The organism is Pseudoalteromonas sp. AS84, from assembly GCF_038900255.1.
Lineage (GTDB): Bacteria > Pseudomonadota > Gammaproteobacteria > Enterobacterales > Alteromonadaceae > Pseudoalteromonas.
The window spans coordinates 57,672-115,342 of record NZ_JBBMQY010000013.1 but is presented as its reverse complement, the minus strand read 5'-3'; the positions used below and the strand labels follow the sequence as shown (position 1 = coordinate 115,342).

At 38.9% G+C, this 57,671-nt stretch carries 48 protein-coding genes and 1 pseudogene (2 of these 49 cut by a window edge); 18 read left to right on the top strand and 31 right to left on the bottom strand.

Annotation, left to right across the window (positions count from 1 at the left end; genetic code table 11):
- The 3 genes in view from WNY79_RS13965 to bioB are tightly spaced (at most 12 nt apart) and all read right to left on the bottom strand, a layout consistent with a single transcriptional unit that may run on beyond the window.
- Positions 1-678: the 5' portion of a methyltransferase domain-containing protein gene (locus tag WNY79_RS13965; protein ID WP_342876139.1), read on the bottom strand. Its footprint begins 210 nt before the window's first position; 678 of the gene's 888 nt are visible here — the first part of the coding sequence; its start codon is at positions 676-678; the stop codon falls past the left edge of the window.
- Positions 675-1,832, bottom strand: coding sequence for an 8-amino-7-oxononanoate synthase (locus WNY79_RS13960; protein WP_342876138.1), 1,158 nt, complete (start codon positions 1,830-1,832; stop codon positions 675-677). The genes WNY79_RS13965 and WNY79_RS13960 overlap by 4 nt, the downstream gene beginning before the upstream one ends.
- Positions 1,833-1,844: 12 nt before the next feature.
- The gene (gene bioB, locus WNY79_RS13955; protein ID WP_002961242.1) at positions 1,845-2,885 is read right to left on the bottom strand and encodes a biotin synthase BioB; all 1,041 of its coding nucleotides are present in this window, start codon (positions 2,883-2,885) and stop codon (positions 1,845-1,847) included.
- A gap of 94 nt (positions 2,886-2,979) precedes the next feature.
- Here bioB and bioA point away from each other — a divergent pair, with 94 nt between their 5' ends.
- Positions 2,980-4,278, top strand: coding sequence for an adenosylmethionine--8-amino-7-oxononanoate transaminase (gene bioA / locus WNY79_RS13950; RefSeq protein WP_342876137.1), 1,299 nt, complete (start codon positions 2,980-2,982; stop codon positions 4,276-4,278).
- Between the two features lie 398 nt (positions 4,279-4,676).
- On the opposite strand, the gene WNY79_RS13945 is transcribed toward bioA, so the two are convergent.
- The 3 genes and pseudogenes from WNY79_RS13945 to WNY79_RS13935 form a co-directional block, all read right to left on the bottom strand.
- Complete coding sequence (locus WNY79_RS13945) at positions 4,677-5,075, bottom strand: hypothetical protein (RefSeq protein ID WP_076924620.1); 399 nt, start codon at positions 5,073-5,075, stop codon at positions 4,677-4,679.
- Between the two features lie 6 nt (positions 5,076-5,081).
- Positions 5,082-6,026, bottom strand: coding sequence for an ornithine cyclodeaminase family protein (locus tag WNY79_RS13940; RefSeq protein ID WP_342876136.1), 945 nt, complete (start codon positions 6,024-6,026; stop codon positions 5,082-5,084).
- Between the two features lie 242 nt (positions 6,027-6,268).
- Positions 6,269-9,261 (bottom strand): annotated as a pseudogene (locus tag WNY79_RS13935) (TonB-dependent receptor).
- Between the two features lie 406 nt (positions 9,262-9,667).
- Between WNY79_RS13935 and WNY79_RS13930 the strand changes: the two are divergent.
- Positions 9,668-10,636, top strand: a complete 969-nt coding sequence (locus WNY79_RS13930; RefSeq protein WP_342876135.1) for a dihydrodipicolinate synthase family protein — start codon at positions 9,668-9,670, stop codon at positions 10,634-10,636.
- 330 nt (positions 10,637-10,966) lie between these two features.
- Here WNY79_RS13930 and WNY79_RS13925 read toward each other — a convergent pair whose 3' ends face one another.
- The 4 genes from WNY79_RS13925 to WNY79_RS13910 form a co-directional block, all read right to left on the bottom strand.
- Complete coding sequence (locus tag WNY79_RS13925) at positions 10,967-11,635, bottom strand: GntR family transcriptional regulator (protein ID WP_024597912.1); 669 nt, start codon at positions 11,633-11,635, stop codon at positions 10,967-10,969.
- 236 nt (positions 11,636-11,871) lie between these two features.
- The gene (locus tag WNY79_RS13920; protein ID WP_342876134.1) at positions 11,872-13,368 is read right to left on the bottom strand and encodes an aldehyde dehydrogenase (NADP(+)); all 1,497 of its coding nucleotides are present in this window, start codon (positions 13,366-13,368) and stop codon (positions 11,872-11,874) included.
- 13 nt (positions 13,369-13,381) lie between these two features.
- Positions 13,382-14,383, bottom strand: coding sequence for a 4-hydroxyproline epimerase (locus WNY79_RS13915; RefSeq protein ID WP_342876133.1), 1,002 nt, complete (start codon positions 14,381-14,383; stop codon positions 13,382-13,384).
- A 3-nt stretch (positions 14,384-14,386) separates the two neighbouring features.
- A complete protein-coding gene (locus tag WNY79_RS13910; protein WP_294117064.1) occupies positions 14,387-14,611 on the bottom strand; it encodes a hypothetical protein in 225 nt (74 codons plus the stop codon).
- A 255-nt stretch (positions 14,612-14,866) separates the two neighbouring features.
- Here WNY79_RS13910 and WNY79_RS13905 point away from each other — a divergent pair, with 255 nt between their 5' ends.
- The 7 genes from WNY79_RS13905 to WNY79_RS13875 all read left to right on the top strand — a co-directional run bounded on the left by WNY79_RS13905 (position 14,867) and on the right by WNY79_RS13875 (position 24,803).
- A complete protein-coding gene (locus WNY79_RS13905) occupies positions 14,867-16,156 on the top strand; it encodes an FAD-dependent oxidoreductase (RefSeq protein WP_342876132.1) in 1,290 nt (429 codons plus the stop codon).
- A 22-nt stretch (positions 16,157-16,178) separates the two neighbouring features.
- Entirely contained in the window at positions 16,179-17,399 is a 1,221-nt protein-coding gene (locus WNY79_RS13900) for a Xaa-Pro peptidase family protein (protein WP_342876131.1), read from the top strand.
- A gap of 314 nt (positions 17,400-17,713) precedes the next feature.
- Complete coding sequence (locus WNY79_RS13895) at positions 17,714-20,176, top strand: hypothetical protein (RefSeq protein WP_294117059.1); 2,463 nt, start codon at positions 17,714-17,716, stop codon at positions 20,174-20,176.
- Between the two features lie 243 nt (positions 20,177-20,419).
- Positions 20,420-21,232, top strand: a complete 813-nt coding sequence (locus WNY79_RS13890; RefSeq protein ID WP_024589225.1) for a hypothetical protein — start codon at positions 20,420-20,422, stop codon at positions 21,230-21,232.
- Positions 21,233-22,273 carry an extracellular solute-binding protein gene (locus WNY79_RS13885; RefSeq protein ID WP_165735182.1) on the top strand — a complete coding sequence of 347 codons (1,041 nt, stop codon included), beginning with the start codon at positions 21,233-21,235 and terminating at the stop codon, positions 22,271-22,273. It abuts the gene before it with no gap.
- On the top strand, positions 22,273-23,772 hold the full coding sequence (locus WNY79_RS13880) for an iron ABC transporter permease (RefSeq protein WP_342876130.1): 1,500 nt from the start codon (positions 22,273-22,275) through the stop codon (positions 23,770-23,772). The genes WNY79_RS13885 and WNY79_RS13880 overlap by 1 nt, the downstream gene beginning before the upstream one ends.
- Before the next feature lie 14 nt (positions 23,773-23,786).
- The gene (locus tag WNY79_RS13875; RefSeq protein ID WP_182753611.1) at positions 23,787-24,803 is read left to right on the top strand and encodes an ABC transporter ATP-binding protein; all 1,017 of its coding nucleotides are present in this window, start codon (positions 23,787-23,789) and stop codon (positions 24,801-24,803) included.
- A 62-nt stretch (positions 24,804-24,865) separates the two neighbouring features.
- On the opposite strand, the gene WNY79_RS13870 is transcribed toward WNY79_RS13875, so the two are convergent.
- On the bottom strand, positions 24,866-25,300 hold the full coding sequence (locus WNY79_RS13870) for an ATP-binding protein (RefSeq protein WP_342876129.1): 435 nt from the start codon (positions 25,298-25,300) through the stop codon (positions 24,866-24,868).
- A 297-nt stretch (positions 25,301-25,597) separates the two neighbouring features.
- Here WNY79_RS13870 and asnS point away from each other — a divergent pair, with 297 nt between their 5' ends.
- Positions 25,598-26,995: an asparagine--tRNA ligase gene (asnS, locus tag WNY79_RS13865; protein WP_007586801.1), complete on the top strand. Its 1,398-nt coding sequence runs from the start codon at positions 25,598-25,600 to the stop codon at positions 26,993-26,995.
- Positions 26,996-27,135: 140 nt separating this feature from the next.
- On the opposite strand, the gene WNY79_RS13860 is transcribed toward asnS, so the two are convergent.
- Both WNY79_RS13860 and WNY79_RS13855 read right to left on the bottom strand, forming a co-directional pair.
- The gene (locus tag WNY79_RS13860; protein ID WP_342876128.1) at positions 27,136-28,062 is read right to left on the bottom strand and encodes an FAD-binding protein; all 927 of its coding nucleotides are present in this window, start codon (positions 28,060-28,062) and stop codon (positions 27,136-27,138) included.
- On the bottom strand, positions 28,063-28,812 hold the full coding sequence (locus WNY79_RS13855; protein WP_342876127.1) for an electron transfer flavoprotein subunit beta/FixA family protein: 750 nt from the start codon (positions 28,810-28,812) through the stop codon (positions 28,063-28,065).
- 221 nt (positions 28,813-29,033) lie between these two features.
- On the opposite strand from WNY79_RS13855, the gene WNY79_RS13850 reads away from it, so the two are divergent.
- The 6 genes from WNY79_RS13850 (at position 29,034) to WNY79_RS13825 (ending at position 36,270) form a co-directional block, all read left to right on the top strand.
- Positions 29,034-30,680: an electron transfer flavoprotein-ubiquinone oxidoreductase gene (locus tag WNY79_RS13850; protein ID WP_342876126.1), complete on the top strand. Its 1,647-nt coding sequence runs from the start codon at positions 29,034-29,036 to the stop codon at positions 30,678-30,680.
- A 133-nt stretch (positions 30,681-30,813) separates the two neighbouring features.
- Positions 30,814-31,278 (top strand): acyl-CoA thioesterase, encoded by a 465-nt coding sequence (locus WNY79_RS13845; protein WP_007586808.1) that lies wholly within the window; start codon positions 30,814-30,816, stop codon positions 31,276-31,278.
- A 273-nt stretch (positions 31,279-31,551) separates the two neighbouring features.
- Positions 31,552-32,121 carry an outer membrane beta-barrel protein gene (locus WNY79_RS13840; RefSeq protein ID WP_024599554.1) on the top strand — a complete coding sequence of 190 codons (570 nt, stop codon included), beginning with the start codon at positions 31,552-31,554 and terminating at the stop codon, positions 32,119-32,121.
- Positions 32,122-32,326: 205 nt separating this feature from the next.
- Complete coding sequence (gene tsaA, locus WNY79_RS13835; protein WP_342876125.1) at positions 32,327-33,031, top strand: tRNA (N6-threonylcarbamoyladenosine(37)-N6)-methyltransferase TrmO; 705 nt, start codon at positions 32,327-32,329, stop codon at positions 33,029-33,031.
- An 89-nt stretch (positions 33,032-33,120) separates the two neighbouring features.
- Positions 33,121-34,845, top strand: a complete 1,725-nt coding sequence (locus tag WNY79_RS13830) for a proline--tRNA ligase (RefSeq protein ID WP_024599556.1) — start codon at positions 33,121-33,123, stop codon at positions 34,843-34,845.
- 591 nt (positions 34,846-35,436) lie between these two features.
- Complete coding sequence (locus WNY79_RS13825; RefSeq protein WP_170070847.1) at positions 35,437-36,270, top strand: UDP-2,3-diacylglucosamine diphosphatase; 834 nt, start codon at positions 35,437-35,439, stop codon at positions 36,268-36,270.
- 25 nt (positions 36,271-36,295) lie between these two features.
- Here WNY79_RS13825 and WNY79_RS13820 read toward each other — a convergent pair whose 3' ends face one another.
- The 12 genes from WNY79_RS13820 to WNY79_RS13765 form a co-directional block, all read right to left on the bottom strand.
- Positions 36,296-39,355: an ATP-binding protein gene (locus WNY79_RS13820; RefSeq protein ID WP_342876124.1), complete on the bottom strand. Its 3,060-nt coding sequence runs from the start codon at positions 39,353-39,355 to the stop codon at positions 36,296-36,298.
- A gap of 184 nt (positions 39,356-39,539) precedes the next feature.
- Complete coding sequence (locus WNY79_RS13815) at positions 39,540-39,752, bottom strand: hypothetical protein (RefSeq protein ID WP_342876123.1); 213 nt, start codon at positions 39,750-39,752, stop codon at positions 39,540-39,542.
- On the bottom strand, positions 39,749-40,543 hold the full coding sequence (locus tag WNY79_RS13810; RefSeq protein ID WP_101226467.1) for a hypothetical protein: 795 nt from the start codon (positions 40,541-40,543) through the stop codon (positions 39,749-39,751). Before WNY79_RS13810 ends, WNY79_RS13815 begins: the two co-directional genes overlap by 4 nt.
- Before the next feature lie 90 nt (positions 40,544-40,633).
- Entirely contained in the window at positions 40,634-41,797 is a 1,164-nt protein-coding gene (locus WNY79_RS13805) for a hypothetical protein (protein ID WP_342876122.1), read from the bottom strand.
- 80 nt (positions 41,798-41,877) lie between these two features.
- Positions 41,878-42,315 (bottom strand): hypothetical protein, encoded by a 438-nt coding sequence (locus WNY79_RS13800; protein WP_342876121.1) that lies wholly within the window; start codon positions 42,313-42,315, stop codon positions 41,878-41,880.
- On the bottom strand, positions 42,312-42,734 hold the full coding sequence (locus WNY79_RS13795; protein ID WP_101216505.1) for a hypothetical protein: 423 nt from the start codon (positions 42,732-42,734) through the stop codon (positions 42,312-42,314). Before WNY79_RS13795 ends, WNY79_RS13800 begins: the two co-directional genes overlap by 4 nt.
- A gap of 251 nt (positions 42,735-42,985) precedes the next feature.
- A complete protein-coding gene (locus WNY79_RS13790; protein ID WP_342876120.1) occupies positions 42,986-43,684 on the bottom strand; it encodes a hypothetical protein in 699 nt (232 codons plus the stop codon).
- Between the two features lie 90 nt (positions 43,685-43,774).
- Positions 43,775-44,188 carry a hypothetical protein gene (locus tag WNY79_RS13785; protein ID WP_342876119.1) on the bottom strand — a complete coding sequence of 138 codons (414 nt, stop codon included), beginning with the start codon at positions 44,186-44,188 and terminating at the stop codon, positions 43,775-43,777.
- Positions 44,189-44,358: 170 nt separating this feature from the next.
- Positions 44,359-44,913, bottom strand: a complete 555-nt coding sequence (locus tag WNY79_RS13780) for a hypothetical protein (protein WP_342876118.1) — start codon at positions 44,911-44,913, stop codon at positions 44,359-44,361.
- A 138-nt stretch (positions 44,914-45,051) separates the two neighbouring features.
- Positions 45,052-46,260 carry an ABC transporter permease gene (locus tag WNY79_RS13775; protein WP_197120981.1) on the bottom strand — a complete coding sequence of 403 codons (1,209 nt, stop codon included), beginning with the start codon at positions 46,258-46,260 and terminating at the stop codon, positions 45,052-45,054.
- Entirely contained in the window at positions 46,253-47,041 is a 789-nt protein-coding gene (locus tag WNY79_RS13770; RefSeq protein ID WP_007586825.1) for an ATP-binding cassette domain-containing protein, read from the bottom strand. Before WNY79_RS13770 ends, WNY79_RS13775 begins: the two co-directional genes overlap by 8 nt.
- Positions 47,038-47,850 carry a DUF3025 domain-containing protein gene (locus WNY79_RS13765; protein WP_170070844.1) on the bottom strand — a complete coding sequence of 271 codons (813 nt, stop codon included), beginning with the start codon at positions 47,848-47,850 and terminating at the stop codon, positions 47,038-47,040. The genes WNY79_RS13770 and WNY79_RS13765 overlap by 4 nt, the downstream gene beginning before the upstream one ends.
- A gap of 113 nt (positions 47,851-47,963) precedes the next feature.
- Between WNY79_RS13765 and WNY79_RS13760 the strand changes: the two genes are divergently transcribed.
- Together WNY79_RS13760 and WNY79_RS13755 are read left to right on the top strand one after the other, a co-directional pair.
- Positions 47,964-49,589 (top strand): M28 family metallopeptidase, encoded by a 1,626-nt coding sequence (locus WNY79_RS13760; RefSeq protein WP_294117001.1) that lies wholly within the window; start codon positions 47,964-47,966, stop codon positions 49,587-49,589.
- A gap of 160 nt (positions 49,590-49,749) precedes the next feature.
- A complete protein-coding gene (locus WNY79_RS13755; protein ID WP_342876117.1) occupies positions 49,750-50,925 on the top strand; it encodes a putative manganese transporter in 1,176 nt (391 codons plus the stop codon).
- 69 nt (positions 50,926-50,994) lie between these two features.
- On the opposite strand, the gene WNY79_RS13750 is transcribed toward WNY79_RS13755, so the two are convergent.
- From WNY79_RS13750 to pgm, 6 genes are all read right to left on the bottom strand, one after another.
- The gene (locus WNY79_RS13750; protein WP_010552684.1) at positions 50,995-51,360 is read right to left on the bottom strand and encodes a DUF805 domain-containing protein; all 366 of its coding nucleotides are present in this window, start codon (positions 51,358-51,360) and stop codon (positions 50,995-50,997) included.
- 149 nt (positions 51,361-51,509) lie between these two features.
- Positions 51,510-53,093, bottom strand: coding sequence for a dihydrolipoyllysine-residue acetyltransferase (locus tag WNY79_RS13745; RefSeq protein WP_342876116.1), 1,584 nt, complete (start codon positions 53,091-53,093; stop codon positions 51,510-51,512).
- Positions 53,094-53,101: 8 nt separating this feature from the next.
- Positions 53,102-54,079 carry an alpha-ketoacid dehydrogenase subunit beta gene (locus tag WNY79_RS13740; RefSeq protein WP_342876115.1) on the bottom strand — a complete coding sequence of 326 codons (978 nt, stop codon included), beginning with the start codon at positions 54,077-54,079 and terminating at the stop codon, positions 53,102-53,104.
- Entirely contained in the window at positions 54,079-55,293 is a 1,215-nt protein-coding gene (locus tag WNY79_RS13735; RefSeq protein ID WP_024599565.1) for a thiamine pyrophosphate-dependent dehydrogenase E1 component subunit alpha, read from the bottom strand. The genes WNY79_RS13740 and WNY79_RS13735 overlap by 1 nt, the downstream gene beginning before the upstream one ends.
- 265 nt (positions 55,294-55,558) lie before the next feature.
- A complete protein-coding gene (gene astE / locus WNY79_RS13730) occupies positions 55,559-56,611 on the bottom strand; it encodes a succinylglutamate desuccinylase (RefSeq protein WP_342876114.1) in 1,053 nt (350 codons plus the stop codon).
- 118 nt (positions 56,612-56,729) lie between these two features.
- Positions 56,730-57,671, bottom strand: the 3' portion of a protein-coding gene (gene pgm, locus WNY79_RS13725) for a phosphoglucomutase (alpha-D-glucose-1,6-bisphosphate-dependent) (RefSeq protein WP_342876113.1). Its footprint extends 696 nt past the window's final position; the window shows 942 of its 1,638 coding nt (coding positions 697-1,638); its start codon lies off the right edge, out of view; its stop codon occupies positions 56,730-56,732.

Genomic DNA, 57,671 nt, shown 5'->3' with positions numbered 1-57,671 from the left:
TTTTGCACTGTTAATAATAAACCCTGCATTTTGGACTGATTGGTTTATATGCAATTCACTATTAAAAGTATTTATGTGGCTGTTTGAATCAAGCGCTGCAAACGCTGTTTTTATTTCGTTAAGTGAGCCCTCTACCACAGTGCTTATGTACGCCTGCCCGCCTGGTTTTAATATGCTGTAAAGTGATTGCATTAAAGTCGAAAAATTAGCAGACCATTGCACTGCAAAGTTACTGTAAATAACATCAACACTGTTTGCTTGCAGCGGTAAGTTATCCATATCGGCACATATTTTAGTTGTGGTTAAATCACTACTTTGCAGCATGTTTAAACTCAAATCGATTGCCACAACGCTTGAAAACATGCTTTGTAATGTATGTGTATTAACAAGCGGACCTGCGCCTAAATCAACACATACCTTATTTTTATTAAAGCCTGGTTTTATAAGTTTAAATAGATCGCTCGCTGCATGTTTTTGTACATTTGCATGGGCGTTATAATTCTCAGCTGCTTTTGAAAACTTACTTTGGGTGGACTTTTTAAGCTCCTTGTTTAGCTCTTTATCCAATTCGCTAGTTAACTCTTCATTTAACTCTCTATTTAACTCGCTACTTACTAGGCACGGTTTTACTTTACGTGTTTGCATTAAATCTGTTTTTAATACTGGCTGAGCAGTCATGCTATTGCACCTACTAAATGCTTAACTAAGTGCGTTATGTCTTGCTCGGTATGTGCGGCTGTTAAAGTAATGCGTAAACGCGAGGTGTTATGCGCAACCGTTGGCGGTCTAATTGCAGTGAGCCAAATACCCTGTTGCTTAAGTTTATCTGCCGCTTGCAATGTTTGCTCAGCGCAGGCTAATACAATGGGCTGTATGGCAGTGTTTGATTCCATTACTGCAATATTATGGGTTTTAGCGAGTTGCTTAAATAACGCAATATTGGCATTTAGCTTATCGCGCTTATCATCAGCTGTTTTTATGCTTTTAATACGCGCAAGTGTGTGGCTTGCCAAAAGCGGCGACATAGCAGTTGAATATGTGTAATCGCGATTAAATTGCAGCATGTAATCAATAAACTGCTGGTTGCCCAATACACACGCGCCACTACTCGCAACGGCTTTGCCAAAGGTAATAACTAAAATATCAGGAAGTGTAATACCCTCTTCTAAAAGTGCTTCGCAACTGCCTAAACCTGTTTTACCTAATGCACCAAAGCCATGTGCGTCGTCAATCATTAGCCATGCGTTGTGCTGTTTTGCTAAGACGAGTAATTCTTTAAGAGGTGCGGTATCGCCATCCATCGAAAACACGCCTTCGCTTATAATTAGCTTGTTTTGCGCTTTTGATTTTTCGAGCCGTGAGCGTAAATAATTCATGTCGTTGTGATTAAAACGCACTAAAGCCGCGTTACAATGCAGAGCACCGTCAATCAAGCTTGCATGATTTAACTTATCTTGAAAAATAGCACTGTTTTGTGCAGCAGCTTTATCTTGAAACAATGCTTTAATTACGCTGCTATTAGCGCTAAACCCTGAATTAAATAACATTCCTGCGCCATAACCAAATTGCTCGCATAAGTATTGCTCAAGCGCTTTTTGCTGCGCCTGATAACCGGTAACCAATGCAGAGCTGTGACTGCCTAATGCGTAGGAGTCATTAAGGTTTACAGCCTCATCCCCAAAGCCTAAGTAGTCGTTACTGGCAAAGTTAAGATAGGTTTTATTATTAACCGTTATGGTGCGCGCTGTAGCGTGCTCTACTACATTGCGTTTACGAAGCAGCGCATCTTGCTGGCGAGCCTCAAGATGCGTATTTATAAAATCAAAAGGCATAGATATAAAAGCCTACGCTTCGTAAAACAATTCAGACGTTGCTTTGTCGGCTACTTGCGATGAAAGCGAGGCTTCTACTGCTTCGTCTGAATAGTCGTGACGTTTTTCTGGGTTCATGCCTAATTTTTTAATTAGGTTCATATCGGCATCAGCGTCTGGGTTTTCGGTGGTAAGTAGTTTATCACCATAAAATATTGAGTTAGCGCCTGCAAAAAAGCACATTGATTGCATTTGCTCGTTCATGGCATTACGCCCTGCCGATAAACGTACATAACTGTGTGGCATCATAATACGCGCTGTTGCTATGGTACGTATAAATTCAAAGTGATCTAAATCGTCTACGTTTTCAAGCGGTGTGCCTTTAACTTTAACCAGCATATTAATAGGCACGCTTTCTGGCTGTTGTGGCAAATTAGCTAGTTGCATAAGTAGTCCAAAGCGGTCGCTTGCTTGCTCGCCCATGCCGACTATTCCGCCCGAGCATACTTTCATACCGGCATCGCGTACGTGGTCAATGGTATTTAATCTATCTTGAAAAGTACGGGTTGATATAATTTGCTCGTAATACTCAGGTGACGTGTCGAGGTTATGGTTGTAGTAATCAAGCCCTGCATCTCGAAGCTCATGGGCTTTTTCGTTAGTGAGTTTACCTAGCGTCATACAGGTTTCTAACCCTAGCTCTTTTACTTCTTTAACCATTTGCGAAATGTATGGCATGTCTCTATCTTTTGGATCTGACCATGCAGCCCCCATACAAAAACGGGTCGCGCCTTTTTGTTTTGCAAGGCGTGCTTGCTCTACTACTTTTTCTACTTCTATTAAGCGTTCGCGTTCTAAATCGGTTCGGTAATGCCCCGACTGCGGGCAATACTTACAATCTTCTGGGCAAGCGCCTGTTTTAATTGATAACAACGTAGAAATTTGCACTTCATTTGGGTTGAAGTTAGCACGGTGAACCGATGCGGCTTTAAAAAGTAAATCGTTAAATGGCATTTCAAATAATGCTTTAACTTCAGCGTGGGTCCAATCGTGACGAACAGGTGCAAGTTCCATAATACTCTCTTATTTTTTTCTCAGCGGTGATATTGGCTTAGTCTACGAGTTGAAGTACCATTGTCAACGAAGCCCATCAAGTTAAAGTTTACATATGATTAAAAAGAATGCGATTGACCTTGATTTTGATCGTGAGCACATTTGGCATCCATATACATCTATGACTAAGCCAATTCCGGTATACCCCGTTACACATGCAAATCACAACATTATTTACCTCGAAACTGGCGAGCAATTAATCGATGGCATGGCCTCGTGGTGGAGCGCAATACATGGCTATAGTCACCCTGCTATAAATAACGCCATGATTGAGCAAATTAATAATATGAGCCATATTATGTTTGGCGGTATTACACATAACAGCGCGGTAGAGCTTTGCAAAAAAATAGTAAATATAACGCCGCCTAGTTTAACTAAAGTATTTTTAGCCGACAGCGGCTCGGTAAGTGTTGAAGTGGCAATAAAAATGGCCCTGCAATATTGGTTAAGCCAAGGCATTACAACAAAACAAAAATTAATGACGCCCTACAAGGGCTACCATGGCGACACCTTTGCAGCCATGAGCGTATGCGATCCTGTTAACTCAATGCATAGCTTATATAGCGGCTTTTTACCTGAGCATATTTTTGTACCTGCACCGGTGAGTAAGTTTGGTAGCGAGTTTAACCAAGCAGAAGCCATCGAGCTTGAAGAATACTTTAAAACCCACCATAGCCAAGTAGCTGCATTTATAATTGAACCTATTGTGCAAAACGCGGGGGGGATGAACTTCTATCACCCCGATTACCTAGCCTGCGTACGCAAGCTTTGTACGCAATATAATGTGCTACTCATTTGCGACGAAATAGCCACAGGCTTTGGCCGTACAGGCAAATTATTTGCTGTAGAGCACGCCAATATTGAACCCGATATAATGTGTATTGGCAAAGCCCTTACTGGCGGTTCAATGACGCTATCGGCCACTATTACTAGCGATAAAATAGCCATTGGCATAAGCGAAGGTGAAGCAGGTGTTTTAATGCACGGCCCTACTTTTATGGCTAATCCGCTTGCCTGTGCTGCGGCGTGTGCAAGTATTGATTTATTACTTGAGCAAAACTGGCAACAACGAATAAACCAGCTAAACAACCAGCTTCAACAACTCAATAAATGCAGTGAACTAGATGACGTTGCCAATGTACGTACTTTAGGCGCAATTGGTGTTGTAGAACTAACCGATAAAGCAGGCAATGTGAATGTTGCTAAAATTCAGGCCTATTTTGTAGAGCAAGGTGTATGGATACGCCCATTCGGTAAACTAATTTACCTTATGCCACCGTATATAAGTGATGACACCAGTATAAAAACACTGTGTGATGCGATTTATAATGCAATTAACAATAAGCATTACTAATACTTGTTGTTAATTTACTTACTCATATTCTTCATTAGGATTTAGGCTAGGGTGTGGAGACTTTTATGGATTGAAATTTGTCTAATCTGAGGCGATTGAATTGCGGCGCGGGGTATTAACCTAGTGGGCTCGGAAACTGCTCCTGCATTATTCTAATGGCTTACGTCCATATAAGAGTAAGTAAAAACCGAGCAAAACTTTCGCACCCTGCTCACGCCCCTTACCAACATCCTTGGAGTAACAAAGAGCATATCGTCACTATAATATACCCAACGGGCGCGCATTTTTGCGCATTTATTCTACGTTATCGCCTACTTATGCGGAATAAACATATTCCATAGGCCCTGCTTTAAATACCAAACATACTACTGCAAATTCAACCACGAAAGATAATATGCCTAATTAGTAAAAATACTCAGTACAAGTAAGGATAAGCCAGCGCAAAGCCAGATATGGCCAAATTTTTGCCATATTAGCGCGTTTTTATACACTCTGTGAGGGTTGTCTTTATCAACTAATAAGGAGCAAGGCTCTCCTTGTTTATATAATTTAAATAACGATTCATCTAAGTCAACTACAACACTGTGAATATCGCCATTGTAATTAAAGCTTACCAACATTGATTGTTGTTGCGCGCATTCTAATGGTAATACACGTGTGTTTATTACGGAGGTGATGTTACTAATTGCACATACTCGCCAATGATGTTTGTTTATCTTACATTTCATCCATCTGAAAAATGGTAATAAACCGGCAGCTATAAAACACATCCCTAAGATTACAAGTATATTACTCATTACATATTAACCTTCTAATAATTGATAAGCACTATGCGCTGCAATTAAGTCGCTAAGTCCAGTACCGACCGATTTAAATAGCGTCATATCTTTATTATTTAAACGGGCATTCTTGTTCTGGATTGCCAATTCGGATAATTCTGCGCAAATTTCGTGTGCGCAAAACACACCCTCTTTAATTGGCAAGAGTAATTCGCCAGCCTCAGCAAGTACGTTTACTTTACTATCAACATATACATTGCTGCGAATAATTGTGGTTGAGTCACATTCACGTTGTTCACTATGGTGATTACCAATTAAATCAATATGAGTGCCTTGGTTTAACCAAGACCCTTTAAATAAAGGTGTTGGCGATCCCGTTGCACAGCTAATCACATCAGCACTGTAAACAACTTCCTTCGTGCTTTTACCAATGACGAACTCCATATTAGGAAATACCTGCTCTAGGGTATGTTTTAACGCCGCCACTTTTTGAGCATTTCGTGCAATAAGTGTTACTTTCTCAAAATTACGCACCGATATATGTGCTTTAATCATATATAAAGCTAAATTTCCGCTACCAAAAAATACTAAGTGTTTACTGTTTTTTCTGGATAAATACTGGCTTGCTAATGCAGACACAGCTGCAGTTCGCCAAAGCGTAATACGCGTGCCATCGACTAATGCTAATGGTTCACCATGATTGCGAGAAAATAGCATTATTTTAGAATAGAGCGATTGATATTCTGTTTCTGTGTTTGTAGGAAAGTAAGTAAACGCCTTAACGCCAATAACATGTTCATTCCATGCGGGTAATATCGCAAAAGCATCATGATTTGACTTGTCTGTATTAAGTTCGTACACATTACGTTTAGGCATACAAAAAGCAGATGCAAAACCCTTTTGGAGTGCTTTTATTAAAGATTCAAAATTAAGAGCGTAATCAATTTTTTCTGCATTTATTATTTTCATTTTTTACTCCAACCTTAATAGTGCTTATGTTAACTGAGCTTTATATTTAATGGCTCATTAGCACAGCACTATGGCCTGTAGTATTATTAGTAATTAACTCAATAAAAATAGGTTACCCATAAAAAATGCCGAACAGTCTCCTGTTCAGCATTAAGGTTGTATTGCTTCATTGATAGCGATTCTTTGCCTTATGTAGTCTTAAGCAAAGTTATTAAATCAAGTAACAACCTTCTAGGGGAAAACTAAAATTCAATACGTGCAACCAACGACATATAGCGAGCACCTTGGCGGCTAGTCACTAAACCATAGTCAGGGTTTAACTCTAAGCCATTATCGCCATACTGAGCACGCTCTTCGTTAATGTTTATCGCACTATCGCTGTTAAATAAATTATAAACAGTGCCTTTTAAAATCATATCTGAACCAAAAAAGTCAGTGTAGTAAGTTAATGACATATCCACATTAGTCACCCAAGGTAAGTTACCTTTACTACCACGTGGTGCAGGGTTGCCATTTTCATCATAGTGCGATGCTTGGTCATAGTACTTACTAATACATGCATCCCAAGGACTACCTTGCTCACAGCTATCAACACCTTCTGGGTGAACTGAGAAGTAGCTCTGAGGGCGACCTGAAATAGCGCTTGCAACTAAACCAACGGTGAGTGCTTCAGTAATATTGTAGGCACCACTGAGTTTGAATGAATGGCGATGATCGTTTGGTAAATTACCATAACCATGATCCATCAAATCGCCGTAGTCATACGAGGTTGTCCAACCTGGATCTGCTTGGTTGTTATCCGTTTTAACTAATCCTTCAGTGTTACCATAACTATGTGACCACGTGTAAGACGTATTAATTCGTAAATCATCCGTAACATTACCATCTAAAGTAAATTCAAGAGCGAGGTATTTACGTTTAGCTTCTGGTAACGCAAGTTCTTCAGCGGTCAAATTAACATTATCTACTTCACCATCACCGTCGAAGTCATACGACATTTGAATCGCTTCACCAGGGTTATTGAGCACATAATATGAACCTTGCCCTACGTTATCCATGATACCCATTTCAGCAAGCTTTTTAGCAAGCACAGGGCCTACATCGGTATCTTCTACGCTGCGACCTAGATCACGGTAAATAGCACGTACACCTGCTGACATCGTATCAAACACTTCTTGCTGATAACCAATTGTAAACTCATCGCTGTACATTGGTTTTAAAGAAGCCGAAGCAATTAACCCAGGTTCAGTAATACCACGTTGACGCCAGCTTCTATCACCTATCATATCACCACGACTAGGTGAACCATCAGCAGTTAACGAAGGTGAGCCATTGCCTTCTAATTGATCTAATTCGAAATACTCAAACCATTCAATAGACGCAGAACCTTGAGTGACATTCATGTTCGCAGATACTGGTTGGAAATAACGACCAAAAGTTGCAAATACTTTTGCACTACCATCACCACTAACGTCATAAATAGCTTGTAAACGTGGCGCGATTTGATTATCAATATCAACGAAAGCACGGCCATCTGAAACAGTGTTTTCGAACTGGCTATAACGCAAACCCATGTTAAGCACTAAATTATCAGTTGCTTGCCATGAATCATTAATATAAAACGCTAATGAAGTGGTATCAGAATCCACTTCACGACTACGAACTCGTCTTTCGATATAATCATTACCTAATGCTGCACCAGAGACATCGTTTCCACCAGCTGTTTTTATAGTCCACCAGCCTTCAGCGTCCCCAATACCATTTTGACCTTCAAAGTAATCAACTTTTACATTGGTGTAATCAATACCAAACTGGATTGAATGCATATCCAAATCCCAGTTAAAATCAACTCTAGCTTGGTCACGAATATATTCTTCTTCTGTTACTCCTGAATTAGTGTGCTGACTCAATGTTAAAAAACCATTTCTTTCGTCCCAAACACCTGGGTTTGGAGACGCTACCACGTTTTCAACATTTTCAGTTACGCGTCCAACAACTGCTGACACAGAGAACGTATCACTAAGGTAGCCATTGTAGTTAATGCTATAAACCTTGCCGCCATCTTCACCTGGTGCATCTACCCCTTGCTGATCACCAATAACATCATCCTGCCAACTATAAGCAAACGTTTTATTAGTCCAAGTACGTTTGTTATTCATTGCAGAGAAACCTACTGAGTGGTTTTCATTAATAAACCAATCAACTTTGGTAAACCAACGGTCTTCATCACGCTCAAAATCAGAAAATGTAGTTTGCCCAGCGCTGTTCGACTCTTCTCTACGTGGAGCAAATAGACCATAGAAGAAAAGCGTATCTTCAATAAGTGCACCGCTCGCCCATAACTGCACTTCTTTAAAATCGTAACTGCTCTGTTGCGTATTGGTGCTGATGGTGCCGCTATCTTGGAATATTGAATCATGCTGACTACTAAGACTATCAGGATCCCAGCGTACTTCTGCACCAAATTTAAAATCATTATCACCCGATTTAGATACAGCGTTTACAATACCGCCTAACGAACCACCAAACTCAGGGCTAACACCACCGGTTTTAACTTGAGTTTGAGAAATAGCTTCCCATGGCAGACGAATTGAACCCAACCCTGTCCGAATACTTGTTACATTCAAGCCATTAAAATAGTAGCCATTTTCAGCTGCTGATGCGCCACCAAAACTAGAAGCGCCTTTAAAATTAGAGCCACCTGGAGCCGCGGTACCTGGTGCAAGTAACGCAATACTCTCAAAACCCGTATTACTGGCATTGCTTTGAGCTCTGAACTACTGAACGTTAAGCCAGAGGTTGAAGAGGCCATATCAACACGACGAATTGCTGAACCGGTTACTGCGATACGCTCTATGTCGGTACCAGCTTTAAAAAGTTGTACGTCAAGTATTATTGATTGGCCAATCGTTACGGCAACATTTTCTTCAGTCATTGTTTGATAACCATCTTTTACAATAGTTACATCGTATGTACCTACAGGTACGTTTCTTAATAAGTAATCACCCTTGGCGTTACTGATAATGGTGTAAACCAATCCCTTGCTTCTATGCTTAAGTGTAATAGTTGCGCCGGTTAAATCATTCCCCGATTGGGTAACAATGTTTCCTTTAACAACACTGCTGCCATCAACAGCGTGTGCAGCTGGCACGATTAATAATGCTGCTGTTACCGCAGTTGCTAGCAGGGTTTTAGCACCCACGCCCCGAGTTTGTTTTTTGTTATTTGTAAACATGTAAGAGTTCCTTGGTCCTGTTGATTTTTTATTGTGAGACTAGCCTCGACATGAAAAATATACACATATTACATATTGTATACAATATGTAATATGCGTTTATTTTTAGTTAAATTTAAATTACAAATTATACAGAACCTAAAACCTTTTCAATTTGTACCTAAAAACAGAGACTTGGAGTTCTGAGATTTAATACATAAAACTGAAATATTAAAAATAAATATTTATAACGATGATTAACTGCTTGAGGCGAGCTTATGTAATCTATGTTATTTGGTGTAATAGGCTCCTTAATATTTTTAAACTAGATACTTAATTAATTTTGACCTAGGTATTGCCGAAGTAAATTTTGCTGCTACAATAAACTGCACACTGTATACAATATACGAAAATAAGAGGAAGCATAATGAAAACAAATAGCAAAGACTGGCGATATACTGTTATGCCAGCTGTATTTACTTGGCTTAAAGAGTCGCAGTCCGGCGCCCTTGAAATTGATTTTGATGCAACGCAAAAATATGCAAATGATATTTTAAGCGTTAAAGGTAAAGGAGGTACTAAAATGGGAGGGCTTGTTGGCTCTGGCACACTGGGTGAGAATACCTATTTAAGTGACGAGCAGCGCCTTTCTTTACTAAAGGCTCTCTCAAGTGTAGCTAAACAACATAATGTTCCATTAATCAGTGGAGCAGCAGCTGAAACTAAAGAACAGCTTGCCAAAATTGTTACAGAACTTGCGACTGTTGGCGTTGATACCGTGATGGTAATGCCACCAAAAACCACATACACACCCTCTGATGAAGAAATGTATGCATACTATGCCCTTTCTGCAAAAGCTGCAAAAGAGGTAGGCATAACAATAATGCCCTATAACAATCCTGATGCAGCCGGCTACCATGCGCTCTCAACTGTTCTTCTAACGAAGCTTGCTGCTTTACCTGAAGTTACCGCGCTTAAAATTTCAACGATAGACGTGTCAGTTATTGAAACAATGATGCTAATGAACAAAGACTTAAAAGTACTAGCTGGTGTAGACACCGTAACCGTACATGCAGGGCTCGCTGGTGCGTGCGGTGGAATTACAGGCGTTGGTTGTATATTCCCAAAAGCAAGTGTCACTATGCAGGAACATGTGAATAAAGGCGAATGGGCTGAAGCAAATAAAATTTCTCAAGCGATGAATTCTATATCTTACCTTGATGCACAACCGTTACTTTTAGAATACCTTAAGCTTGCTTTTGGCATTCATCACAATGATGTAACGGGTGGGCTTCGTACCCTTGGGAAAAAACTAACTCAACAGCAGATTGATGATGTTCAAACACGGTATATCAAGGCAAAAGAGAGACTTGAGATTCTAGGTTTAATAGACTAATTATTTAAAAGTTAACAAACAAAAACTCCATTTTTACGGAGTTTTTAGTACCTACCGCTTAACTGTTCTTGCGATGGTTGCATCTCACCCTATTAAATAATCTTACTTATTGGGCATTAAAGAAAAATAGAAATTTAAGGTAGAAAGTTCAGGTGTATCGTTTATGCGAATATTAGGTAAGGTTAAGCTTTACACTTCTAAGCTTTTTGCTCTACCTACCTAAATTATTTTTTAAATATTCACTTTAAAAATGCAGATAAGCTGGTTGAACCTTGAATGGTAGCCAGCTGAGCACATTATAAGAATGTGCTAGCAAAGATTTATTAAAAACTACCTTTTTTCATCTTCTATTTTAAGTAATAGTTTTTTAATGTCGTTTTTTGCGCTCAAGATATGCTTTTTCAAAAAAACACAGGCTTTTTTGGTATCTTTTACGCGGCAAAACTGTAATAAAGTGCGATGCTCTTCGGGCGCAGTAGTTAAGCCACCTGCCAGTAAAATATGCATCCGTACATAACGCTCTGAATTTTTACTATACATATCAACTAGCTCCCGAGTTTGTGGCCGTTGTGCGCGTGAATACAACTTACCATGAAAACGGCTGTTTAAATCGCCCGTTGCCAAGTGAGTATCACCTGCTTCCATGGCGCTTTCAAGCTCAGTTAAGATAAGCTCGGCATCGGTTAAATCTTGATCTGTTAATCCCTCTATTGAGTGACTTAGCAGCTCAGCTTCAAGTAATGCCCTCAAATCAAAAATTTCATCAATTTGTGATGCTGAAAGCTCTGTGGCCGTGGCTCCTTTATGTGCTTCAAAATTAACAAGCCCTTCAGCTTCAAGCTGAAGTAGTGCCTCACGAACAGGTATTCGACTCACATTAAGTTCAGCAGCAAGTGCAGCTTGACGCAACGGATCACCAGCTTTTATCTCACCGGTTAATATTTTTTCACGAATTGCTTCTGCGACTAGTTGGGTGCGGGTTTTGTGTTCGATAGCCATGATGATCCTCTTATACCAATCGTGTAAAGTTACTGGCCATTTATAGCGACAAGTAAACGCAGTTAGCGCTTTATTTAGCTCGCTAGAATGGTTAAATATTTAAGTCGATTGGTATTATATTGCATTTAAAATACATTATACTCAAGTTCACTCATATGCCAAGTTAGAATCTGCTTAAGCCCCCTATAAATAAGGGTAAGCGGGAAAGTGCAATTTTACAATCCCGCCTATAAAACTTATGCTTGATAGCAAATTGGTCGCATAAATCGCAACATTGCATTTGTGCCCACAGAAGTGCTGCGCACATCCGTTGAGCTTGGGAATGGCCCACCGTGGTTCATTGAACCACATACTTCTACACCTGTTGGCATCTGATTTTTAATCAAGCGGCCTACTTTGTATTGCAGTGCTTCAATAACACTATCAGCTTTATTTAAATCAGCCTCAGTACCATGAACACTGGCAGTAAGCTGCCCTTGGAGTTTATTTATCAATGTCATGAGCTGTTGTTCACTGTCGTAGCGCACAACCAATGCCGCAGGGCCAAACACTTCTTCATGCAAAGCTGGGGTTGTTAAATAATTATCGGCATTACACGCGAAGACATGCGCATTAGCATGAAACGCATGCTCAAGCTTACCTTTGCCCAACACACTTACTTGAGCAAATTGGCTGCGCTCTTCGACTTGTTGTTTAAAAGTTTTAACAATCCCAGGAGTGAGCAAGGTGTCTGATGGTGCATCATTAATACACGCAGTAATGTGTGCTTCAAGTTCATCACACCCCGTTGGCACTAACCAAAGCCCAGGACTGGTACAAAATTGCCCGTTGCCCATCAACATAGACTGGCAAAGTGACTGTGCTATTTCTTTGCTGTTTTCAATCGCTTTATTGGGCAAAATAACTTGTGGGTTAATACTGCCTAATTCACCATAAAATGGGATGGGTTCTTCACGCTTGGCAACCGTTGCTTGTAGTTTACTTGCCACATTAAATGAGCCGGTAAACCCCACTGCTTTTATTACAGGTGCAGCAACTAGCTGATGCGACATATCATAATTTTTACTTTGCACCATAGCAAACACGCCTAACGGCATCGCACATTCTTTAATGGCTGCAAGCGCTGCACGTGCCATCAATTCACCCGTGCCAGGGTGCGCTGTGTGATTTTTTACAATCACTGGGCAACCTGCAGCAAGCGCTGCGGCAGTATCGCCACCTAGTGTAGAAAAAGCATAAGGGAAGTTAGATGCGCCAAATACAGCCACCGGCCCTAGTGGTAAATAGTTAAGCTCAGTGTGTGGCTTTGGCAAAGGCGCTCTTGTGGCATCGGCTTCATCCACTACTTTTAAACCCAAAGGTGAATCTGGGTTTTCACGTAAGGCACTAGCAAACGCTTTAAGTTGATTTACGGTGCGCATGCGCTCACCCTGTAAGCGCGCAAGCGGTAGGTTAGTTTCTTGCTGTGTTTGCTCAAGTAGCTCATCGCCAAGTGCTAATATTTGCTCTGCAATGCACGTTAAAAAATCTGCACGTTGTGCAAAGCTGGTTTTACGGTACTCATAAAACGCCGATTGTGCGGCCTCTATTGCACCGTTTAATTCAACCGTACTTAGATCATAAAAGCGCGTTGGCAGCGGTTCATTACGTGCTGGAGAAAATCCATTAAATTCACCATTCGCTGAATCACCTATCCATTGCCCTGCTACTAAACTTTGTCCTGTTAATGTCATGCTTTGCTCCTGATTAAATTACTTGAAATCCAAATGCATATGGGTCGTCGTCGTCCACTGTGATCGTGCTTGTGCCCGTCACTCTAGACCAGCCTTGTATGCTTGGCAAAATGGCTGTTACGCCTGCGATTTCTGTTACCTGTTCAATGCAGCCGACAAATTGGCTACCGATATAGCTTTCGTGGATAAAATCTTGCCCTTGAGCCAACTGTCCTTTGGCAAAAAGCTGTGCCATACGGGCACTGGTGCCTGTTCCACATGGTGAGCGATCAATAGCTTTGTCACCATAAAAAACAGCATTTGCGGCGTGTGAATTGGCATTTTTTGGTGTGCCAGTCCATAAAACATGACTTGCACCTTGAACGGTTGGGTCAAGCGGGTGAACACATTTTATTTTTGCGTTTATGGCATCACGCACTTGCGGGCTGTACTTTAAAATTTGCCCAGCGGTTAAATGCTCAATGCCTTTGTAATTGGCTTGCGGTTCAACAATAATGTAGAAGTTCCCTCCATAGGCAATATCCACATTAAGCTCACCCAATTCATCCACTTCAATGACAATTGACTTATGTGCTAAGTAAGCGGGAACATTATAAATTTTTACCCACTGAACTTTGCCACCAATCATTTCATAATTGATTTGAACACGCCCTGCTGGCATGTCCAATAACAGAGTCCCCGGCACTTTTGAATGAAGTAAACCATGCTCTAAAGCAAACGTAACAATGCCCATTGTGCCGTGGCCGCACATGGGCAAGCACCCTGATGTTTCTACAAATAAGATAGCGGCATCGCCGTCCTCTGTGGTGGGCGGGTATAAAAACCCGCCCGACATCATGTCGTGACCACGAGGCTCAAACATGAGCGCTTGGCGTATCCAATCGTGATTTTGCAAAAAGTCTTGGCGTTTCTCACTCATGCTCTGCCCGCTCAATTGCGGGTGACCACTGGTAATAAGCCTTACGGGGTTGCCACAGGTGTGACCGTCAATACAAAAAAAGGTCCCTTTGCGCATAACTTAGTCCAATTTTAATTTAATTAAGTCAACCCGGCTTGCCATCGCTTTGTTATAAAGCGCAGTGACAGTTACTTTTTTACATGATTTTCTCAATCCAATAATACACTGAGCACACTCATTAATTAGTTCGTCGATCGTTTTTACTACTGCTGTAAAGTTAATCGAGTAATCTGCATTTAACTGGGTCTTTGCTGCAACAAAGACTGTTTGCCAATTTACTGTCATTTTAACCACCTGATTGATGTTTAGACTTGATATAGTATGTATATTGTATACAATAATCAACATTCTATTTTAGCATTTTATTAATTTACTCGTCGTATGGATCTACGACGAGCCTAATTAGCAATCATAAGACACTGAAAAAAAAGAATTTAAATGATTTTAAGATTTCACATTATTGCAGGTTGAATTATTAAGTAATAAGTAAAAAACGGCCTGTAAGTTTTAATGCACATTGTATAAGTGAGGTTACACATTTTGGCAGAGCAAAATAAACAACAAATAGCTGTGGTTGGTGCTGGAATTATCGGCATTTGTTGTGCACTTAACCTACAACGAGCTGGCTTTGACGTCACTTTATATGACGAAAATGGATTAGCTCAAGGCTGTTCAAAAGGTAATGCGGGGCATTTTGCTACCGAACAAATTTTTCCACTTGCACACCCGTCATTACTGAAAAAGTTACCGGGTATGCTATTCAACCCATTGGGCCCATTAAGAATAGATTGGCGTTATCTAATTCAAGCCCTGCCATGGTTTTGGTTATTCACTAAAAATATGAGAAGTAAAATATATAAAACCAACACGTTAGCACTTAAAGCGTTAAATAAGAGTGCAATTATCGCATACGACAACTTACTAAATGAGTTCAACTTAGGACACTTGCTAACTAAAAAAGGCAGTTTACTAACATTTGAACTAACACCACTTAACCAAATTAATACAATTTATAATAACTTTATAGCTCAAGGTATTGCTGTTGAACTACTCAGCGCTGAAGAGGTAAAGTTATTAGAGCCCAATTTATCAGAAACAATAACGTATGCATTATTGTTTAAGGATGTAGCCCATAGTGTAGATCCGCATCTATTTTGTTTAAATTTAGCTGCGCAATTTAGTGCTTTAGGTGGCAATTTTTGTCAACAAAAAATAACCAGTGTAAAGCTAACAGAGAAAGTGTTTACCCTTGGTAATAATGAGCAAACATTTACTGCTGATAAAGTCGTTATCGCAGCAGGTGCATGGAGTAAGCCTCTAATTGTGCCGTTTGGTTATAAAGTCCCACTTGATACTGAGCGAGGATATCACTGCATGCTGGCAAGCAATTATGGCTTAACAAGGCCCGTTGCTTCAGCGGAGCGTAGTTTTATCATGACTCCAATGAGTCAAGGCCTGCGTATTGCTGGCACTGTTGAGTTTGCTGGTACACAACGCGAAATGAATAACAAACGTGCACTTGCGTTGTTACCAAATGCCAAAGCAATGCTCAAAAATACAGCACCTCCGTTACAACCAAGCAGCATTTGGATGGGCTGTCGACCATCACTGCCGGATTCATTGCCAGTAATAGGTGAAGCACCTTATCACCCTAATCTATTTTTTGCTTTCGGCCATCAACATCTAGGTTTAACACAAGGTGCTATTACAAGTGAGCTAATAACTAGCTTGTGTTTACAACAAGTACCTAGCATTGATATAAAACCATATTGTATCAGCCGCTTTTCAACTCAAGCTGCTTGCAGTCCACACGCCCCACTTGCACAATAGCCACACTAACGAGGAGAGCACTATGACCACCCAAGGCATTGGTACCCAAACCAAAGAACAAGCACTTGCCAGTTTATCTAACATGACTGACGATTTAACCCCAATTCAACCGCAAGAGCACCTAGAACGAATTAAAAAAGCTCAGCAATACATGCAGGCCAATGGTATTGATGCCATATATTTAAATGCAGGCACAAACCTTACTTACTTTACGGGAATGCGTTGGTATGCAAGTGAGCGTCTGGTGGGAGCAATTTTACCTGCTAATGGTAGTGTGCAATATATTGCTCCGTATTTTGAAATTGGTTCATTAAATGGCTTTAAAGTGATTGATGGTCCAATTCACGGTTGGCAAGAGCATGAAAGTCCATACGCATTATTTGTCAATATATTATCTGAAATGGGTATTGCAGCTAATGGCACAGTTGGTATTGACGAAAGCGCACAGTTCTTTATTTTTGATGGCATTAATAAAGCCCAAAATGGCTTAAAGTTAGTTAATGCACAGCCTGTTACTGCACATTGTCGCATGCATAAATCAGCCAATGAACTTGCATTAATGCAATGTGCTATGGATATGACGCTGGCGGTACATAAAGCAACTGCCAGTATGCTACATGAAGGCATCAGTACCACTGAAGTAGAAGCGTTTATAAAGCAAGCACACCAAAAAGTAGGCGCACCAGGCAATTACTTTTGCATTGTATTATTTGGTGTTGCAACTTCTTTCCCCCATGGTGTAAAAGACGCGCAAATATTAAAAAAAGGTGACATGGTATTAATTGATACTGGTTGTAAAGTGCATGATTACTTATCAGATATCACCCGCACCTACGTATTTGGTGAAGCGAGCGATCGCCAGCGCCAATTTTGGAACTATGAAAAAGCGGCACAAATTGCTGCATTTAATGAAGCAAAAATAGGCCAAACATGTGAAGCCGTAGATGCTGGAGCTCGTAATTATTTAACAGCACAAGGGTTGGGTCCTGAATACCAAACTCCTGGCTGCCCGCATCGCACTGGCCACGGCATTGGCTTAGACATTCATGAATGGCCATATTTAGTAGGCGGTGATAAAACCCCTCTTACTAAAGGTATGTGTTTTAGTAACGAACCAATGCTAGTTGTACCTGATGAATTTGGCGTGCGATTAGAAGATCACTTTTATATGACTGAATCAGGACCTAAATGGTTTACAGAACCCGCACACAGTATTGATAATCCATTTGGCTTGGCTGAGTAAGCCAGATAAACAAAAAATAAATTCGGCTATATAATATAATATTAAACAGCACAGTTGCTCAAACTGTGCTGTTATTATGCCACTTTATGCGTGTACTAATTAAGTTAAAGTTCTCTGCGGTTTGTGTCAACTAAGCCCTCGTCACCCTCTGCTTTACAAGTAAATAATCGCTGTATGAACCTAAAACTCTGCATGTTTTTAACTCATATTTTAAAGGGTAAGTTAAGTATGTAAACGTTATTATTAGTTTACTTTTAAACCCAAACACCATACCATTTATTGTATACAATATACACAAATACAAGGTGACGATAATGATAAAAAGTATAATCCTTCTACTACTCGTATTTTTAACTGTAGCTTGCCAACCACAAGCAGCGACTTATATTAAAAATCCTATTAAACCAATAACACCAGCACCATTAAAAGCTGATATAGCAGTGAACGGTTACACAAGTACACTAAAGGACATAGATATTAAGTTTTTGGGTAAAGAAGTTCCCTACACTTATAGTGAGAGTAAAATTGCTAATAGCCGAGGTTATAATTGGTGGATAAGCAAGCACTTTGCACTTAAAAGTGACCTACCTGAAGAAAAAGTAAGGCTATATTTAGAGTTATTAGAGATGTCTTATCCACACTATGTTGCGTTGTTTGGGATGGAGCCACCTAATATTGAACGCCAACGGATTGCTGTGGTTTATGGTAGTAGTCGTTCAAGAGTCCGTGAAGCTATGCTTGATGATGGTTTTTTACGTGGCGTTCATAAAACAGCTGGTGGTGAAACCATGTATTATAATCGCGCAGGTTACAACTTCCCTAGTCATAGAGAACATCATCAGCGCTACATCGTGATCCACGAAACAATGCATGCATTTCATATGGCATTAAATGGCCATTCTACTTGGGCACCCAATTGGATAACAGAAGGTCTAGCTGATTCAGTTGCTCATCATGTTTATGATCCAAATCTGAAACAACTAACAGTAATGGTATTTGATCGTGCCCCAATGAACTATATAGAGATGGGCTTAAAACAGTATTACAGCGAGAATAAACCCACTATTGAACAAATTAACGATGATCCTGCACTTAAACGCGGTCTTAATTTTTTTATCATTCATTATCTTTTAAGTTCACCAGAGCGAGCACAATTTTTTGCTTACTTTTTAAAGCAGCTTAGGCTAGCTAACCCCCATAGTGAGTCAACCCTTTCAACGGCTAACTCATTACTTAAACACACTTTTAAAGATTGGCAAGCAATTGAACAAGGCTTCGCTGATTTTGTACAAAATATTAAGCCAAGTTTTCATATAGTGTCAGGACCATGGGAGCAAGATGGGGCTTCTTATTGGTTACGAAATACAGACTCAACTGATTTATCTCGTTTAGATATTAACCCACCGAGAAAACAGACCCACCCTGTCATGGATTTTCCTGGGCCATTATCGAATCAGATTATAAATATTTCTAACAAAAACCAAGTGGCTGTTTTAATCGGTTTTGAACAATCACAGATACGCCGAAGCGAAGTCGGTGTTGCTTTACAAGCAAAACGTAGCAAGCATAATCAACTATATAGGCAGCGTTTTATTGGGAAAGAACAAATAAATGATGATCAGTTGTTGGAATTTATAATCGTTGATGGTGAACGCTTGCATATAAATGGGCAAAATATAAATAAATTTAGTTCATTACAGCTAGGCTTAACACCTGAAATTAGGGAGGCCTTAATTAAAAATAAATCTATTGCCATCCTGCTTTCTTTAGAGGAGGCACATATAAAAATCACCTTAACTGCACTAAATAATAAATTAATAGAGCAGCAAATTATTCTGCCTATCGCTCGTGATATACTAACAACATTAAACACCAAAAAAATCAGCTTACTAAGTAGAAACAACAACCATTTACTTACCCCTTATTTATATCCTGCTAACTCATTTAGTAATACACAGCCATCTGTTGCCCAAATACCTAATCCCTGGGTGTTTAAAAATTATAATTTACTAAGCCGCTTATTCAGAACGTGCCAAATTCATGTCTTTAAACTAACAAATTGTGAGCTTGAATTAAGTAAGTTAATGGCAAAGCTAACAGATAAAAAACACCATACAACTATTAACTCTGAGTTAAACTTAAAGCTTAACGATTACATGAAGCGATTAGGTGATATTGGTTTTAGAGCGCTTTCTGGTATTGATTCAAGTATATACTTTAATAAAAGTGATGCTTTTTTAAGAGTTTACAACCCCACAGATTTTGAACTAAAGATTTCAGCTAACATTCAATTTTTAGATACTAAAGGGAATGTTATTGCAAAACAAAAAATAAGTAATGCGCTAAAACCCGGCACTCATAATCTCGATTTAACGAAAGTCCAAGGCGCTAAAAGTTTAAAGGTTGACCAAAAACTACAATGGCAGTCACTTAGCTATCAATCACATTTTCGTGAATCTCTAATGCCCTTTAATGGTGTTGGAATGAAATATAAGTACACCAAAAACAATAAAAACATAGGTGTTTTCAGCGTAACGCTTACAGGACCATATTCAGGTAAAACTGATGGTACGCTCACTCTTTCTGCTATTTCTGATTTAAAACCTTTAGTAATAAAAGAACTCAAACAAAAGGTGAAAATAGAACCTTATGAGAGCAGAACCTATCACTTTGAATTAGCTAATAACAGTGAGCTCACTCGTGCAAATATTACAGCATATTTAGATGTAGATGGTGAAAAAATAAGATTAGTAAAAAACGTAAACTTAACTAAATAAAATCATGCGTTTTAAGTTGCTCACAAAAGCAGCTTAAAATTCTCGCCAACCTGCGAAAAAATAAACCTGCTTAGTAGTAACATTTATAATCGCTACAAAGTAAGCTTTCTTACATGACATTAAGTTATTTAAATCAAAGAGAAAAATGGGATTTTACGAGTAAATATAGATATATTGATTTTGGCAATCATTATGGATATGATAATGGCTATCATTTACAATTACCTTTTGGACTTCTTTGCTATGAAATTACTATTTAAACCAGCCAAAACTTTAGGTGCAAGCCTTTTACTAGCCTCGGCGTTTATGGCTCAACCAGTATTAGCTAACGGCCCTATTGGCGAGCATGTTAATCATCTTCAAGCTAACCTTAAAAGTTACGCAGAAGAAGTAGAATGGATGGTAGGCAAAGTTGATACCATGGTAAGCGACTACGATACTAAAGGCGCAAAATCTGTAAAAACTGATGATTTAATTGAATATTGGGAATCAGTTAAGTTTCACAGCGCAATAGAAACTAACTTTGTACCGGTATACGCTTCTATTTGGCAGGGTCTTTATGGCGTAAAAATGGCCATTGATAATAAGCAGCCTGCTGAGGAAGTTCGTAAACAACAAAAAGCGATGAACATAGCCTTGTGGCAAGGCCTTGGGGCTGTTAAGCTTGCTGCAAAATTCCAGCAAAAAGGCTTGTTAGACACTGTAAAAGCAACCGCTACAAAAGAAATGACACAAAGTGCCACAATTGATGAAATTAAGCACAAATTAGACCGTGTAGTAGCTAAATTTGCTGAGCGTTTACAAGACGAAGCAACTGAAATTGTTCACGATACTTATCTACACCTGTTTGAAGGCGTTGAAGGTACACTTATTGAGCAAGACGCTAACCTAGTTGAAGTGCTGGAAAAAGACTTTAACGTAACACTGCCACTAGCAATTAAAAACAGCAAAAGCGTAGATGAAGTACGCGATGTGATCAGTGATATGCAAACAAAATTAGACCGCGCTAAGGTTTTAATAGAAAAAGCCGAAAAAGCCCGTAAGGATGTATTTTAAGTGAAGCGTAGGACCTTTATTCAAGGCCTAGCTGCGTTAGGGGTGGTTGGCTCATTGCCACTACCTCTTTCTCGCGCGCTAGCCGCTGATATAGCAAACCCAGTTTCTGTTGATGATTTACCAAAGCTTAAAGGTGAGTTAACCCTTTATTTAGGCCGAGGCGAAGGTGGTTTGTATGAAAACGTATTACAAGCAATTCAGAAAAAAAATCCAGACTTTAAACTCGGTATACGCCGAGGTCCTACTGCTGCTTTAGCAAATACCATTGTCGCAGAAGCTAAAGCCGGTGTTCGCCGCGCTGATTTATTTTGGGCGGTTGACTCAGGCGCAATTGGTTTGGTAACCGATGCAGGTCTTGCACAACCTATCCCAGGTGATTTATCTGCTCAGTTACAACCACAATTTAGATATAAAGAGTGGGCACCTGTAACTGGCCGTATTCGTACATTGCCATATAACACGTCGCGTTTGACCAAAGATCAAATTCCAACAAGCATTATGGAAATTGCCGACAGCGACTTAAGCATTGGTTGGGCGCCCGCCTACGCTTCTTTTCAATCGTTTGTAACCGCAATGCGAATTTTAGAAGGCGACGACAAAACCGCTAAGTGGCTTAAAAAGATTAAAAAACGCGCTAAAACATACGCTGGAGAATTAGGTGTTGTTATGGGCGTTGAACGCGGTGAAGTTGATATCGGTTTTGCAAATCACTATTACACTTTGCGTTTAAAATCAGGTAAGCCTGATGCCAAACTAGATTTAGCATTTACACAAAATGATGCGGGTTGTTTAGTCAATGCATCGGGTGTATTAGCGCTTAACGACGATCCGCTTGCAACAAACTTTATGCGTTACTTACTGAGTAAAGAAGTACAAGGTTACTTAGCCAGTGAAGCGTACGAAATTCCGTTAGTAAATGGTATTATTCAACCTAAAGGTTTGCCGTCTCTTGCTGATATTTCTCCCCCTAAAGTAGATTTAACACAGCTAGCTGATTTACGCCCTACTATAGATTTGATGCGAAGCAGCGGCGTATTGTAATGAAAATACCAGCCTCTTATCCAATGGCGCTGCTTGCAGCGCTTGTTGCGCTAACCCCTGTTTATGTATTAATTGTGCTTGCAAGCGATGCAAGTTCAGTGTTTGACACCCACAATCTAAAAATTTTAGGAAACACGTTATCGTTAATGGGTTTAACGGTACTCGGATCTATTTTGATTGGTGTGCCACTGGCGTTTATTAGCGCATATGTACATTTACCATTTAAAAAACTCTGGCTGGTTGTATTTGCAGCGCCGCTGGCAATTCCCAGTTATATTGGCGCATTTACCCTTTATGCAGCTTTTGGCCCCGGTGGCGAAATAAACACCTTAACAGGAATAGAAACCCCATCAATGTATGGCCTAACCGGCGCTGCCATTGTAATGACGCTTTATACTTTTCCATTTGTAATGATGACAACTCGCTCATCCCTACTGAGCCTTGACGCGAGCATGGTTAATGCCGCGCGTACGCTTGGAATGTCGATGACGCAAAGTATATTTAAAGTTATATTACCCCGCGTAGTTAACGGTATTGCAGCAGGCTCATTATTAGTCGCGCTTTATACGTTATCAGACTTTGGGACGCCCGCAATGATGCGCCTAGATACCTTTACCCGCGTAATTTATGTTGAATACAACGCCTTTGCGTTAGGGCGCGCTGCAATGCTTTCACTTCAACTGATGGTTATTGTCGGTTTTTTACTTTTAGTTGAATCACAAATAAAAACAGCGCCTGAGCGCAATGGTCGCCCGTTAATTTTATTTCCAAACAAATTACAGTTAAGTGCAATGTTTGTTACATTTGCACCTGTTTTACTGCTTGCTATTGGCTTACCTTTGGCTATATTTTCGCTTTGGTTAGCTCGTGATGGTTTTAGCTCATTTGATTTTAATATTGCGTGGAACTCTACGTATGCATCGGGTATTGCGGCAATTGTAGCTGTTATCGTTGCGATCCCCGTTGCACATGCCGCACTGAGTGGAAAAGCGGGTCGTATAATGGAGCGTGTTACTTACTTTGGTTTTGGTATTCCGGGCATAGTAATGGGCACAGCGCTTGTTTACGGTGGTTTGCAGTTACCGTTTTTATATCAAACACTGGGATTGCTTATTATTGCTTATATGCTGCGATTTTTACCACTTGCTGTGGGCTCTGTTAGAACAAGCACTGAGCACTTAGATCCAAGCTTAGTAAAGTCTGCGCGCGTATTAGGGGCAAGCCCACGTGAAGTATTTACTCGCATAACATTGCCTTTAACTATGCGCGGTATTATTGCCGGTGCAGCACTGGTGTTTTTAGAGTCAATGCGCGAACTAGAAGCCACGCTACTACTTGGCCCAACAGGGTTTGAAACACTCTCTACTTATTTATGGCGTGTATACGAAGCGGGCTATTTTGGTCGCGCCGCTATTCCTGGATTATTGTTAGTAGTTATATCTGCCTGCGGGTTAGCTATTATGATGTCTGGCGAAAAACGCAACCAGTTTGAACATTAAGGATTTAAGAAACAATGCTATCTGTAAGTCAGTTGTCTATAGATTATGGCAGTAACCGCGTAGTAAGCGATTTAAACTTATCGCTAGGTGAAAACGAAATCCTTATGCTTGTAGGGCCAACAGGTTGTGGTAAAAGTACAATTTTACAAGCCCTTGCTGGCCTTATACCTATTAGCGAAGGCGAAATAAACACGGGTAAATGGCGTGCTACACCTAAATTAACAATACCTCCTGAAAAACGCAGTGTAGGTATGGTGTTTCAAGATTTTGCGTTATTTCCGCACTTAACCGTACAGCAAAACATTTGCTTTAGATTAAAAGATACAGCCCCTGCTGAGTATTGGATAAACCTACTTGGACTGAGCGATTTTAGAGATAAAAAACCAGCAACGCTTTCTGGCGGCCAAAAGCAGCGCGTTGCACTTGCGCGTACCCTTGCCCACCAGCCTGATTTTGTATTACTTGATGAGCCGCTTTCTAACTTAGATGCGGCCCTTAAAGACATGCTTCGCTGGGATATTAGAAACGCACTTAAAGCCGCTGGCGTACCTGCTATTTGGGTAACACATGACCAAGAAGAGGCACTTTCTGTTGGCGATCGTGTTGGCGTTTTAAAAGGCGGTGAAATTCAACAAATTGATACGCCAGAGCGCTGCTTTAGTACCCCAAACAATCGCTTTGTGGCACGTTTTTTAGGTGAGGCGAGCTTTATTAGCGGCCAATTTAGCCAAGGACAAGCCACTACTTCAATTGGTAATGCTCCCGCTCATGGCGTTGACTGTGAAAGTGGCGACGTTGATGTACTACTTCGACCAGACGATGTATTACTTGTTCAAAGCAGTGTTGGCAATAACGGCGAAGTAATTTGGGTCCGTTTTGAAGGTGGCAGCCGCTTGTGCGCTGTAAAACTTGCGTGCTCTACTGTTGTAACCAGTCGAGTAAGCCATGAAGTTGTGGTAAACCCTGGCGATGAAGTACATGTATCACTAAGTACATCCCACCCACTAGCGGTTTACACAAAAGCTAACTAGCACAGCTTAAAACTAAAAAAGCCCATTTATATGGGCTTTTTAAATTAATACGGTAAAGCAAATCACCACTCAAACATGTAGGCCATTTTGCTTATTGTTTTAAGCGGAACATTATGCGAATTACGTTTAGCATATAGGTGCTGCATTGATTTGTCTTTCACTTCACCCACTATTACTTCTTTTACTTGATAGCCTAAAGCAACAGCAGCTTGCGAGTACGCTATAAATTCCCACTTTTTAATATTGGTATTATCTACAATTACCAATGGCATATTTTGAGCAAGTGCATTTATAAAACGCGCTAAGTTTAAATTATGAAATTGCGACAATTTAAATTTATCGAAATGATATTCGCCCTGCTCGTTAATAAAGTAATCATCAGTTGAGCAGATTAGGTATTGGCTTTCGTCAACTCCACCTAATTCGTCAGCAAGGCTTTGCGCATAGTAAGACTTACCGCTTCCTGGTAGTCCTCGTAAAATAAAAACTTGTTTCATAGCATCGATTTTTTAAGTGTGAATAAATATTAATTTGATTTGTTTGTTAATAATGCCACAAAATCATTAAATTTAAGAGCAACAAATCATAATAGTGGCAATTAAACTCTAAAAACTGTTTAAAAATAAACCGCATGCATAAAAACTTTTAAAGAGTTGCCCACAATAGTTTTTTTATTCAACTTTACTAGGTAAGATACAGGGTTCAAGTGCAGCGCCGTTTATGTGCAATTTATGCCCGAGTGTTGCGCACAGTTAAAATAAAATAGTTAGGCAACTTATATCATTGGAGTGAAGATGAGCCATTTAGCGATTTCAGAGCTATTAAAAGGCAATGTTGCGGTAGACAGCCAAGTAACAATTAAGGGCTGGATCCGTACTCGCCGCGATTCAAAAGCAGGAATTTCATTTTTAGCCGTTCATGACGGTTCGTGTTTTGATCCTATTCAAGCGGTAGTTCCTAATTCACTGAATAATTATGATGAAGTTACTAGCTTAACAGCCGGTTGTTCTGTGTCGGTTACTGGTGTTTTAGTGCAATCTGCTGGCCAAGGTCAATCTTACGAAATTCAAGCTAACACTGTGACTGTATTAGGTTGGGTAGAGAATCCAGATTCATACCCAATGTCAGCAAAGCGCCACAGCATTGAGTACTTACGTGAGCATGCTCACCTTCGCCCTCGTACAAACATGATTGGCGCAGTAACACGTGTACGTAACTGTTTAGCACAAGCTATTCACCGTTTTTACCACGAGCAAGGTTTTTACTGGATCAGCACGCCAATCATTACGGCAAGTGACTGTGAAGGCGCTGGCGAAATGTTCCGTGTATCAACGCTTGATATGCAAAACTTACCGCTTACAGATAAAGGCGAAGTTGATTACAGCGAAGATTTCTTCGGTAAAGAAGCATTCCTTACTGTATCTGGCCAATTAAACGGCGAAACTTACGCGTCTGCAATGTCAAAAATTTACACGTTTGGCCCAACATTCCGTGCAGAAAATTCAAATACATCTCGCCACCTTGCAGAATTTTGGATGGTAGAACCTGAAGTTGCGTTTGCTGATTTAGAAGACATCGCAAAACTTGCTGAAAACATGCTTAAGTATGTATTTAAAGCCGTACTTGAAGAGCGCCGTGATGACATGGAATTTTTTGCACAACGTGTAGAGAAAACCGCAATTACTCGCTTAGAAGAATTTGTAGATAAAGACTTCGCACAAGTTGATTACACAGACGCGGTAGAAATCCTTAAAACGTGTGGTAAAAAGTTTGAGTACGCTGTTGAATGGGGTGTTGATTTACAGTCTGAGCACGAACGTTACTTAGCTGAAGAACACTTTAAAGCACCGGTAGTTATTAAAAACTACCCGCGCGATATTAAAGCATTTTACATGCGCCAAAACGAAGACGGAAAAACAGTTGCTGCAATGGACGTAGTAGCACCCGGTATTGGTGAGATCATTGGTGGTTCACAACGTGAAGAACGCCTTGATGTACTTGATGCACGCCTAGAAGAAATGGGCTTAAACAAAGAAGATTACAGCTGGTACCGCGATTTACGTAAATACGGTAGCGTGCCGCATTCAGGCTTTGGTTTAGGCTTTGAACGCTTAGTTGCTTATGTAACAGGTATGGGCAACGTACGTGACGTTATTGCCTTCCCTCGTACTAAAGGCAGCGCAACTTACTAATACTAAGTTAGCCGTTTATAAATACTAAAAACCAGCCAATTGGCTGGTTTTTTTGTGTTTTTAATTTACCGTATAAAAAAGCCGCAGCACTCTAAGAGGACCACGGCTTTCAACCAGAATAAATTTTGCTTAATTAAGCGTTATAAAGCGCCTTCAAGCTGAGGTAGCACTTCAAATAAATCAGCGACTAGGCCGTAATCTGCTACTTGGAATATTGGCGCATCAGGATCTTTATTAATCGCAACGATTACTTTTGAGTCTTTCATGCCCGCTAAATGCTGAATAGCACCGCTGATACCTACTGCAATATATAAGTTAGGCGCTACAATTTTACCTGTTTGCCCTACTTGCATGTCGTTAGGTACAAAGCCTGCATCAACTGCTGCACGCGATGCGCCAATAGCTGCACCTAGTTTATCGGCAATACCATTAAGTAATGCAAAGTTTTCGCCGTTTTGCATACCGCGACCACCCGATATGACCACACTAGCAGCTGTAAGCTCAGGGCGTTCTGATTCTGTTTGCTCAACACTTACAAAGCTGCTTAATTGCGAACCTGATACTGTATCTACATTTGTTATAGCAACAGCTGATTGCTCGCCTTGTAAATCAAAGCTACTGGCACGTACGGTAATTACTTTTTTACTGTCGAGTGATTTAACCGTTGCGATTGCATTACCTGCATAAATTGGACGTTTAAATGTATCTGCGTCCACTACTGCGATAATTTCAGAAATTTGCGCAACATCTAAAAGCGCGGCAACACGTGGCATAAAGTTTTTGCCTGTTGTCGTTGCACTTGCAACAATGTGGCTGTAGTCATCGCTAAGCGATAAAACTAAATCGGCCATGCTCTCAGCTAACTGGTGTTCATAAACGCTATTATCGGCAACTAAAACATTATTTACGCCATCAATGCTAGCAACGTGTGAGCTCATTGCGCTTAAGTTGTTACCTGCAATAAGTACATCAACAGGAAAACCCATTTTTACTGCAGCGTTAATAGTTTTTGAGGTTTCTGGTTTTAAGGCACCGTTGTCGTGCTCTGCAATTACGAGTGTTTTCATTTAAATCACCTTTGCCTCTGTTTTTAATTTTTCTACAAGCTGTGCAACGTCTTCAACAATAATTCCTGCGGTACGTTTAGCTGGCTCTTCTACGCTTATTAATTGAATTCGCGGTGTTAAATCAACACCAAGCGAATCAGCTGCTATTACTTCAAGCGGCTTACGTTTGGCTTTCATAATATTTGGCAGTGATGCATAGCGAGGCTCATTTAAGCGTAAATCAGTTGTAACAACCGCTGGTAAGTTAAGTGCTACCGTTTGCAGGCCCCCATCAACTTCGCGGGTCACGTTTACTTTGCCATTTTCAGTAACAACCTTGGATGCAAATGTACCTTGGCCACGTTTAGTTAAAGCCGCTAGCATTTGACCTGTCTGGTTATTATCTGAATCGATTGACTGTTTGCCTAAAATTACAAGTTCAGGAGATTCTTGCTCTACAATTTTAGCGAGTAGCTTTGCAATATGGAGTGACTCGAGCTTTTCATCGGTTTCGATGTGAATGGCTTTGTCGGCACCCAGTGCTAGTGCTGTGCGTAATTGCTCTTGCGATGCTTTAGGACCAATAGTAACAGCAACAACTTCGCTGGCCGTACCGGCTTCTTTAAGGCGAATGGCTTCTTCTATAGCAATTTCACAAAACGGGTTCATTGCCATTTTTACGTTGGTTAAATCAACGTCGCTGTTGTCACTTTTAACGCGTGCTTTTACGTTGTAATCAATCACTCTTTTTATTGGTACGAGAACTTTCATAGGAACTCCATAATTATTGAAACCTACAAGGTGACGTGCACGTCAACCTATTTATTTTATGAAATTAGACTACTTCCTGTTGACGTAAACGTCAACCTAAAATAACCTTTAACTATTCACAGTCTGTAACGTTTAATTTGCAAGGTTATAAATAGGCTGTACACCTTATTTAAATGCGTAGTAAACATTCGAATAAGTCCGTCATAGATAAAGAGGTTATTATGGTCGAACGTGAAACCATGGAATTTGATGTAGTAATTGTTGGTGCAGGACCTGCTGGGCTTTCAAGTGCAATAAAACTGGCGCAATTAGCACAAGAAAAACAACAAGAGTGCATGATTTGCGTAGTCGAAAAAGGTTCTGAAGTGGGTGCACATGTACTATCTGGTGCTGTATTTGAAACCAAAGCTTTGGATGAGCTACTACCAAGCTGGCAAGAACTGGGCGCCCCTGTTACAACCAAAGTAACTAACGATGAAATTTATTGGTTTAATAATGAGCAAAAAGCGACATCTATCCCCCACTTTGCTACGCCTAAAACATTCCATAATGATGGTAACTACATTGTGTCTATGGGTAATGTATGTCGATGGCTTGCAGAGCAAGCTGAAAACTTAGGCGTAGAGATATTCCCAGGATTTAGTGCTCACTCTTTAATAATTGAAGATAAAGCAGTAAAAGGCATTATTACTGGCGATATGGGAGTCGACAAAGACGGTAATGAAAAAGACGGTTACATGCCAGGCATGGAACTTAGAGCAAAATACACTATTTTTGCTGAGGGTTGCCGAGGCCATTTAGGTAAGCAGCTAATTAATGAATTTGCACTTGATGCAGATTCATCGCCACAACATTACGGTTTAGGCTTTAAAGAAATTTGGCAAATAGATGAAAGTAAACATGAGCTAGGTAAAGTAGTTCATGGTACAGGCTGGCCACTCAGCGGCGATACTAATGGTGGTGCATTTATGTATCACAGCGAAAAAAATCAAGTTGTTGTCGGTTTAATTGTTGATTTAAATTACTCAAATCCGCATTTAAGTCCATTTGATGAATTTCAACGCATTAAGCACCATCCTGTATTTAAAAAGGTACTTGAAGGCGGTGAACGTATTGCATACGGTGCGCGTGCTATTGCCAAAGGCGGCTTACATTCATTACCAAAAATGCATTTTGCTGGTGGATTACTTGTAGGGTGCGATGCAGGCACACTTAATTTTGCAAAAATTAAAGGTAATCACACTGCAATGAAATCGGGAATGATTGCCGCTGAGGTTATTTTTGACGCACTGCAAAATGAATTAGCAAATACCGATTTAACCAATTATCAAACTGCGTTTGAAAAAACGTGGGCATACAAAGAGCTATATCAATCTCGTAACTTTGGCCCTGCTATGCACAAATTAGGTAAGTTTATAGGTGGTGCATACAACACGCTTGATCAAAATATCTTTAATGGCGCTTTACCGTTTACGTTTAAAGATAATACGCCCGATCACTCTACCCTTGTTGATGCTAACGCCGCAGACAAAATAGCGTATCCAAAACCAGATGGGGAATTGAGCTTTGATAAACTTTCAAGTGTGTTTTTATCAAATACGAATCACGAAGAATCACAGCCGTGTCATTTAAAGCTCAAAGATGCGTCAATCCCTATTAACGTAAATCTAGTGAAATTTGATGAGCCTGCACAGCGTTATTGCCCAGCAGGCGTTTACGAAGTGCAAGAAGTAGAAGGCAGTAAAGAGTTTGTTATAAACGCTCAAAACTGTGTGCATTGTAAAACCTGTGATATTAAAGACCCTAGTCAAAACATTACATGGGTAACACCTGAAGGCGCTGGTGGGCCAAACTATCCGAATATGTAACTAAATTATGCGCTAGATACGTATTTAAGTACTATTTTTACATATAAATTATAAACATATCCTAAATTGCAGGGGCTTCGGCCCCTTTTTTACGTTATGCTAATAGTAGTTTTAATAAATATGAGTATTATCTATGCCGTCGTCAAAAGTTGTTTTTCGTTTTTTAGCAGAGCCTACCGATGTAAATTTCGGAGGTAAAGTTCATGGTGGGGCCGTCATGAAATGGATTGACCAAGCAGGCTATGCCTGTGCTGCTGGTTGGAGTGGTCATTACTGTGTAACGGTTTCGGTTGCAGGTGTTAAATTTAGACGCCCTATTCTAGTAGGCCAAATTGTAGAAGTAGAAGCTAAAATTGCCCATACGGGTAGAAGTAGCATGCAAATATTTATTCAAGTTAGATGTGGCGACCCAAAAACACAGAACATGGTAGAAACAAACCACTGTGTTATTAGTTTTATTGCTATGGACGAAACTGGCTATCCTATAGAAGTGCCTTCATTTAAAGCTGTAACAGAAGAAGATATTAAATTAGAAAACTACGCTATAAAAATGAAAGAAATTGCGATAGAAACAGAAAACTTGCTTCATACAGTTTAGATACCAAAATAATCATTTAAGAATGTATCCTATACCTATAGGCATGTAAAAAACTCATAATGTTTTGTAAAACATACAACTTGTATTTGAAAACAAAATCATCAAAAAGTTCAGTTTGTTTATAAAACAATCTAAACGCCATAATAACTAATACAAAAGTAGCTATTATGGCGTTTTAATATCATTTTTAAAATTGGCATGTTCGCTGCAACTAGATAATTGTCGTTTGATAAGTTTAATCAAACATTTAAATTATTTTAAAGGAGCTATTCAATGATTAAAACACTTTCTCTTTCTGCACTTGCTTTAGCAACAATGGGTTTTAACTCTGCAGCACACGCTGACATTTCTGATTTCGATTCTCCACGTATCTACACAGGTATTGGTTACGGTCAATATTCTTTTGAATTTGAAGATAGCGATAACGACACTGATTTTGACGACGATGCACAAATGCTTAAAGGTTACGTTGGTGCACAATTTAATGAATACTTAAGCTTAGAGCTTGCATATCAAAACTTTGATGAAGTGAGTGATATCGACAGCAAAGCTGAAATTGATGGCGTATCGCTTGCCGCACGTTTGGGCTATCCTATCACTGAGAGCTTTTCTGTGTATGCAAAAGGCGGTTGGCTTGAATGGGATGCTGATTACACACAAGATTTACCAGTAGGCGGTGTAACAGCTTCTACAGATGGTGGTGATGCATTTTACGGTGCGGGTATTGAATACGCACTTACAACAAATGTACAATTTCGTTTAGAGTACGAACGCTACAAACTTGATGACGATATTGATCCAGATATGGATGTAGCATCTGTATCAGTTCAGTACATGTTTTAATTAATATTTAACATGTATAAAAGGTAAGCCTAAGGGCTTACCTTTTTTGTTTCAGGCTCTTTTTAATTAATACACTCATATAAACCATTCAGTCTAATTAAAGATTTAAACCGAGCGGTTTATAAGTAATAAACTTTCTTACCTTAATGCGATAAAGACTAAATGCGGGTAGAATAGCGCTCTATTTTATTTGTACCCGAGTACTATGAGCGATTACACCATTTCGGCTATTGGCCACATTGCATCTCCTTATAAACAAAAGTTTGCTATACCTAGGCAACCGCGTTTAGTGCCCCAAGCTAAAGCAAAGCTTATTTTTACACCTGATTTTAATCGCGAAGAATTTGTACGCGGGCTCGATGAATTTACTCATATTTGGTTGCTATTTCGTTTTCATGAAACAGCTGATAAAGGTTATTCTGCTATGGTACGCCCTCCACGATTAGGTGGTAATGAGCGAAAAGGCGTATTCGCTACCCGCGCTACATTTAGACCCAACGCGATTGGAATGAGCGCTGTAAAACTTGAAGGCATTGAATATAAAAACGGACAGCTTAGCTTATTACTTGCTGGGATTGATTTACTTGATGGCACACCAATCATTGATATAAAACCGTATTTGCCTTATTCAGACTCAATGCCCGATGCAAGCGCTGGCTTTGCTGACACGCGCCCTGAAACACAAATGACGGTTGAATTTAGCCCTCAGGCAATTGAGTTCGTTAATGCCCAAACACAATACCCAGACTTACATGATTTTATAACCAATGTTTTAAAACAAGATCCTCGCCCTGCTTATAAAAAACAAAAAGAAGAAATGCAAAGCTACGGGATGACTCTCTATGACTTTAATATTCGCTGGCAGGTTAATGATGCACATAACTTAGTAACAAGCATAGAAAAAAACTAAATAACTCACTTAGCGCTTTAGTGTAAAAGCATCCGCTGGTAAACTTAAGCTCTATTAAAAGAATATAATTACTCTATTTCGGAAAAAACATGCGTACAAGCCAATATATACTCGCAACACTTAAAGAAACGCCATCAGATGCTGAAATTGTATCGCATCAGTTAATGCTTAGAGCCGGTATGATCCGTCGCGTCGCTTCGGGTTTATACACTTGGTTACCCTCTGGTTTACGCGTGCTACGTAAAGTAGAAAACATTGTACGTGAAGAAATGGACAAAGCTGGCGCCATTGAAATGCTAATGCCTGTTATTCAACCTGCTGATTTGTGGGAAGAGTCTGGTCGTTGGAATGAATTTGGTCCTGAGCTTATGCGCTTTACAGACCGTCATAACCGTACGTTTGCACTTGGCCCAACACACGAAGAAGTTATTACAGATTTTGTTCGTAAAGAAATAAGCAGCTACAAACAACTACCGGTTACTTTATACCAAGTACAAACTAAAGTACGCGACGAACGTCGTCCTCGCTTTGGGGTAATGCGTGCTCGTGAATTTACAATGAAAGATGCCTACTCTTTTCACTTAAGTGAAGAGTGTTTAGATGCAACTTATCAAGCAATGCACAAAGCATACTGTAACATTTTTGAGCGTTTAGGCCTTGATTACCGCCCTGTTATAGCCGATACAGGCTCTATTGGTGGTAGCGTATCGCATGAGTTTCATGTACTTGCTGAATCGGGCGAAGATGCAATTGCATTTAGTGATGGCAGTGATTACGCCGCTAACATTGAAAAAGCTGAAGCACTGGCACCTATTGAAGCTCGCCCTGAAGCATCAAAAGAGCTTAAAGCGTTTCCAACACCTGACGCTAAAACTATTAACGAGCTTAAAAAACACTACGGTGTTAAGCCACATCGCGGTGTTAAAACGTTAATTGTTTATGGTACGCCTGATGAAAATGAAGTACGTGGTTTAGTTGCCTTAGTACTTCGTGGCGATCACGAATTAAATGAACTAAAAGCTGAAAAACACCCATTAGTAGACTCTCCGCTTGAAATGGCAACAGAGGCGGATATTGTTGCTGCTATTGGCGCAAAGCCTGGCTCATTAGGCCCTGTTGGCTTATCAATGCCTATTATTGTTGATAGAACAGCTAACATACTTGCTGATTTTGTTGCCGGTGCAAATAAAGACGACGAGCATTACAGCGGTATTAACTGGGATCGTGACGTAACTGATTACGACGTTGCTGATATTCGTAATATTGTTGAAGGCGATATGAGCCCATGTGGTGAAGGTACTTTGCAAATTAAACGCGGTATTGAAGTTGGGCATATTTTCCAACTTGGCACTAAATACTCAGAAGCCATGAAAGCCGGCGTGTTAAACGAAGGTGGTAAAAACCAAACAATGACTATGGGTTGTTACGGTATTGGTGTTTCACGTATTGTTGCCGCTGCTATTGAGCAGAACAACGATCAATACGGGATCATTTGGCCAAAATCAATCGCGCCATTCGATTTAGCAATTGTTCCAATGAACATGCACAAATCGCATCGTATTCCTGATATTGCAAATAACCTTTACCAAGGTTTAAAAGATGCAGGTCTTGATGTGTTATTTGATGATCGTAAAGAGCGCCCTGGCGTTATGTTTAATGACATGGAGCTAATTGGTGTGCCATTTACGCTAGTAATTGGTGAGCGTAACCTTGACGAGAATAAAGTTGAGCTTAAAAACCGCCGTACAGGTGAAAAGCTAATGATTGATATCGATACAGCAATTGATGCAATTAAAGCAGCCGTTAAAGGTTAATAACACCCACGCTTAGAACAGACTATAAGGCCGCATTTAAAATGCGGCCTTTTTTATGCGCAATTAATAGCAATGCGTAATGGTAGCTTATCATCAACTCACCTTTCCTAAGGCGCATTGAACTCGTGGGTTGAAATTTGTTCAATCTAGGGGCGATTTAATCGCAGCGCGAAGCTTGTAACCTAGTAGACTCGATAACTGCTCCTGCGCTATTCTACTGACTTACATCCATGTAAGAATAAGTAAAAGCCGAGCAAAGCTTCCGCGTCCTGCTTACGCCCCTTACCGACATCTATGTAGGCAACAAGGAGCTAATAGCCCCTATAAGAACTCAAAGGGCAGCGCATGTTTGGCATTTATACTGCGTTATCACCTATTTATGGGGAATAACCACGCTACATATGATCTTCCTTGCCTAAAAACAAACAGTCTGCTGTAAAATCAATCACGAAAGGTCAACACGCCCTAGCTCTATATAAATATTTTAATTGCATGACTTTGTATAAATTGTCATAGAGGCTTCGCTAAAGTGTCTCATAAGTGTCATTGGGTTTATCTACAGTGTTAATTATTACACTATGGATAACGGGCATGACAAACAATCAACAGCGTAAGAAACAACACTACCCTACTATTTGGATATCAGATGTTCATTTAGGTTACAAAGACTGTAAAGCCGATTATTTGCTCGATTTTTTAAACTCGGTAGAATCCGACACACTTTATTTAGTGGGTGATATTATTGATTTGTGGTCGATGAAAAGACAGTTTTATTGGCACCCTTCGCATTATCAAGTATTGAGCTGTATACAACAAAAAGCAGTTAACGGTACACGCGTCATTTATATACCCGGTAATCATGACGAAACGTTTAGGAACTATATAAATCAAACGTTATTTGGTATTGAAATCCACCAGCAGTTTATTCACACCACTAAAGCTAATAAACGTTTTTTACTCGTACACGGTGATGATTTTGATTCCGCGACACGCTATAACAAACTTATTAGTATCGCGGGCGATGCAGGATACGACTTTTTATTATTTTTAAACCGCTGGACCAATCGTATTCGAAAGCTATTTGGTGGTAATTACTACTCGCTTGCATCATGGATAAAAGCTCGCGTACACAAAGCACGTGAAGCAATTAAAGCCTTCGAAGATGCCGCAATTCATGAAGCTAAAAAGCAAAACGTAGACGGTATTATTTGTGGACACATTCATCATCCCAAAATAAAAGTAGATGACGGAATTATGTATTGTAACGATGGAGATTGGATTGAGAGCTGTACAGCGCTGGTAGAGCAGCAAGATGGAAAAATTGAATTACTACATTGGTCAGACACACAATCCGTACTCGATAGCGCCGACATAACAAAGTTAAATATATCGACGGATGCTAAACCAAAAAAATCAGCTGCATAAGCAGCTGATTCACAATTAATAACTATTAACTTAGCCAGGTGATTAACTTATCTTTTAGCGTTCTTGGCTTGATTGGTTTAGTAATATAGTCGTTCATGCCTGCAGTTAAACAACGCTCTCTATCACCTTCCATCGCGCTTGCTGTCATAGCAATAATAGGAATGTGTGTGTAATCGACTCCGGCTTTACTATTTCTGATTTCACTTGTTGTATCGTACCCATTTAGATTAGGCATTTGGCAGTCCATTAAAATTACATCAAAGGATTGTTCTGTGTTTTCTCTCAATGCTTCTAATGCTTCTACGCCATCTGATGCACAGGTGATTTTTACTTTAGTTCGTTTTAAAATCGCCTTAGCTACTTCAATGTTTATCATATTATCGTCTACTAATAATATATGATAAGCAGAAAGGTCAGGCTCTACTTGTTCTTCTGTTAAGCCTTTGGGTGGCGCTATAATACAGTCTTTACTAGCACCAAATAAGCTTGCTAATTTATAGCTGAATTGATCTTGGGTAAGCGGTTTATTTAAAATATGGCTACCTTCAGGTAACACCATTTTAGTTGGTTTATCGGTCACCATGTCGCGTAAAATTAAGACGTACTTTTTATTAAACTGTTTACAGTAATTAATAAGGGCATCAATTTGAGGGTGTTCATCATCAATCAATAATAAGTCAGCCTCAAACTCTTTATGCTCACTAAAGTAGTCGAGTCTTATAATGTTTTCTGCATTTACTTTACAAGTTAATAGCAACAAATCGCACACATTTTGATAGACATTATCGCGCGCTATTAATGCAGCTACGCTAATGCTAGTAGCAAGTTCAATACCTGTATTTAGTTTTTTCTCTTGTGCGACGTGTAGCTCAACCGTTGCTGTAAATGTACTACCAACGCCCTTTTCACTTATAACAGTGATATTACCACCCATTAACTGAGCGAGCTTTTTACATATAGATAAACCTAAGCCTGTACCACCAAAGTGGCGGGTTGTGCTTGAGTCTTCTTGTGTAAACACTTCAAATAGTTTGTCTATGTTCTCTGGTGCTATACCAATACCAGTGTCTTTTATTGTAAAGCTCATTAATAACTTTGAGTCGGTAATGTACTTAGAACCAATTGTTAGACTTACTTCACCTCGGTGAGTGAATTTAAAAGCATTATTAACTAAGTTAATTAAAATTTGTTTAAGGCGATGGCTGTCGCCAATAACCATTCTGTCTACTACATCTTTAGTATCTAAAAATACTTCAAGACCTTTGCGCTGGCCTTGTAACGCTAAAGAGCTAATCATATCGCTACATACTGTAACAACATCAAATGTATGATTATCAATATCAAGCTTACCCGCTTCTATTTTCGAAAAATCGAGAATATCGTTAATCAAGTTCATCAATGAGTTAGCACTGCTGTTGGCTAGTTTTAGGTAATGATATTGTTGTTCGCTTAAGCCATCTTCTTTGAGCATTTCAAGCATACCCAAAACGCCATTCATCGGTGTACGGATTTCGTGGGATATATTTGCTACAAAATCACTTTTTGCTTGGCTTGCTGCTAATGCTTGATCAATTGCGCGCTCTAGCTCAACAGTCCTTTGTGATACTTTTAGCTCCAAAGTACTGTTCAAACCTTCAAGCTCTGATTGAGTGTTTTTTAAGGAGCTAATATTTCTTAAAATAGCCGCTACTTGATAACGGTTATTGTATACATCAAAAATACTGCTGAGCGTAATTGAAAAGTATTGTTTATTGCCATAACCATCTGTGTAGATAGCTTCAAACGGCATTTTTGACCCGTTTGAAATAGTCTCTTCTATACAGTTGCTATCGACTTCATTTAAGTTAAATAAAGAGACAAAGTCAGGACTAACACCTGTAATTGAAGTACCAAAAACCTCTTTAGCCGTGCTGTTAAAGTGAACTATTTCGCCAGTTTGCTCAATTGTAAAAATAGCATCCAGTGAGTTTTCAATTACTTTATTATTTTGCTCTTTTAACGAATTAATTAACAATTTACGGTTGATGAAACGTTGGTATAAAAAGGCAATAATTAAAAATATACCAAAAAACATGAGTAGCATAACAATAAAGTTTTGACGCCTTTCACTAACCTTTACTAACAATGTTTTAGTATTAACACTTACACCAAGCTCTAAAGGTAACATCGCAATATCACCCTCAAGCGAAATACGTTTTTTTAATGTATAAGAAATTGGGTAATTACTTAGCGGTAAAGTACCTTGCTCTAGCATTGTGGTTGCAGCGGAAAATTCTTCAGTCCACGTTTTCGCTTTATTAAATTCAAATCCGAAGCGCAGTTGAGAGTTTGGATGATATAGAAATTCACCTTCATTATTCATGAGGTAAATGTGTGTTCCATCTGGCGATTCAACCGTTAAACTTTTTATTAATTTATCAGCAAAGTAGTTAGTGACTAATATTGCAAATATCTTATTTTTTTCATCAAAAACAGGCTTAGCTACACGAAAAGTACTTATATAGGGTTCTTGTATCTGCCCATTTTCACGGTTGTAGTTAATAGGAGAAATATAAACACTTTTATTATCGAGCATGCTCGCTTTTATCATGTAATCGCGTTGACCTTTTTTTTGTAATTGCAGGCCTTGAAGTCGATTAATTTCCCCTAGCTGGTTTCGATCAACCCTGACAACTTCTTGTCCACCATCTGCGAGAATAATATAGCGAGCCTGAAGTATGCTGTCATCTGTGCGCATAAAACCACTAAAAATGCTCGCTAAGCGTTCTTCCCAAACGTCAATGTGCGTGCCTAACAAGGGATCTATTTTCTTGTTTTCAGTGGCGCGAGTAATGCCTTTAATCGGGGGGGTAGCGTCTAAAAAGCGAATAGCGGTAACACTATCTTTGAGATGGTTTTTTAGTGAAAGGCTTTTTGTTTCAAGCTCACGTTTTAATTCTATTTGAGCTGAATGGTAAACATCACTTCTTACTTTTTGATCGAACATATATAGAGAAGGCAAAGCTATAAGAACAAATGTTATTGTTGCAACGAGCATTAATTTATTATTTTTTGTTACATTCAACAAAATATTTCTTTTTAGCATTTACCTTCACCATAAATTTTTATTGTTATTAGTATAGAGCATTAAAGAAAGAATTGGACCATCTAACTAATCATTTGTCGTTATTAATTCTGGTGTTTTTAAATATTTAAGTACTAATGTACTACCTAAAAAGCTGTATTTGCAAAAGGTTAATCCAAGATAAACAAACGTTGAACCTAAAGGATTATTTAGGAATGCTCTGATTGTTCAGACCTTTTTTCACAACAAAGATGACTATAACCATGCAGAAAATAAACCCTCCTCCTATACACATATAGTTGATTATTGGATTAGACTCAGTATCAAGAGTCATTGCTAAGAGCCCATAACTCAAAAGCATTAAACCAATAAGTGACGCAGCCATTAATCTAATGAGTTTTTTTGTGGTTTTTTTCATTCTATTACTCCTTGTTCCCTAGCAATACTCTCTAAATTTTTCAAAAATTGAATCGATTCATGCGTTATATCCTTAATTATAAACTGAGGCTCTATTTCAAGCTCTCCTTCATCTATGTTACTGTTATTAACAGTCTTTAAAAAAACTGCTTTCCCTTCATTGTGCAGTGAGATTTCCGTCGGTATTTGATTTGTTTCATACTTAAATTTACGCATAAAATCTATTAAAGGCACATCTAAAAAACCAACAAACGCTTTTCCAAAATAAGTATCTTCGCGTGCTCGTTTTAAAAGCCAAGTATATTCAGCAGATGATAGAAATTGGTTTGGGAATGAGCTCGTTTTTACTGTTTGGACTTTTTCATCATCAAAATATCCTATAAATAAATTTTCGCCCTCCTTTTCGTAGGCAATATAATTATTAGGGTCGTTTTTAGGATCAAGACTCATTTCATAAATTTGTTCTTCAGTTAATCCTGGCGCATATTTCATCATATCAGTAAGAGCTTTATCAGCATTTCCTTTATTGACAGAATAATCCAATCTGTATGCGATATTTTTTTGATGATCTAAAATATATTGTCCATCATCTTTAATAGTCATTTCTGTAAAGGTTTTATTTGGCAAAACATAGTCTGTACGAAGGTATTTATCGGTGACTTTTATTTTAATGTATGCGAAATGATTTAGTTCTTTAGTTACTTGATAATTGAGTGAAAGGTAGTTTTGCGCGTTTGCGTGTCCACATAAACTTGCAGTGAGAACGATTATAAATTTAAATATATTTTTCAAAATTTCATCCTTAAAATTTAGTAATTAAAAATCGACGAAACCACATCGTATTTAGCTATTATTAGCGCCTATACTAAAGTACCTATTACATTAAATAGATATAACTTTTGGTAGGCTCATAGCAAGTATGATGAGTATAAACATAAAAACGAATAATCCAACATGAAGTTTAAATGGGTAAACCATTTGGCTTGTTCTGTCTAACGATACTGGATATTTATATTTTAATAATGAAAACACGAGTGTTTTACTATCAACACTCCAATGAGACAGTGGGATACTCTGCCCCTTTGTTGTATTAAATACTAGTGAGATTAAATGCGACCTTTTTGAAGTTCTGCCAATCGTGCCTTCAACTGAGTCGTAATCGTAATTCCACTTAGCCTCAATACTAATAATATCCTGCTTAGTTAGTGTGCGCGGTGTTTTATCAGTGAATAATAACGCGGGTAAATAAAGTTCATCATCATCTATTATTATGGAGCTTAAAGGCGCTGTTTTTATAAAATAGTATTTATTACAAACAATAACCTTAGCAAAGTAATAACTTACATAAGTTATTACTAAAAATGCAAAAGAGGGTTTCCAATTTTGTGATGAAAACGCAATAAATAGCGTAAGCAAAGCAAAACACACTACGATAATGTGAACTAAGCTTTTCTTACTATCAGGGAGCGGTAGCGCACACCTAAGTATAGAAAGGTTATTTTTAGCCTCAGCATTACCTAAAATAGTGTTTTGCGGAAATATTTTTGAAAATTTGTTTACTGTTACTGAGTTTGTTTTTTCAGCCTCGGCCTCTTCACGTTTAGCTGTATAAACGCGCTCAACGGTTGAGAGTTTACTCACTATTAGCTGTGCTTGTTTAGCTTGCTTGAAACACCTAAACGTATAAGTGCTCAATTTGCCTTGTACTGAGGTGTAATTAATATCTATGATATTTACAGCTTTATCTGCTCTAAACGATATTGTGTTTATACTGTTTGTATCAATGGTGTGGTGACTATACGTGAAGATTTCTTTCTTAAAAAAGTAAGCCCCCAACTTTACATCTATTTGATTATTGTGTTCATCAAATTTTAATCGATGTTGGAACATCAAAAGCGCAAGAATTAATAAAACATCAAGCCCATCACTTGTATCAAAAAACAAACCTTGACTTAAAACACCTAGTACAAGCCCTGCTACAGTTAGCCAAATGAATAGCCATTTAATCGTTTCTAATAGTGATTTTAATATAATTGAATTAGCCAAAATTCCCTCTTTGAATAAAAAAGTATGCTTGATTGCATACTCTCATAACATATAAATACTTAAGGTATTCGAAAAGCCAATTAGCTAGACGCAATAATAATTATCCAACCGTTTTCTTTAGTAAGTTCAAATACACAGCCGTCAGACACGAATTTTTTTTCACCATACTGGGCTCTTATGTCAACCTGTGCATAATTAGATTTCGATTCAGTTGATAATTTTTGAGATAAAACCTTGAATTCAGGGCTTGTTACATACTTTTGAAACTTTTCTGCCTTTTTACTCAAGTATGCGATAGCGCGTTTTTTTTCGTCTTCTGTATCTTTAAAATGCTTTGGTACAAAAGACATCAAGGTATCAATATCTTTATCGGCTTTTGCTTGTCTAAACTCTTCGCATTTTTTTATAAATAATGGATCTTGATTATCCTTAGCAGGAAAATTCACATTTGATTCATTAGCAAATGCTGCTGTACTTAATACCATAATACTAGAAAGGGCTATTAATTGTGATTTCATTTCAAATCCTTTGTTAACGGAACAAATAAAGGGAATGTCGTGTAAATATTTAGTTTTTCACTTTTATTATTTTGCTCTGTAGCAGTCGCGTCCATTGTAAATTCAAAACCGCCCTCCACTGGTTTCCAAGTAAAACTGTCTACATCAGGAGGACCAGATAAAATTAGCCCCTCTTTATTAATACATGCTAAACCTTTTAATAAGCTTTCTTCCTTTTCTAGCGCCCACAAGTCCTTTCCCATTACAGACAAGAGGATGGTACAACTATGCTTACTACTTTCTATATCTACATCATATATTAACATGTCACCTGATTGAAACTTAACAGAATTTTTAACAACAGCCGTTACTGAATGAGAGTCTACACACCCTTGCAAAACTAATGAGCCGAGCAATACATATATTGTTTTTTTTAACATAGCGTTCCTTTTAAATACTCTTAATTATTATTTTTGCGTTCACTTTTTAGCTTTTTATATAAATCATCTGCCACTGCAGTGGCCTTGCCAATAATGCTATAAGAGTCATCTTTTAAAAATGCGTCAAGCGACTCGTCCCGCAAATTTTGTTCGTACCAATATTTAAACTCTTTTCGACATGAAACCTGTTAAGTTACTTGGTCCATTTAACTGCTTTCCACAGCGACTTTAAACACTCTAATATTAGTTACTCACTTAAACTCGGCAAGGTACATCGCTATTATAGGGAAATTAGCCAAAATGCCAGAAACTCGTAAAAACAAATAGCCGATACTAGATCCCCCTCCTTCAAATGATTTTATATAAATTAATGGGTAATCAAAGTAATACAACAAATACAAAACATTAAACAACCCTACTCTATTAACGTTCAACTCAATTTTTTCGCCTGTTTTTAGCTTTATAAAAGCCCTATTTAGCGCAGCATTTACTTGAATTTGTGTATCAGACACGTGATTAATGAGATTGTAATTAAATAATATTGATTCGATGTCATCCCTTTTAAATATCCTGCTTTGCTTTAATGAATCATTTACAAATGGGTTAACTTGAATTTGCTTATTACTTATGGTCATTACTTCTTTTGAACTAAACCCAAACTTGCGCCATATAAGAATGCGTTTTAATAATAGAGTACCAATAAGTAGCGGTATATAAATAACTAAACCAGCTAAGCTATAGCTATCAACTAACCAAAGTCCGGCTACCAATGAAAGCGTAATTAAAGCAACTGTAAATAAAAGCTCCACTGGAAAAGACAAATGACATAATAAACGCAATAAAGGGAGTTTAATTTCACTCGTTGGGCTTAAGGTATCCTGCTCTTCAAAATGAGTGTTTTTAAACCATTTTGTATCGTCTAGACAGTTTGGCTGCTCATTGTTATTCATATTTAGCTTATTAATAAGTTGACCATAAGCCACTTGCCATCGACTTACCCAAACTTACATTTTCCTTTTATTGTTACATTATATTTCTTTTTACCAAGAAAAATTTTTTGATGTTGTGAATGTATAATTGACCCACAGCTCGCCAGTATAACCATACTTTAATGCATTCTTTTGTGATGTTTGATATATGCTGCTTTTAGCATCCTCAAGCACCTCAGTACCGACGATTGTAAAGTTATGAATACCCAAATACTTTTTGTAAAGAGCTGAATCATGAATATCTAATATGTAGTCACCATCATTATCTAAGTCTAAAAAATCAGCTATATCATCATAATCCGAATCTAATGGTAAGCCTTTATCATTTACTTTTTCTTGATTATCTAAAATTGAATTACCATCGCTATCAAAGTCAATAAAGTTGTACAGGCCGTCTTCGTCTGGATCGGTGTACCCTTCGAACTTATCACTAATTGCATCGCAATCACTTTCTTCGTCGAGCATATTTAGAATGCCGTCACTATCGAAGTCTATTCCAATAGATGCATCTACATAGTATTCATAAAAATCGGGGATCCCATCTCCATCGGTATCTTGACTATTAGGAAGTATACCTAATGCCCTCTCTTTGTTGTCTGGGATACCATCAATATCTTCATCAAAAAAACATCTACTTAATATGTAAAACTTGGATTTCCGTCTGATTTAGCATCAATCACACCCAAATGAAATAAACCATTTTTAGGGATGATAACTGTTACAAATAAGGTTTTATTTCCTTTACTAGAATGAATTAAAGAAGAGTTAATAGCGAAGCCACTTTCATCAGAAAAATAAGCTTTTGGAGCAAAGCTTTCAGATTCATAGGTAACTAATGCTGAAACAAAATCTCCTTCTTTGCCATGAAAACTATAAAGGTCGCCATTGTCTCCTTTGTTTGAAATAGCACCTTTTATCCTAAAAGGGATCCCTGCAGCTAATGGTGAAGCAACACAGGGGTTATCATTAGGCTCACTGTCTTGAACTTCAATAAATTTAGAGCGATTAGTATTAAATGGGAAATCATCATCAACATCAGGCACTGCATCGCCATCTTCGTCTTTATTCTGCCATGTGCCTACATGGGTAGTTGGCTGAATAGTTTTTGCGTGTGACGGATCTGTATAAATGAGAGAGCAAAAAGCGCAGCCAGCAGTTAAAAGCGAGAGGTGAAATAGTGATATTTTCAAGAATCCATCCTTGTTATGTAATCCATAGTTCAGCCCATAAACTTAAACTATTTAATGACTTAATACAAACCACTTTAAAATAATCGCTTAAAGCAAAAAGGCATCACTAAAGTGATGCCTTTTATAATCAGTTACATATTACCTAAATAATACATCTTCTCGGTTAAACCATTTAACGCAAAATGCCAGTAGCCCAGCCGCAATGATTGCAGTAGCTAAAAATATTAAGCCCACAAATGTGTAATCAACAGTCCCTTTTACTATTTCTTTAATCGCTAAAGCCACGTTTGTAACAGGAATGAATGCTGTTTTAGCAGTAAGCTCCATATTTGGCATTATTGAAATAATAATAGGGAAAAATACACCCATGCTAAGCGGAGCCATGTAGTTTTGCGCTTCTTTAAACGTACGTGCATAGATAGATATAGCCAACGCTAAAGCCGAAAATATAGCTGCAACAGGTAATAGCAGTACAAATATCATCAGTAAATCGGTTACCGCTAATGTACTAAATGCCGCTTTAATAAAATCAAGATCAGCAAATGCAAGCGCTAGTGCTATCCAGCAGCCCATACTCAAGACCGTTATGGTTGTGGAGGCAATGGATGTAGTTAACAAAGTTATAAATTTACCAAGCACCAGCTCTGTACGCGTAATAGGTGTAAGTAGGAGTGTTTCTAGCGTGCCGCGTTCTTTTTCGCCAGCGCCTAAATCAATAGCTGGGTAAGTAGCCCCCATTAGTACTAATGGTATAAGTAAGTAAGGTAAAAACCCGCCAATTTTTTCGCCAAGGTTTTCACGTTTATCGGCTGTATCTACTTTAATGACTTCAATTGGATTAAGAATGGATTTTTGAACAGACTCTTCAATACCAAAACTGATTAGCTTTTGAGTTTGTAGCACGTCACTGTATTCTTTTGCGAGCTCTTTAACGCGTTCGAATAAAAAATTGATAGATTTTGAATCGTTAAATACAACCTGCCACTGGCTTTGTTCACCTTTATCTAGTGTTTGCTCAGCATGGCTAGGTAAATAGATACCCATATCGATATCACCAGCTATAACGCCAGCTTTAAGCTCTTCAATGTTATTAAAGGTTTTAGTGCCTTTATAAAGCTCAAAACTTTTGTGATAAAACACTTTATCAGTAAACTCTTGTGCGTATTCACCATTAATAATGGCATACGTATTTACTTTTTGTTCTGCATCCATCGCTGCTTGTGAGCTTATAAATGCCATTACAGCAAACAATAACGGAAATATAGCGACAGGGAGCGCAACAACAAATAATAGCGTTTTTTTGTCGCGTAATAACTCTCTTAATTCCTTTTTAAATACCTCAAACATCATGTTTCTCCGTTAATATGTTCATAAACGCTTGATTAAGCTCATCACTATTACCTGCTTGTTTAAATTCATCTACTGTTCCGTCAAAGCAGCTAATACCTTCGTTAATTACAGCGACTCGGTCACATAAAAGTGCAACTTCATCTAAATGATGGGTAGAAAAAATAACAGGAGTACCTTGCGCCTTCAAACCCTTAATAAATTGAATAACGGTTTGCGTGGTCATTATATCGAGCCCCGTTGTTGGCTCATCGAGCACCACTACTGCTGGGCGATGTACAACAGCACGAGCGATATTCGCCTTTTGTTTCATACCAGTTGATAGGTTTTCAGCGCGTTTATCTACAAACTTATGCATATCAAGCAATGTGAATAGCTCATCACAACGCGATGCAATATCGCTTTTGCTCATACCGTGAAGCTTTGCAAAATACTCTATGTTTTCTTTTACGGTTAAGCGGCCATACAAGCCGGTAGAACCTGATAAAAAACCGATAGACTTACGCCCTAATAACGGTTTTTTCACAATGTCGTTTCCAGCAATTGTTATTGAACCTTCATCGGGCTTTAATGCGGTTGATATCATTCTAAGTGTTGTTGTTTTACCTGCGCCATTGGGTCCTAGTAATCCAAGTACCTCACCCTTCGCGCAGCTAAAGCTTACGTCTCGTACTGAATGAAAATAGTCTTTATCTTCACGAGGATCGATGTCGTCTATTTTATTTTTTTTGTGATCTTTAGTTAGCTTAAATTTCTTTTTAAGCCCAGCAACTTCTATCATGTTCGTATCCTTCGTTTCGCTCTAAAATAATCTGTATTGTTATAAAAAGAGTCGTCTTTGTTTTCATCATGCCAACCAGGCACGCCTAATAATGGCAGTGGCGAAAGCTGTTTGTTATCGGCTAAGCAGTTATCTATTTTAATCATCTCATAAAGGGCTTGGTCTAGGTACTGATATTGAGTAACTAAATCTTTACAAAATGTTTCATCTGGTACACAAACAAACAATGCTTTACCCGTTAAACCTATATAAGGTTTGGTGAGCATTTCATAATTAGCATGGCCAAACATAAACGCTTTAATGCTTTTTCCCCATTCACTTTTATGCTCAACAAATGCTTTTTTCCATTGGTGATCGCGAAGCAATTCTTGCCATTTAGTATCGCTTATTGCCAATACCACACCACATTCGTCAAAGAGCGTTAATGCATTACGATGTTTAGTACGCTTTTGCAAACCATGTTCAGCTATATCTTGCACATGACGCTGGTTAATAAGCGCTTTGGTTTTAGGAAATAAACACCAAATAAAGCCACCAAACAAGTCATGCCAATTCTCACTGCGTGTAGGTACAACACCCGTTTCAAAAATAACTTGTTCGTAATAACGATCGCCAAAATCTACCTTTGCATCATCTTCAAAAGTAATAGGAATATTATTCGCATTAATAGCGGTTAAAAATGGAGAAAACCACTGCGGAGCCGGCCAATCAGTTAGTTCGTTAACTTTAAATAGCTCACGTAAGTGCGAAAATGCACCGGTTTCTAAACTACTAATTTGCCACTGCTCGGGGGGAGTAAAACGCTTCATTTAAACCTTTAACAATTTATGCCTATAATTTACGAGAAGTTTACCGCAAAAACTGGTTCTACTTAATAGAAGTTAATATACTAATCACAACTTAAAACAAAAAAAGAGCTGACATGAAACATTATTTCTCTCTCACACTTCTCGCTACTGCTGTTTTAGCAGGTTGCGCAACAACAAGTATTACACCTACTGATGTAACAAATGGTTATAACAGTATTCAAGCTGATGAATTGGCAAAACATGTAAAAGTACTCGCATCAGACGAATTTGGTGGTCGTGCTCCTTCATCACCTGGCGAAAAGCTAACGCTTGATTATTTAACTGCGCAGTTTAAAGCCCTAGGTTTAGAGCCAGGTAATGGCGACAGCTACTTACAAGAAGTTCCACTTGTGTCGCTTGAGGCTGATGCAAACATGGTATTAAGTATTGGTGGTAAAGACTATCAATACAAAAAAGACATGGTTATGGGGAGCAGCCGCATAAGCGCACAAGAAGGCATAGAAAATTCTGAACTTGTATTTGTGGGCTACGGCGTTAACGCACCTGAATACAATTGGAATGATTACGAAGGATTAGACGTTAAAGGCAAAACGGTTGTAATGCTGGTTAACGATCCAGGTTTTGCAACAAAAGACCCTGCTTTATTTACTGGCGACGCGATGACCTATTATGGTCGTTGGACTTACAAATATGAAGAAGCGAGTCGACAAGGTGCCGCTGGTGCAATTATTATTCATGAAACAGCACCTGCTTCTTACCCGTGGTCGGTTGTTGAAAACTCGTGGAGCGGCGAGCAGTTTGGTTTTCAAAAAGAAAACAACAACATGGACCGTGTAGCCGTTGAAGGCTGGGTCACAACTGACGTAGCAAAAGAGCTCTTTACTAAAGCAGGTTTAGATTTTGATACCGTTAAAACAAATGCTGCTAAAGGTGCTTACCATGTTGATATGGGCGATTTAACTGCTTCTGTTAATGTTAAAAATACGATTAAAAAATCAGTGTCGTATAACTTTATTGCCACTTTACCTGGTAGTGAGAAACCAGATGAGCATGTTATTTACTCGGCTCATTGGGATCACTTAGGTACAGATAAAACACGTAAAGGCGATCAAATTTATAACGGTGCTCACGACAATGCAACGGGTACCGCTGGGCTAATTGAAGTAGCTGAAGCGTTTACTAAATTACCAAAGCACCCTAGCCGCTCAATGACATTTTTAGCGGTAACTGCTGAAGAGCAAGGCTTATTAGGTTCTAAATACTATGCGGCAAATCCAGTGATTGCAGCGGATAAAACAGTCGCTAACATAAACATGGATAGCTTAAATTTATTAGGCAAAGTAAAAGACATGAATGTGGTTGGTATAGGTAAATCACAAATGGATGAGTTTTTAGAAACTGCAGCTAAAGAGCAAGGCAGAACAATATCAGGCGATCCTAAACCGTCATCTGGTGGTTACTACCGCTCTGATCACTTTGCATTCGCTAACATGGGTATTCCGGCTATGTACGCAGGTGGCGGCACCGTGGCTGCTGATGAAGAAACGGCTAATTACCGTAAACGTATGAGCTTAGTACTTCGCGGTTGTTACCATCAACCATGTGACCGTTACCGTGATGAATGGGATTTATCGGGTGCTGTTCAAGACTTACAATTATTTTATAAGGTAGGTTTTGATATTTCTGAAACAGAACAGTGGCCAACGTGGAATACAAACTCTGAATTTCAGCGTAAGTAGTTCTATTTAATCACAGCCTAAAATTTAAGTTTAAACTAATTTAGATTTAGCTATCGAAAAACTCAAACAGAGTAATCGATTTAAATAGATGCAAATGATATTGATTATCATTTAATTAAAATATACAGTGTGACCTAGTTAATTTATTAGGTCGCATTGTATGACTTCACTTCCTCACATTGGTTTTATTACTCCTGCCTCAAAACGATTTTTGAGCCAAAATAAACGCTTACTGCTGCCTTTATTTATTTTAACTTGCCTTGCAATACCGCAATTACGCGAAATTACAATGACCGCACTCAGTGATGCATTTTTTCAAGTGAGTGTGTTTGTTGCTGCTACCCTTTTAATTTATTACTACGCTATAGAACACTTACCTCAATTAGAGCTTAGTTATTTAAGTGCCAAGTCCCCTATTTTAGAAATTAGCTTTGCAGCGGTTTTAGGTGCATTACCTGGCTGTGGTGGCGCTATTATTGTGGTTACTCAATTTACGAAAGGCCAAGCAAGCTTTGGTGCTATTGTTGCGGTGCTAACAGCTACAATGGGCGATGCAGCGTTTTTATTACTTGCTACCCGCCCTACTGAAGGCTTGTTAATTATGGGAATAGGGTTAGTTGTGGGTACATTTAGTGGTTTACTGGTTAATACAATACACAAAAAAGACTTTTTACGCCCAACAGTGCAAGAACAAAAGCACCAAATTAAAATACTCTCAGCTAACATTATTAAAATCAGTAAACCGGTTTGGATGGTAGCAATTATCCCAAGCCTTATAATTGCCTTTTTGATTGCATTTAATGTTGATTTTTCACAGTTTGGTTCAAACACAAGCACTGTAATTACACTATTTGGTGCATTAATGGCTTTATTTATTGTTAGTATTTGGGCACTTTCGTCAAGAGGTGAAAGCTATCAAGAAGTAACGTCAGAAGACGATACCTGTCACCCCCCTTCTAAAATAATAAAAGTATTACAAGATACCCATTTTGTTACGGCATGGGTTGTAGCCTCTTTTATGCTATTTGAGATTTTGGTTAACATTGCCGGACTTGATTTACAAACGTGGTTTGTACATTACGCCTATTTGGCCCCATTAATTGCAGTGCTTATTGGATTTTTACCCGGCTGTGGCCCGCAAATAATTGTTACAACGCTTTATATTCAAGGCATTATTCCCTTTAGTGCTTTAGCAGGAAACGCAATTTCTAACGATGGTGATGCGTTATTCCCAGCAATAGCAATGGCGCCCAAAGCTGCAGTTATAGCTACACTTTATACGTCTATTCCCGCATTAATAGTTGGTTATGGATTGTATTTTTTTGCTGAAATTTAAAAAATGAGATTTAAAAACGCAAAAAAGCTCAGCAATTGCTGAGCTTTTAACATGTTAAGTTATTCTTACTTATACAGTAGTTGGTTCTGCTGCTAATTCTTTTGGATTTGGACCAAAATCGTTCTCGCCTTCGTGCGAATCTTGCGCAAGAAAAACAATTAAAACAATCCAACCGATGATTGGTACTAACCAAAGTAACTGCCACCAGCCTGAACGGCCTGTGTCATGAAGACGACGTGCACCCGCACTTAAGCCAGGAATTAATAGCGCTAAGCTATAAATAGAGCCAATGAACATTGTTCCTAGTACACCATCAATCGCATTACAAACTACTGAAAAAATGAAGTTAAATAATATAAACATCCAATATGCTTTACGACGATTACGGCCTGAAAAATCTGCGTAGCTACGCAACGCGTTCATATAATGTTCCATGAAATTTCCTTAGTGTTATTTTTTATATTCCCTAACGGGGTTAATCTAATTACTTTTTAGTAACATTTGTATCTTAATTAAAAACAGCTCAAATTAAAACAAAAAACCAGCTAAAAGCTGGTTTTTATTACATATTAACAATTTAGCTATTAACTCATAGCCATCATCATTGCTGATGGATTTTCTAAGTACGATTTCCATAAATTATTAAAACGAGCAATAGTGCCCCCATCAATAACACGATGATCCCCAGACCAACTCACTTGCATAATAGCTTTACTTACAACTTGCCCACTTTCGTCAAAACGCGGTAAATGCTGTAGTTTACCAAGCGCAACAATCGCCACTTCTGGTTTATTAATTATAGGGGTCGCAATAGTGCCGCCAATCGCACCAATGTTAGAGATGCTAATTGTCCCACCTTTTAAATCATCCGGTGCAACACGCCCTTCTCGCGCTGAATGAGTTAAGCGGGTTAAATCATTTGCCACATCAACAATGCTCTTACTCTGGCACGATTTAATGTTAGGCACTAACAAGCCGATTTTAGAATCAACCGCTATACCAATATTATGATCGTTATAATAGGTAAGCTCTGAGCATTCATCGTTCACTTTTGAATTAAGTACAGGGTACTCTTTCATTGCTAGCGACAATGCTTTTACAAAAAATGGCATCATAGTGAGTTTTACGCCTTGTGCTTTGTACTGCTCTTTTAAAGAACTACGCAAAGCTATAAGCTGTGTTAAGTCTATTTCATCACTAAACGTAAAGTGCGGAATAGTTGAAACCGACGCTACCATTTGCTTGGCCATGGCCGCTTTAATGCCTTTAATTTGCTCGACTCTTACGCCACCGCTTTGATTCTGCGTTTGGTTTTGTACTGCACTTTGAGAAGCATCGCTATCAAGCGGTGAAGTATCAATAGTATTTGGCACTTCGCCTTTTACAAACTCTTCAATATCTTGCTTGTAAATACGTCCATTTTTACCACTACCTGGTACACAGGTTAAATCAACATCAAGTTCACGTGCTTTTCGACGAACCGCAGGCGATGCCACCGCTTTTTGATTGATAACTTTAGCAGCTTGCTGCGTTTTAACAGGGGCAACATTTTCAGCGACGGCATTAGTTTGAGCCTTTACGACCGCTTGGTTTATATCAACATTTGGTTTTGCTGCACTGCCTGCAATTGTCATTTGAAACAACGGGCTATGTACTTTGGCTATTTCGCCTTTTTGATAATATAACTTTTGTACAGTGCCTGTATATTTTGCCGGAATTTGTACTAATGCTTTGTCGGTCATTACGTCACAAACCGCTTGGTCTTCTTCTATTTCGTCGCCTTCAGCAACTAACCAATCAACAATCTCACACTCAACAATACCTTCACCAATATCCGGTAATATAAAGTCCTCAACCACATCAGCTGCATCATTAGTTTTATTTCCAGCTTGTACTGGCTCTTGTACTACTTCATTGCTAATGCTTTCACCTGCTACATCCATAGCAAATAAAGGAGCGTGTACCTTAGCAATCTCTCCTTTTTGATAATATAACTTTGAAATTACGCCATCATGCACTGCCGGAATTTGTACTAATGCTTTGTCTGTCATAACATCGCAAATTGGCTGATCCTCAGATACGGTATCGCCTTCTTGTACTAGCCACTCAACTACTTCGCACTCAACAATGCCTTCACCAATATCGGGTAATATAAAATCTTTAGCCATGGTAACCCCTAAAAATCCATTGATTGTTTAATTGCAGCCAACACTTTTAGTGCGTCCGGTACGTATTCTTTTTCAAGTGCCAGCGGGTATGGCGTATCTAAACCACATACACGTAATATTGGCGACTCTAAATGCAAGAAACACTCTTGTTGTATTGTCGCGGCTATCTCTGCACCAAAGCCATTGGTTATAGGCGCTTCATGACTCACGATTAAACGGCCGGTTTTAGTAACCGATTTAGCAATCGTTTCAACATCCCAAGGTAAAATACTACGAAGGTCAATTACTTCACAGCTTATACCTTGCTCGCTTGCTTGCTTTGCTGCATCTTCAATAATCTCCATTTGAGCACCCCACGCTAAAAGCGTAATATCACTACCCTCTTGTACTACTTCAGCCGTGCCTAATTCAATACTATAATCTTCTTCTGGCACTTCGCCAATTGATGCACGATATAAACGCTTAGGCTCAAAAAATATGACCGGGTTATCATCTTTAATTGATGCACGTAATAATCCTTTAGCTTGATAAGGATTACGCGGTACAACTACTTTCAAACCTGGTGTGTGCGAAAAATACGCTTCGGGTGATTGTGAATGGTACAAACCACCGGCAATGCCACCGCCGTAGGGCGTACGAATAGTTAAGTTACCGACATTAAATTCATTACCACTGCGATAACGAAACTTAGCGGCTTCATTTACTATTTGATCAAACGCTGGAAAAATATAATCAGCAAATTGAATTTCTGCTAATGCAGGCGCACCAAAAGCCGCTAAACCATTAGCAAAACCTAAAATACCTTGCTCAGTTAAAGGCGTATTAAAAACACGATGTTTACCATACTTCTCTTGCAAGCCAGATGTTGCTCTAAATACACCACCGAAGTAACCAACATCTTCACCAAAAATACAGGCTTGAGGGTGTTCATTCATCGTAATATCCAGAGCAGAGTTAATTGCGTGGAGCATGTTCATTTTAGCCATTACTTAATTCTCCCTGCGGTTACTGGGTAAGCATCTGGATGCTGTTTTATATGTTCTTTTAGTTGCTCGTACTGGCGTTGCAATAATGGAATTGGTGTATCGTAAACGTCAGATATCAATTCTTCTAAAGCGGGCTTCGCAACAACTTCAGCACGTTTAAGCGCTGCTAAAATTTCTTCACGAATCGACTCTTTTGCTTTTAAATCGTCTTCTTCGTTTAACCAGTCTTGCTTGACCAGCCATTTTCTAAATTTATCAATAGGACACGTTTGATGATTCGCTTCTTCATCTTTAGAGCGATAACCACTTGGATCGTCTGACGTAGAATGCGCTCCTAAACGATAAGCAATCGATTCAATAAGTACAGGTTCACCTTGTGTTGAAGCTATTTCGCGTGCTTTTTCAGTCGCCGCATACACAGCAAGTGCATCGGTGCCATCAACACGAATTGTTTTAATACCATAACCCACTCCACGAGAGGCAATACCATCGCCTTTAAACTGCTCATCAGCAGGGGTAGATATGGCATAACCGTTATTACGTGCAAAAAATATAACCGGCGCTCTGTGAACCGCTGCCATATTTAAACCAGCATGAAAGTCACCTTCAGATGCAGCACCTTCACCAAAATAACAAATGGTTACATTATCAATTGTGCTGGAAAGCTCGCCTGTTTTAGCGTCGATGTGCTTTATTTTTTGGCCATATGCATAACCTGTTGCCTGTGGTATTTGCGTACCCAATGGCGATGAGATCGTCATGTAGTTTAGCGCTTTAGAACCATAGTGAATTGGCATTTGACGACCTTTGCCTAAATCCAATTCATTTGAAAACATTTGGTTCATAAATTGATCAAGCGTAAAGCCACGATAATGCAGTGCTGCCTGTTCACGATATTGAGCCATGATCATATCGTCTTGATCAAGTGCAGCAGCAGAGGCTGTAACTGCGGCTTCTTCGCCTAGGCATTGCATATAAAAGCTAACACGGCCTTGGCGCTGCGCGCCTTGCATACGTTCATCTAACAAACGTATAAAACGCATTGTTTCATATAACTTAATAGCGGTATGTTTTGAAATATCAGGTGCGGTTGCACTAGGATGAATGTCGCCGTCCTCAGTTAAAATACTAAGGGTTGGAATATTAAGCGCTTGACCATCAATAAATTCAAGCTCGTGGTTAATATTCAGCGATACGTTATTTGGATTACTCATAACCTACCTTCTTTTGTTGTCGGTAAAACAGTGCCCCTTTAAATTATTATTATGGGTGATTGCTGCTGGTTAAACTTTGCAACATCTGCACTATCTTTAATTAAAGCTGCCAACACTTTACGTTAACGTAAAGTGTTATTCAACAGATCTGGGACGAAACAAAAGCAAATACAGGTTAAATAAGTGGCAAGTTAACGATACGGTTACTTTAATTAATAGTAATCATATAGTTAACTTGAAGACATCAGTGGTCTGATGAGTTTAATTAGACGAAATTGCTATCAATATCCATTGGAATAACTGTAAGGAGTGCTCTTTGCCCTAATGCTACGCTCGCATTTGGGAAAATAATAGCCTCTCCTTCAACGTCAGCATGAATCGCTTTATCACCGTCGGTTGCAAGTAGTTCACCTTTCGCAAAGCCAGTAAAGTTCTCAGCATTATCAGAAAAAGGAAAACTAAAATCGTCCTGCGTTCTATTAATTGTGCGATGGACAGCAAATAACTCAAAATCGTTTGCATTAAATTCAGGATATTCAACTTCATTTTGACTAATTAATGCAGTTAAGGTTTGCTTTGTTTTTTCAAAGCGAGCCATGTCGTTTTGGCCAAATGGTTTAACTTGACCTAGCTCTACGGTAAATGAATCAGCTCCATGTATAAATGACGAATAATAGCTAAATGTTGTTGCAGGAGATTTCATCATAAGTACGGTATTTACACCACAACTCAATAAAAATTGTAACTGCGACTTTTTCCAAGGCTTACCATGTAAAAATGGATACACAGCAAATTTTTCGTTTTTAGAGCCTCTAATTGCAGTGTGTAAGTCGTAGTGACACCGGCTACTGCCTTGCTCGCCACGCGTATAAAAATCGCTTACGTATTGCTCAAGCTTTGCAGCACGGGTACGCTCATTATTCATTGGTACACCTTCAACTGTATGGTGACCATTAAATAATCTATTTAAGTTTTCTTCTACAAAACGCAGGCCAATATTAATTGATTGTGGATTACCATAAATAAACAAAGCGCGCTGTTTAAGTATCAGCTCGCCTTTTATAATTTGTTTAATAAGTGCATCACAAATTTCAATTGGCGCAGTTTCGTTACCGTGTACGGCGCTTGAATAAACTACATCTTTTGACGTTGTAACAGCAGGTTGAAACTCAATGACTCCGGTATCGTGTATATTTACACGAGTCCCATTATCTAAAACAAACTCACCTGCAGCTAAATGCCATTCGTTGTCACGACTAAGCGTTAAAAAATCGCCCGTTTGTTTTAATTCATTTAAGTAAGATGGATTGGCTGACATATAATAAGCCCTTTAAAATAATGTGAGAGTAGACTCTTATGCATATATTTTTATATACACAAGGTATAGAAACGAAAACGGCTGAATAAATCAGCCGTTTTAAAATTATTAGATTAAGTTAGCTTATAACTGAATCTACAAGCTTTTTAGCTTCTTTTTCAAGTAACGCTAAATGCTCTTCACCTTTAAATGATTCAAGGTATATTTTATAAATATCTTCAGTACCTGATGGACGCGCTGCAAACCAGCCGTTCTCAGTTACCACTTTTAAACCACCAATGGCGGCATCGTTACCTAGTGCATGAGTCAATTTTTGCAAAATAGGCTCGCCAGCAAGTGTATCTGCTTTAACATCAGAAGCACTCAATGCTTTTAAACGTGCTTTTTGACCGCTTGTGGCTGGTGCATCTAGACGTTTATAAATTGGAGAACCAAACTCTTGTTCTAATTCTTTATAAAGCGCTGATGGCGTTTTACCTGTCACAGCAAGTATTTCTGCTGCTAGCAAGCCCATAATAAAGCCATCTTTATCTGTACACCATACAGAGCCGTCAAAACGTAAAAATGCAGCACCTGCACTTTCTTCGCCACCAAACGCTAGCTTGCCTTTGCTTAAGCCTTCAACAAACCATTTAAAGCCTACTGGTACTTCTTTAACTTTTCGTTCATTTCGTGCCGCTACTTTATCTATCATTGAGCTTGAGACCAACGTTTTACCAATTTCTACGCTTGAGCTCCAATCACGATGCTTGAGTAAGTAATCAATTGCAACTGCTAAAAAGTGATTTGGATTCATTAACCCATCAGGCGTTACAATCCCGTGACGGTCGTAGTCAGGGTCATTACCAATAGACACATCAAAATCATCTTTTAGTGCAATAAGATTTGCCATTGAATAAGGTGATGAACAATCCATACGAATTTTGCCGTCTTTATCAAGTGGCATAAAAGCAAAACGCGGATCAACAACATCATTAACTACAGTTAAATCTAAATTATATTTTTTTGCAATGACTGGCCAAAAGTTGATGCCTGAACCACCTAGTGGATCGATACCAAT

What these genes read in the sequence shown, in the direction of transcription:
- bioB (WP_002961242.1), bottom strand. Translation starts at nt 2,885, where the DNA reads ATGGAACTTGCACCTGTTCGTCACGATTGGACCCACGCTGAAGTTAAA.
- WNY79_RS13855 (WP_342876127.1), bottom strand. Translation starts at nt 28,812, where the DNA reads ATGAAAGTTCTCGTACCAATAAAAAGAGTGATTGATTACAACGTAAAA.
- WNY79_RS13755 (WP_342876117.1), top strand. Translation starts at nt 49,750, where the DNA reads ATGACTTCACTTCCTCACATTGGTTTTATTACTCCTGCCTCAAAACGA.
- tsaA (WP_342876125.1), top strand. Translation starts at nt 32,327, where the DNA reads ATGAGCGATTACACCATTTCGGCTATTGGCCACATTGCATCTCCTTAT.
- WNY79_RS13890 (WP_024589225.1), top strand. Translation starts at nt 20,420, where the DNA reads ATGAAATTACTATTTAAACCAGCCAAAACTTTAGGTGCAAGCCTTTTA.
- WNY79_RS13850 (WP_342876126.1), top strand. Translation starts at nt 29,034, where the DNA reads ATGGTCGAACGTGAAACCATGGAATTTGATGTAGTAATTGTTGGTGCA.
- WNY79_RS13765 (WP_170070844.1), bottom strand. Translation starts at nt 47,850, where the DNA reads ATGAAGCGTTTTACTCCCCCCGAGCAGTGGCAAATTAGTAGTTTAGAA.
- WNY79_RS13895 (WP_294117059.1), top strand. Translation starts at nt 17,714, where the DNA reads ATGATAAAAAGTATAATCCTTCTACTACTCGTATTTTTAACTGTAGCT.
- WNY79_RS13770 (WP_007586825.1), bottom strand. Translation starts at nt 47,041, where the DNA reads ATGATAGAAGTTGCTGGGCTTAAAAAGAAATTTAAGCTAACTAAAGAT.
- WNY79_RS13825 (WP_170070847.1), top strand. Translation starts at nt 35,437, where the DNA reads ATGACAAACAATCAACAGCGTAAGAAACAACACTACCCTACTATTTGG.
- WNY79_RS13795 (WP_101216505.1), bottom strand. Translation starts at nt 42,734, where the DNA reads ATGTTAAAAAAAACAATATATGTATTGCTCGGCTCATTAGTTTTGCAA.
- WNY79_RS13750 (WP_010552684.1), bottom strand. Translation starts at nt 51,360, where the DNA reads ATGGAACATTATATGAACGCGTTGCGTAGCTACGCAGATTTTTCAGGC.
- WNY79_RS13815 (WP_342876123.1), bottom strand. Translation starts at nt 39,752, where the DNA reads ATGAAAAAAACCACAAAAAAACTCATTAGATTAATGGCTGCGTCACTT.
- asnS (WP_007586801.1), top strand. Translation starts at nt 25,598, where the DNA reads ATGAGCCATTTAGCGATTTCAGAGCTATTAAAAGGCAATGTTGCGGTA.
- WNY79_RS13740 (WP_342876115.1), bottom strand. Translation starts at nt 54,079, where the DNA reads ATGGCTAAAATGAACATGCTCCACGCAATTAACTCTGCTCTGGATATT.
- WNY79_RS13845 (WP_007586808.1), top strand. Translation starts at nt 30,814, where the DNA reads ATGCCGTCGTCAAAAGTTGTTTTTCGTTTTTTAGCAGAGCCTACCGAT.
- astE (WP_342876114.1), bottom strand. Translation starts at nt 56,611, where the DNA reads ATGTCAGCCAATCCATCTTACTTAAATGAATTAAAACAAACGGGCGAT.
- WNY79_RS13930 (WP_342876135.1), top strand. Translation starts at nt 9,668, where the DNA reads ATGAAAACAAATAGCAAAGACTGGCGATATACTGTTATGCCAGCTGTA.
- WNY79_RS13820 (WP_342876124.1), bottom strand. Translation starts at nt 39,355, where the DNA reads ATGCTAAAAAGAAATATTTTGTTGAATGTAACAAAAAATAATAAATTA.
- WNY79_RS13830 (WP_024599556.1), top strand. Translation starts at nt 33,121, where the DNA reads ATGCGTACAAGCCAATATATACTCGCAACACTTAAAGAAACGCCATCA.
- WNY79_RS13900 (WP_342876131.1), top strand. Translation starts at nt 16,179, where the DNA reads ATGACCACCCAAGGCATTGGTACCCAAACCAAAGAACAAGCACTTGCC.
- WNY79_RS13735 (WP_024599565.1), bottom strand. Translation starts at nt 55,293, where the DNA reads ATGAGTAATCCAAATAACGTATCGCTGAATATTAACCACGAGCTTGAA.
- WNY79_RS13915 (WP_342876133.1), bottom strand. Translation starts at nt 14,383, where the DNA reads ATGCGCAAAGGGACCTTTTTTTGTATTGACGGTCACACCTGTGGCAAC.
- WNY79_RS13960 (WP_342876138.1), bottom strand. Translation starts at nt 1,832, where the DNA reads ATGCCTTTTGATTTTATAAATACGCATCTTGAGGCTCGCCAGCAAGAT.
- WNY79_RS13860 (WP_342876128.1), bottom strand. Translation starts at nt 28,062, where the DNA reads ATGAAAACACTCGTAATTGCAGAGCACGACAACGGTGCCTTAAAACCA.
- WNY79_RS13745 (WP_342876116.1), bottom strand. Translation starts at nt 53,093, where the DNA reads ATGGCTAAAGATTTTATATTACCCGATATTGGTGAAGGCATTGTTGAG.
- WNY79_RS13920 (WP_342876134.1), bottom strand. Translation starts at nt 13,368, where the DNA reads ATGACATTAACAGGACAAAGTTTAGTAGCAGGGCAATGGATAGGTGAT.
- WNY79_RS13870 (WP_342876129.1), bottom strand. Translation starts at nt 25,300, where the DNA reads ATGAAACAAGTTTTTATTTTACGAGGACTACCAGGAAGCGGTAAGTCT.
- bioA (WP_342876137.1), top strand. Translation starts at nt 2,980, where the DNA reads ATGATTAAAAAGAATGCGATTGACCTTGATTTTGATCGTGAGCACATT.
- WNY79_RS13940 (WP_342876136.1), bottom strand. Translation starts at nt 6,026, where the DNA reads ATGAAAATAATAAATGCAGAAAAAATTGATTACGCTCTTAATTTTGAA.
- WNY79_RS13760 (WP_294117001.1), top strand. Translation starts at nt 47,964, where the DNA reads ATGAAACATTATTTCTCTCTCACACTTCTCGCTACTGCTGTTTTAGCA.
- WNY79_RS13840 (WP_024599554.1), top strand. Translation starts at nt 31,552, where the DNA reads ATGATTAAAACACTTTCTCTTTCTGCACTTGCTTTAGCAACAATGGGT.
- WNY79_RS13880 (WP_342876130.1), top strand. Translation starts at nt 22,273, where the DNA reads ATGAAAATACCAGCCTCTTATCCAATGGCGCTGCTTGCAGCGCTTGTT.
- WNY79_RS13785 (WP_342876119.1), bottom strand. Translation starts at nt 44,188, where the DNA reads ATGCTCGACGAAGAAAGTGATTGCGATGCAATTAGTGATAAGTTCGAA.
- WNY79_RS13945 (WP_076924620.1), bottom strand. Translation starts at nt 5,075, where the DNA reads ATGAGTAATATACTTGTAATCTTAGGGATGTGTTTTATAGCTGCCGGT.
- WNY79_RS13800 (WP_342876121.1), bottom strand. Translation starts at nt 42,315, where the DNA reads ATGAAATCACAATTAATAGCCCTTTCTAGTATTATGGTATTAAGTACA.
- WNY79_RS13775 (WP_197120981.1), bottom strand. Translation starts at nt 46,260, where the DNA reads ATGTTTGAGGTATTTAAAAAGGAATTAAGAGAGTTATTACGCGACAAA.
- WNY79_RS13910 (WP_294117064.1), bottom strand. Translation starts at nt 14,611, where the DNA reads ATGACAGTAAATTGGCAAACAGTCTTTGTTGCAGCAAAGACCCAGTTA.
- WNY79_RS13790 (WP_342876120.1), bottom strand. Translation starts at nt 43,684, where the DNA reads ATGAATAACAATGAGCAGCCAAACTGTCTAGACGATACAAAATGGTTT.
- WNY79_RS13875 (WP_182753611.1), top strand. Translation starts at nt 23,787, where the DNA reads ATGCTATCTGTAAGTCAGTTGTCTATAGATTATGGCAGTAACCGCGTA.
- WNY79_RS13925 (WP_024597912.1), bottom strand. Translation starts at nt 11,635, where the DNA reads ATGGCTATCGAACACAAAACCCGCACCCAACTAGTCGCAGAAGCAATT.